The organism is Pseudomonas sp. 34 E 7, from assembly GCF_900005715.1.
Lineage (GTDB): Bacteria > Pseudomonadota > Gammaproteobacteria > Pseudomonadales > Pseudomonadaceae > Aquipseudomonas > Aquipseudomonas orientalis_A.
In genome coordinates this window covers 1-57,671 of the sequence record NZ_CVTX01000146.1, presented here as the reverse complement: position 1 = coordinate 57,671, position 57,671 = coordinate 1, and the positions used below count along the sequence as shown (strand labels likewise).

Below are 57,671 nucleotides of genomic sequence, written 5' to 3'. Positions count from 1 at the left end.
GGCCAGTGTTCTGAGCTGACCGGAACCGGCCTGGTTCTCCTCCGACAACCACGCCTCAAACCCCGCGCCAATCTTCGGCCATTCCGAGTCGAGCATCGAATACCACGCCGTATTCCGGTTCTGCCCCTTGACCACCATATGCTGGCGGAACACGCCTTCAAAACTGAACCCCAGGCGCTCGGCTGCATACCTGGAGCGCGCATTGCCGTTGTTGCACTTCCATTCCAGGCGGCGGTAGCCCTGCTCGAACGCGTACTTGGCCAGCAGGTACACCGCTTCGGTACTTTTTGGCGAACGCTGCATCGGTGCGCCAAAGGTGACGTGGCCGATTTCAATACGCCCGTGAGCGGGGACGATGGACATCAGGCTGAGGATGCCCTGGACCTGGCCGCTTGCGCGGTCGACCACGCTGAAGAAATACGGGTCGCTGCTGGCGGCATGGTTGTTCAGCCAGGCATCGAAGGCGCTGCGCTCGGGAAAAGGGCCGTAGGGCAAAAAGTCCCACAACGTCGGGTCGGCACCGGGGCCCTCGAGGGCTTGCCACAGTTGTTCGGCGTGACGCGCCGGGTCGAGCTTTTCCAGGCGAATGAAGCGCCCTTCAAGCAGTTGCGCGGCAGGCGCGGGGGCGCCTTTCCAGTCGGCGGGGGAAGTGACCATGCTGCGCTCCTTAAAGACCTTTGCGAAATTGGATGAAACCTGGGCGTTCAGCGATGCGTTCGTACAGTTGAATCGCGGTGGCGTTGGTCTCGTGGGTCAACCAGTGCACCTTGCAGCAGCCATCGGCCTTGGCGGTGGCGTAGACGAATTCGATCAGCTTGCGGCCCACGCCAGTGCCACGTTGGGCTGGGTCCACCAGCAAGTCCTGCAGGTAGCAGGAGTTCTCGATGCTCCAGTTGGAACGATGGTAGATGAAGTTGACCATGCCCACTGCCTTGCCGTCCTGCCAGGCGAGTGCCGAATGAGTCGGCTCGCGGGCGTCGATCAGGCGTTGCCAGGTGCTTTGGCTGACGGCGTCCGGCAGTTCGGTGTTGTAGAACTTCAAATACGCCTGCCACAACGGGAGCCAGGCGGTGTGGTCGGCGGCGGTGACTTGGCGAATGTCGATCTGGCTCATTGTGCAACTCCTTGGGGAATAAAGCGGGCGAGGGCCTGGTCACGCACATCGGTACTGGCGGCCAGGCCTTCGCGCACGCCGGCCACGTCGGCCGCGCTGCGGTTCTGGCTGAGCTTGCGCTTGCCGATCACGCGTTCGATGGGCAGGGCGAAGCCGACGATGGCCTTGAGCATGCCGTCAATGTAGTCCGCCGGTGCGTCACTGACCGCCCAGGGTTGGGCGCGGCCACTTTCATGGCGCTCGGTGAGGGCGCTGACCACCTTGAGCAATCGCTCGGCGTCGTTGAACACCTGCGCCTTGCCATAGGCGTGCACGGCCATGTAGTTCCAGGTCGGCACCACTTTGCCGTGTTCGGCTTTGGCCGGGTAAAACGCCGGACTGACATAGGCGTCGGCCCCCGCGAAGATCACCAGCGCCTCATGGCCATTTTGCAGCTCGCGCCATTGCGGGTTGGCCTTGGCCAAGTGCCCGTAAAGCGTGCCGTTGGGACCTTCATCGGGGTTGAGCAGCAGTGGCAGGTGGCTGGCTTGCAGGCCGTTTTCTCCCACGGTCACCAACTGCGCCAGACGGGTGTGCTGGATCAGTTGCTGGAGTTGGGGCAAATCATCGATGGCAAAGGCGCGGGGGGTGTACATGGGAAATTTTCCTTGGCGAATGCCTGCATCCTAGGCAGGCTATTGGTTCGTTGTAAGAGCCATCTAGCGCTATTTTCATAGGTCCAATATGCCGTCCATCGCGCCGCCTTTATCCTTCAACCCTGCCGGTATTGAACTGGACCGCCGCCAGGGCCTGACGCGCCAACTCTATGAGGCCCTGCGCCAGCGCGTGCTGGATGGACGGTTGGTCAGTGGTACACGGTTACCCGCTACCCGTGATCTGGCGGCGGCACTGTCGATCTCTCGCAACAGCGTCGTGCGCGCCTACGATCAGCTGTACGCGGAAGGGTTTATCGAAAGTCGGGTGGGAGATGGCACCTATGTCGCCCAATTGCCGATGCCGAAAAAACTATCCACACAAGTATCCACAGGGTTTTCAACAGGCTTATCCCCAGGGTTATCCACAAAATGGGCGGATTTACCGGAACATCTTGACGATGAAGTTATCCACAGCACGGGCTTGGCGCGGGTAAAAAATCATCACCTGCCTCAACCGCCTTCAGGTCCACCTCGTGCTTTTCGCGTGGGCGTGCCGGCCTTCGACCTGTTCCCGTTTGAAGTGTGGGCCAAGCTCAACGGGGCGTTCTGGCGCAAACCCGACCTGGAACAGCTGTGTTATGGCGACCCGGCAGGTGACAGCCGCCTGCGTGGCTTGATTGCCGCGTACCTGCGCAGCTCACGGGGTATGCAGTGCACGGCTGAACAAATTGTGATCACCAGTGGTGCACAGCAGGCAATCAGCCTTTGTGCACAGCTGCTGGTTGAGCCGGGTGATGGGGTGGCGGTGGAAAATCCGGGTTACCGTGCGGCCGGCCATGCATTCGCCCTGGCCGGTGGGCGATTGCAGGGTGTGCCGGTAGACAGCGAGGGCCTGGATTGCCAGGTGCTCAACGCTCTGCATGACTGCCGCGTGGCCTATGTCACACCTTCCCATCAATATCCGTTGGGGGTGGTGATGAGCCTGGCCCGGCGTCTGGAGTTGCTGGCCTGGGCCGAGCGTACGGGTGGCTGGATCGTCGAGGATGACTACGACGGAGAGTACCGCTACAGCGGTGCGCCGCTGTCGCCCCTGGCGGCGCTGGATCGCAGTGGCCGCGTGTTATACGTCGGCACGTTCGGCAAAGTGGCGTTCCCCGCGTTGCGCCTGGGCTATCTGGTGTTGCCTGCGGCCCTTGTGCAAGCGTTTACCCGGCGGCGCGCCGTGGACATGCGCCATTCCGAAGTCAGCACCCAGGCGGTGATGGCAGAGTTCATGGCGGCGGGGCACTTCCAACGCCACATTCGCCGAATGCGTCGCGCTGCATTGAACCGACGCAACGCCTTGCTGGCCGGTTGGCCCGATGGGTTGCCCGGCGTCGGCGCCTTGCCCAGCGTTGCGGCCGGGCTGCACTTGACCGTGCGAGTGGACAGCCTGGCCCGCGAGCAGGCGTTGCTCGCGCAGGCTCGTGCGGTAGAGGTTGAGATCACCGGTTTAAGTAGCTATTGGCTGGCTGGCACAAGCCCACCAGCGGACCAGCACGCAGGCCTGTTGATGGGGTTTGCCGCCGTGCCCGAGGCGGCCATCGCGCAGGCGCTGGCACGTTTGCGCGAGGTTTGGCAGGCATAAAAGGCGATCAGCTGTCGAAGAACAGCGACTTGGCCAGTTGATCACCGATGCTGCTGCGGTGGATTTCTATCATTTCCCAGTCACTGGGGCCGGTGCGTTGACGAGCGCCACCGAGCCGCTGTTGTTCGCGCGTCTTGAGGTGGGCCTTGTCGAATCTCTCAAGGGCGGCGCCTTTCGTTGCGTAGTGAAAGTGCGCGTACCACAGCACGGCGTTGGTCTCTTTATCGCGTACTTCGTACTCGTCCAGATAGCCCTTTGGGGGCCCTTTGACGGCGCGACGGCTGAAGGTTCTGGTGATCCTGATCAGCCCTTGGTTTTGCAGCCATTCCACCCGCGCCGCAGTGGGCGGCTGGTGTTTGATCATCTCGATGTAGGTTTTTCTACCCAGGTGATAAAGCCGCTGTGCTGCGTCGTTGAGGTTGCGTTTGGTCGAAGCGGCGGAAGTATGGTCGCTTTCGGTGAGATTGCGCCGGGTCAGCGCTTGCTCGATGTCGTTTGACGCACCCTCCAGTTGTTTGGCGTAGGCCTCGTACATATCCTGGATATCCTGCGGCGCGTGCCAGGGTTTACGCGAGAAGCCCTGGTATTTGCGGGTTTCAGCCTGCTCGGCATTCAACAGCGTTTGTCCGGTGTTGATGCTGGTATCCAGGTCCAGCGTGGCAGGCACTGGCGATGCGGAGGTAACCTTTTGCCGCTTGACCCAGACGCCTGGGGTTTTTTCATGAAACGTAGCGAGCACCTTGCCTGTCACGGACGTCCTCACATCGACCAGGGTACTGTCGGACTCACGGGGTTGAGCTATTAACACGCCGTCGTAGCGTGTCTTGATTATTTTGCGTCGTGGCGTGTGCGAGGCCTTTGAGCTGCCGGGCTTGGGTTCAAGGGCTTTTTTCTCGCGCAGCAGTTGCGCCAGGTCGTGAATGGCGCGCTGGCTGAATCCGCCGATCTGCTGGCGAAAACCCTGCAGGCGGGTTTTCAGCAGATACTGCGGATGGTCGGCGTGTAGCTCCAGCAGACGTTGATCTGCACTGGAAAATTGCTCAACCAGGCTGTTGAGCACATCAATGCGCTCATCCAGCGACGTGTCGCTGCCCCGTCTCACAACTTCAGTGAAACTCTCAACGTTAAGTTCGGCTGTGTCGACGCACTGGTTCATCTGCTCTCGCAGCGTGGCGGGGATCTGGCTTTGCTCTTCATCGATACACAGGTAGCGACCCAAGCCGATCTCCTGGGATTTGAGCTCGGCGAGGGTGAGCGGTGGCAATTCGCTCAGGGCTTTTTGAATGACCGCTGCGCCTTCATCTCCCAGCACTTTGAGATCGCTGAAACGGTCGTTGATGAACTCCAGGCGCTTGATGATTGCCAGGTTCAAGGTGGACAGGTTTTGCGCGCTTTGCGCCTGGTTTTTATAGTCAATGTCCACCTCGGCATCGAGGATTGGGAACGACGATTCCAGGGCCTCCTTATAGCTCACCAGTTGTTGTTCCATGACTACCTGAGTCAGTTGTATTTGCTGCTTCAGGTATTCACTCATGTTGCCCTGATAGGCGGGCACGGCATCGATGATGCTCAAGGATTTCAGCTGACTGATCGCCTCATCGTACGCCGTCAGCCGGTTGTCGACTTTACCTATGAACGCTGTACGCAGCAGGTCCGTGGAAGGGCCAGGGGCGGCGTCCAGTTCGGGCTTTGACTCAAGCACGTCCAGCTGTTGCCTGGCGGCGACCGCATCAAAGGCGTTGAGCTGGGCCATGAGTGCGGTAATGCGCTCAGGCTGATTGACCTTGACCGCACGCTGACGGTTGCGAAGGCCGCCGCCGCGCAGTCGCAAGCGGATGTCGACAAACCACTGGCCCGCCAGATTGCCAATCAGCGGCGGGCCCGTGCGCAACGGTGCCTGCGGGTCAATGATGATGACACTGTCGTTGTCATCCACCCTGACTTCGAACCAGCGCGCACCAACCGGTGCATACCATTTGTCGGCAAGTGGATACAGATTCAAGTGGCGCCCGCGCGTTTTGTTTTGCGCGCCAAGCTTGTCGGGTTTGGCAACGTTGAAACTGTCGAGTGTCCTGGCCAGGCCCAAGCGGCTATGACCCAGGGCCCCCAGGATGTGTACGGCGCCCTGATGCTTGGCGGGCAGTTGGTTGTCGGGAATATCTGCTTGTTGCACGGCGGTGTATGTTTTTTCGGCAACAGGTGGTTTACCGGCGGTGTCGATCATTGTCGACTCGGATTCAGTTTCGATCTTCGGCGCACCGAACTGTCCCGGCGGGCGGGGATGGCGTAGGGCGATGTGCAGGGTCAGAGCCATGCCCAGGTTGAGGAATACATCCACTAATGCGGTCCACGAGGCGTGTTGATCCCCCTTGTTTACCGCTTCCTCGGTGGCTTGCAGGTCGTCCATGATTTGCCAGATCCAGGCGGCAATTCCGACGGTGCGGCCCATGAATGGCAGGGCCGCGTTGAATATTTGCCAGCCGGTATGGCGAAACGTCGCCCAGCGTTTCTGTACATTGGACACCGACTGACGGGCCGCCAGTTCGATCATGGCGGTGGCATTGGCCTTGAACAGCGTTGCCAGGGCGTCATTGCCCACTTCTTCATCGGCCATGGTCACGGGGCCGCTCATGTAGAGCAGGGTGAGGGGCTCGACGAGGGCGCGCACCACCGTCCAGGGCGAGGGCAACGTGTCGGGAAACACGTATTGGGCGTAGTTGAAGCTCTGCGCCTGCGGCAGCCAGGCCAGCACCGATTCGCGCAAGGGGCGCTCATGTTTGATCGCGTACAACAGGTTTTGCCGTGCCGGGTATTGCATCAGCACCGGTTCCAGCAACGGGCGATAAAGCAGGCACGGGCCGGCGCTGGCGTCCCTTGGACCGATCACGAACATATTGGCGACCACGTCGCGCTCATGGCCGGGGCGCAAGGTGGGCACGAAGGCCAGGGCGCGGATAACAATGGGCTGCCCGTCTACGTGGCGATCGTGTTCATCGGTGTGCATCACGGCGGCAACGTAGCGGTAGCCGAGCTCATCAATTGCGCCCTGCCTGCGGATTTTCATTTGCAGGGCCAGCAGCGGCAGTTGCAGGCGTAGATGGCTGGTATAGAGCTGTTGGCGGTGATTGGATTGCACCGGTTCATCGAGCAGTCTCTGTTTGATCAGCGCGGGGTAGTGTTCGCCGATATCAATGTCTTCGATCAGGTCTTTCACATAGCTGAAGGTCAGCCAGTTGGGGACACCATCGTCATTGTCGCCGTAGCGCACCGTGATATTGCCGGTGGGCAGGCCGGTGAGGTTGTCCAGCGCCAGATCGATCAGGCCGCGACGGGTGATGTCCACGCTGCCCGGCACGATGAACGTGCCCCATATCACCGGGCTTTCGATCACCACCTCGATTTTGTCCAGGTTCAGGCGCGCACCGTCCTTATGCGACTGGATGCGGCTTTGCAGCTGTGTGCGGGCATAGTCCCGAATGGGCGCAATGCCGTCCTGGAATGTTTCGCCCTGGTAGTGGGCGTGCAGTTGGGCCAGGTCGATCATATAGCGGCTGTAGGCGGCGGTGTCCGAGTCCGACGCCGAAGCCAGCCAGTCGGGCAGTTGTTGATGAATCTCTCGGATACTCGAGAGTTGGTGATCGCTCATCTCTTCGATGCTGGGCACAATGCGGGCGACGGTGACAGGGCTTGGCTGCTCCTGTGCCGGCTCATCGACAGCGGCTTGGCTGTAACTGCCGATGGTGCGGATTTGCAGGTCAATCAGGGTGCAGGCCAGCGCGTCGAAAAAATTGCCATCGGGCTCATAGAGACGCCACTGCAACGTGGTATCGCGCTCCGGCGCACTCAACCGGGCCGGCAGTGAGGCGCCGAATGCTTCGACTGACGCGAAGCTTTCGTACCCGCTTACCAGCGAGTGCGTCAGGACCATTTGGCGCTTGTCGTGCTCGCCAACCAGTACGGCGATGTCCGTAAAACTGATGTGGGTGGACTCGCCGTCCCGAAGCAGGTCGATATCGACCAGGTAGGCACGACTCTGGTAGCGATCATTCAACGAGCGCCTCGCCCGGTCGGGCTCTTGGAAAAATCCACGGGCCATGGCCGCTTCGTGCTCTGCCAAGCCCTGCTCTTCGTTGACGTTCCACACTTTTCTCAGTGAGTTGGAAAATGTCCGCCAGCGTGGCCCGGTGCTGCCGTTGGAGGCGTTCCAGAAATTAAGCTGCTGTTCCTGAAAAGCGGTGAACAGCAAGGCGGACAACTCGTTGATCAGGCGTGCGATGGCATCGATCTTCACCTCAAGGTGTACAGGCGCCGCCGCGTTCGGCTGCAGCGTGAGGAAGTGCTCGCCATCGATGTAAGTCACTCGTTCGCCGGACAGCGCCTGGTTGGCCAGTACCGAGGTCAGGGACTGGATAACGGCTGGCGCCGGTTCGACAGCACTGCCCACGATGTGCCAGCGAGGGCTGACCACCATTGCCAGGTCAGGGTCGATATTGAGCGCGGGGTAGAGGTCTCGGAGTGCCGAGCGCAACGTGATGGCGGCGACCTCGTGGGTGGTGGGCCCGTTGGTTAACTGGGTGAGCAGTTCATAGGTGCTGGGGGGGCGGTGATTAGTGTTATGTAGGTCGTTGGGCATGTGTTGCTCCTCTGCAATCGCTGGCCTGGACGGGCGTCGAGGAGGTGCAAGGTAGCGATGGCCATAGCCGGGAGGACGGTAGATAAATCGCGGCGCCCGCGAAGGCGCCCGTCAAAGCAAGGTGTTTCAGGTGCCGGATTTGATCTTGGTCCAGGCCCTGGTCCTGGCGCGTTCGGCTTTGCTGTCCAGGGGCTTGAGGGTGTAGAGCGTCGTCATGGCCGCGTCGGTCGGGTACAGGTTGGGGTTGTTGCGTATCGCCGGGTCGACCCACTCGGTGGCGTCCTTGTTCGGGTTGGGATAACCGACGAAGTCGCTGACCGGTGCGATGACGTTGGGTTGCAACAAATAGTTGATGAAGGTGTAGGCGTCGCCCGGATTTTTAGCACCCTTGGGGATGGCGAGCATGTCGAACCAGATCGGCGCGCCTTCCTTGGGCAGGCGCATATCCACGGTCACGCCATTCTTGGCTTCCTTGGCGCGGTTGGCGGCCTGGGAAAAACTGCCGGAATAGCCCACGGCCACGCAGATGTCGCCGTTGGCGATATCGGCCATGTATTTGGAGGAGTGAAAGTAGGTGATGTACGGGCGGATTTTCATCAGCAGCGCTTCGGCCTTGATGTAGTCCTTGGGGTTGCCGCTGTTGGGGTCCAGGCCCAGATGCTGCAGGGCCAGCGGCAGGATCTCCGAGGGCGAATCCAGCAGCGCGACCCCGCACTGCTTGAGCTTGCTGATGTTTTCTTCCTTGAAGATCAGGTCCCAGCTGTCCACTGGCGCGTCGTCGCCCAGGGCCGCCTTGACCTTGGCCGGGTTGAAGCCGATCAGGATGGTGCCGTACATGTAGGGCACGGCGTACTGATTGCCGGGGTCGTTGGCTTCGATCAGCTTCATCAGCTTGGGATCCAGGTGCTTCCAGTTGGGCAACTGGCTACGGTCCAGGGGCTGGAACACCCCGGCTTCGATCTGCTTGGCCAGGAACACGTTGGAGGGCACCACCACGTCATAGCCGGAATTGCCGGTGAGCAGCTTGGCTTCCAGCGCCTCGTTTGTGTCGAAGATGTCGTACACCAGTTTGATCGACGGGTTCTGCGCCTTGAAGTCCTCAAGGGCCTTGGGGGTGATGTAGTCGAACCAGTTGTAGACCTTCAGGGTTTTCTCTTCGGCCTGTGCCGCGCCGCTGGCCACCGCGACGCACAGGACGAGCGATTTGAGTATGTTCATTGGGCTGCTTCCTCGAAACCTTCAAGCACGTTGCCGGCGTTGATACCGATTTCTTCCACGGCGTAGCCGCCTTCCATCACAAACAGCGTTGGCGTGCCGAGCTGCGCGATGCGTCGACCCATGGCCAGGTAGTCCGGGCTGTCGAGCTTGAATTGCGAAATGGGGTCGTCCTTGAAGGTGTCCACGCCCAGGGAGACAACGATGACATCGGCACCGTAGCGCGTGATCTCGGCACAGGCTTGTTCAAGCGCGGCGCTCCAGGTTTCCCAGGTGGCGCCGGCCGGTAACGGATAGTTGAAGTTGAACCCTTCTCCCGAACCCTCTCCCAGCTCATCGGCATACCCGAGAAAGAATGGGAACTCCGCCTCCGGATGGCCGTGGATCGAGGTGAAGAGCACATCGCTGCGCGAGTAGAAAATCGATTGCGTGCCGTTGCCGTGGTGGTAGTCCACATCGAGGATGGCGACCTTTTTGCAGCCCTGGTCGAGAAACGCCTGGGCGGCGATGGCCGCGTTATTGAGGTAGCAATAACCGCCCATCAGGTCGCTGGCGGCGTGATGCCCGGGCGGGCGGCACAGCGCAAAGGCACTGTGGGCGCCTTGCGTGATGGCGGCCTGGGCGGTGAGGGCGACTTGCGCCGCGCTGTAGGCCGCTTGCCAGGTGCCGGCGGTGATCGGCGCGCCTCCATCGAAACTGTAATAGCCCAGCTGGCCGTGCAGGCTGGCGGGCATCACGCGGCGCAACGTGCGCGCGGGCCAGGTGTAGGGCAACAGGTCGCCATCCTGGCCGTACTCGGTCCAGCGTTGCCAGGCGCCCTTGAAGAAGTCGAGATAGTCGCGGCTGTGAATACGTTGCAGCGGCGCCAGACCGAAGTCCTGCGGCGCCTGCACCGGGCCCAGGTCACGGTCTTTGACGCGTTGCAGCACGTGGTCGGCGCGCGAGGGCATTTCAAAGCAGGGCATCAGTTGCCCGTCCATCAATTCACAGCGGCCGTGGTGCAGGTGGTGATCGTCCGAGTAGATCGTCAGCATGTGTTGTTCTCCGCAGGCTCTGTCGGTGCATGCAGTCTTGCGGCGGGTGCGATTTATGAGAACGGCAGGAGCGGCCAAAAGGGGATAAATATGGCCAGCCTGTGTGTCCGCAATGGGCCCCTGAACGGGGCGTCATGCGCGAAATTGGCTCGGCGCGACGCCGCTCCAGCGTACGAAGGCATGCCTGAAGCTGGCCGTTTCGCTGAACCCCAGCGTTTCGGCTATCCGGTGGATCGGCCACAGATCGTCAGCCAATAACTGTTTGGCGCGTTCAAAGCGCAACTCATCGAGCAGTTCCTGATAGCTGCAGCCCAGGTGGTGCAAGTGTCGACGCAGGGTGCGTGCGGAACAGTTCATTTGCCGGGCCAGGCCCTCCAGCCCGGGTGCGGCGTGCAGTTGCGCGGCCAGCAACTGACGGATTCGCCCCAGCCATGCCTCGCGTCCGGTGAATTCGGTGTTCTGTTTCCGGCAGCGCTCGACCATGGCCTGTTGGGTCACGGCGTCAGCCAGCGGAAGGGGTTGGGCAAGCCAGCGTTTATCGAAGGCGAATGCATTGGCCGTGGCCTGGAACTGCAGCGGGCAATCGAAGCTCTCGACGTAACGCGCTTGATAATCCGGCGCGTCGTGCTCGAAACGAGCGCCCAACAGGGGCAGTGGATGGCCGAGCAGGTCGTCGCAGATAACTTTCAACGACCCCAGGCACAACTCGACATTGAAGGCCGTCAGTGCGGGGCTCTCGCGGTAATCGCCGGCGGTGAACCAGATACGTTCGTCGTCTTCCTCCAGGCTCAGTTCGAAGAGTGTTCCCAACAGCGCCGGATAACGCAGGGCCAGGCGCAAAGCGTCACCGAAAGTGGCACTGGTGAGCAGGGCATAGCCGAGCATGCCGTAGGAGGAAACATGCATGCGCCGCCCCACGATCAAGCCGATATCGCGCTGCAGGGCCACGGCGTTGGCGCACACCTGCATCTCCTGATGCGTGGCGATACGCGTGTCGGCGCGGCGCAAGTCCGCTGCGCAGATGCCGCTGCCGGCCAATAACGCGGCATGGGGCAAGCCTTCGGCCTCGAAGGTACTGAGCACCAGAGACACGGCATTGAGGGTGGTGAGATGGGAGTGCAGCATGGGGACTTCCAGCCATGGATAGGCTGGAAGTGGAGCAAGTTACATGCCGCTCAGTTCAGTTCGCCGCACAGGTCCAGTTCCACCAGGCGACGGATTTCGCGGGTCGGCAACCCGGCCCCGAGCAGGGCGTTGAGCTTGCCGAAGGCCGCCTCGCGGGTCATGCCGCCACCGGACAGCACGCCCACACCGCGCAGGCGGCTGCCGGCTTCGTAGACGTCCAGCTCCACGCCGCCTTCATGGCATTGGGTGGTCGCAACCACTACTACATCCTGATCCTGCGCACGTTGCAGGCTGGCCAGGAAGGCCGGGTTGTCACTTGGGCCGGTGCCGCTGCCGAAGCATTCGAGCACCAGCGCCTGGAGGCCGCTGTCGACCAGCGCATCCAACAGGTCGGCGGCGATGCCCGGCACCAACGGCAGGACGCCGACCCTGGCTTCAGACTTGGGCTGGCGGTAATGCAGGGCCGCGGGGATCATGTCGGCTTGGGAGACGCCGCCGTTACGTTGCAAGGCGGCAAACGGATGGCGACCAAAGCTGCGGATCTTCGCGCACCGGGTGGGCGCCATGAGCGCGCCGTGGAAATACAATTGCACGCCGGGTGCCAGGCCTTCCCCGAGTGCCGTCAGCGCACCGCTGACGTTTTCCCAGGCATCACTGTCGGGCACGCCTGCCGGCAACATCGAGCCGGTGAACAGTACGGGTGCCGGCAGACCGAGGAGTTGAAAACTCATGGCCGCCGCGCTGTACGCCAGGGTGTCGGTGCCGTGCAGGATCAGCACGGCGTCGCAGCCGTCGTCCACGGCCTCGACAACGGCGCTGCGCAGGCGCTGCCAGTAGGCAGGGGTCATATTGGCGCTGTCGATCAGCGGCGACATCTCCCGAAAGCGCCACGTGGGCACGGGTGCGTCGGCCAGTTGCTCGCGCATACGCGCCTCAAAACCGGAAGCGGGTGCCAGGCCGTTGGCACTGGCCTGCATGCCGATGGTGCCGCCGGTGTAGAGCACCATGACGTTGTTGGCTGCTTGCATGAACAATCTCCTGAACGAAAAACGCCGCCGGGCCCAGAGCATGCCCAAGGCCGGGCGGCGTGTCATCTGGCGGTGATTAACGTTGCGCCTGGGCGCTCAGTTCAGCCGACGCTGCTGCTTCGGATTTTACCGGGTTGGCCGGCCAGGCCTTGCGGTCCAGGTCCAGGTCGGGGAACTGGCTGGAATCGAATACCGGGGTCTTGATGCCTGCTGCGCGCTGGCTGTCGTAGTCGTTGAGGATGCGCATGGCGATCTTGAACAGGAACGCCAGGGCGAACAGGTTGACGAACGCGAGCATGGTCATGGTGATGTCGGCGAAGGCGAACACGGTGCTCAGGTTCTCGATCGAACCCCAGAAAATCAGCACCAGCACCAAGGCGCGATAGCCCATCAGTACCTTGCGGTTGTTGCCGACCAGAAAGCGCAGGTTGCTCTCGCCCAGGTAGTAGTTGTACATGATCGAGGTGAACACGAACAACGCCAGGGCGACCGAGATGAACATGCGGCCCCAGTCACCGACCACGGCGGCCAGGGAGTTCTGGGTCAGGGCAATGCCGTCGCCTTCAAAACCCGGGGTGTAGAAGCCGGAGAGCAGGATCAGCAACGCGGTGCAGGTGCAGATCACGAAGGTGTCGAGGAACACGCTGAACGCTTGCACCACACCTTGGGCAATCGGGTGTTCCACGGAGGCCACTGCCGCCACGTTGGGCGCACTGCCTAAACCGGCTTCGTTGGCGAACACGCCGCGTTTGACGCCCATGATGATCGCGCTGCCCACCAGGCCACCGAAGGCCTGGTCTAGACCGAAGGCGCTCTTGACGATGGTCGCAAGCATGGCCGGCACGTGGTCGAACTGCAGCACGATCACGTACAGGGTCACGGCGATGTAGACCAGCGTCTTGACCGGTACCAGCAGGTCGGCGATCGAGGCAATACGCTTGATCCCGCCAATGAACACCAGGCCCAGCAACACCGCCAGCGCGAGGCCGGTGTAAGTGGTGTCGAGACCGAAGGCATTATTCAGCGAGTGGGTAACCGCGTGGGCTTGTAGGCCGTTGAAGGCAAAGCCGAAGGTCACCAGCAGCAGGAACGCCATGACCATCCCCAGCCAGCGTTTGTGCAGGCCGTGCTGGATGTAATAGGCCGGGCCGCCACGGTAGGCACCTTCTGCATCGGTGCGCTTGTACAACTGACCCAGGGAGCACTCGATAAAACTCGAGGACATGCCCACCAACGCGGTGACCCACATCCAGAACACGGCGCCCGGGCCACCTAGGGTCACGGCAATGCCGACGCCTGCGATGTTACCGGCGCCCACACGGCCGGCCAGGCTGAGCATCAGCGCCTGGAACGAGCTGAGTTGGCCGGAGCTGCTTTTCAGGCTGTCTTTAAACACCGAGAACATGTGGAAAAAGTGACGCAATTGAACGAAACGCGAGCGGATCGTGAAATAACCGCCGAGCCCGACAATGAGCACGATCAGTACTTTCCCTGAGAGGAAGTCGTTGATGACTTCGAGCATGGAGTGTTCCTCGCTGATTTTTCTAATGGCAAACGCAGGACGGTGCGACGCATCGCTCGGCACCAGGCAGTGCGCGACGTTCGACCCCAATCCTTTTGCGGGTGTTGTTATTCATGCGGTTTCGCGCTGTACAGGACCTCGTTACCGACGATCTCTGACACGAAGAGGGGCGGCACTATACCTAGGCGAACGTGATCCGTCTGCTCGGCCTGATTAAAGGTTTCAGCGAAGCGGTGAGAGGGGAGGTGGGTAAGCGGTGCGATATTGGATTTTTTATAGGCGTCATAAGCAACCTCAAGGCAAAAAAAAGGGCCTGAAGAACGAGCCTTCAGGCCCTCAAAAGGTGAGAGGTGTCTAGTCTCTCAGCCTGGTGAGCGGTGCAACAAACACTTAGGCCTTCAGCGGGACCAAGCGTGGAGCGATCATGTTTTCGGGGCGCAGGATGTCGTCGAGCATGGCGTCGTCGAGCAAGCCTTCTTCACGCACCAGTTCCAGCACACCGCGACCGCTTTCAAGGGCGATTCGCGCAATGCGGGTGGCGTTTTCATAGCCGATGTAGGGGTTCAGCGCGGTGACCAGGCCGATGGAGTGCTCCACCAGTTCGCGGCAGCGCGCTTCGTTGGCGGTGATGCCGACGATGCAGTGCTCGCGCAGCATGTCCATGGCGCGTTGCAGCAGGCGGATCGAGTCGAAGATCTTGTAGGCGATCAGCGGCTCCATCACGTTCAGTTGCAGCTGGCCGCCTTCGGCCGCGATGGTCAGGGCCAAATCGTTACCGATGATTTGGAACGCCACCTGGTTCACGGCTTCCGGGATCACCGGGTTGACCTTGCCGGGCATGATCGAGCTGCCTGGCTGGCGCGCCGGCAGGTTGATTTCGTTGATGCCGGTGCGTGGGCCGCTGGACAGCAGGCGCAGGTCGTTGCAGATCTTCGACAGCTTCACCGCGGTACGCTTGAGCATGCCGGAGAACAGCACGAAGGCGCCCATGTCGGAGGTGGCTTCGATCAGGTCGGCCGCCGGTACCAGCGGCTGGCCGCTGATGGTGGCCAGGCGTTGTACGGCCAGGGCCTGGTAGCGTGGGTCGGCGTTGATGCCGGTGCCGATGGCGGTGCCGCCCAGGTTCACTTCGGTGAGCAGCTCCGGCGCCAGGGTTTTCAGGCGGGCCAGGTCTTCGCTCAGGGTGGTGGCGAAGGCGCGGAATTCCTGGCCGAGGGTCATCGGCACGGCGTCTTGCAGTTGGGTGCGGCCCATTTTCAATACATGCCCGAACTCGACACCTTTGGCGGCGAAGGCCTGGATCAGGCTGTCGAGGCTGGCCAGCAGCGCGTCATGGCCCAGCAGCAGACCCAGACGGATCGCGGTCGGGTAGGCGTCGTTGGTCGACTGCGCCATGTTCACATCGTTGTTGGGGTGCAGGTACTGGTACTCACCCTTCTGATGGCCCATGGCCTCCAGCGCGATGTTGGCGATCACTTCGTTGGCATTCATGTTGGTGGAAGTGCCGGCGCCGCCTTGAATCATGTCCACCACGAACTCTTCGTGGAAATCGCCGCGAATCAGGCGGGCGCACGCTTCGCTGATGGCCGCGTGCTTGGCTTCGCTGAGCTGGCCCAGTTCGCGGTTGGCGTCCGCTGCTGCTTGCTTGACCATTGCCAGACCGACCACCAATTTCGGGTAATGCGAAATCGGAACGCCCGAGAGGCGGAAGTTGTTCACCGCTCGCAGGGTCTGGATGCCGTAATACGCTTGGGCAGGTACTTCGAGTACGCCAAGCAGGTCTTTTTCGGTACGGAAAGATGCAGCAGAGGACATGACGGAAATCATCTCGATAGGGACCCGGAACTGGCCGGAACGCTGTGAATGCTAGGCTTTTGAGAGTTTTTGGGCCAATGCTGTTAAGCACTGGCCTATGCACAAACGGCATAATGTCGATGTGACCCGGTTACCATGCCGGGCGTGTGTGCCAAAATGGTGCATTCCCCGTGGGAGGCAGTGATGAACCTTGAGAGCAAATGGCTGGAAGACTTCAGCGCCCTGGCGGCGACGCGCAGCTTTTCCCAGGCGGCGGAGCGGCGCTTTGTCACCCAGCCGGCGTTCAGTCGACGTATTCGCAGCCTGGAAGCGGCGCTGGGGCTGACCCTGGTCAATCGCTCACGCACGCCGGTGGAGCTGACGGCGGCGGGGCAATTGTTCCTGGTCACCGCGCGCACGGTGGTCGAGCAACTCGGTGAAGTGCTGCGCCATTTGCATCATCTGGAAGGCGGGCAGGGGGAGGTCATGCAGGTGGCGGCGGCTCACTCCCTGGCATTGGGTTTTTTCCCGCGCTGGATCGCCCAACTGCGCAACGAAGGTTTGAACATCGCCACGCGGCTGGTCGCCACCAACGTCGGCGATGCCGTGCACGCCCTGCGCGAAGGCGGCTGCGACCTGATGCTGGCGTTTTACGACCCGGATGCCGCGATGCAGATGGACGCCGAGATCTTTCCCTCGCTGCACCTGGGCAACACCGAAATGCTCCCGGTGTGCGCCGCCGATGCCGATGGCAAGCCGCTGTTCGATCTGGAAGGCGAGGGCAGCGTGCCGTTGCTGGCCTACAGTGCCGGCGCCTTTCTCGGACGCTCGGTGAACCTGCTGCTGCGCCAGCGTGCGCTGCGTTTTACCACCATTTATGAAACCGCCATGGCCGACAGCCTCAAGAGCATGGCGCTGGAAGGTCTGGGTATCGCCTGGGTACCGCAGTTGAGCGTGCGGGCGGAACTGGCCCGTGGCGAGTTGGTGGTGTGTGGCGGGGCGCAATGGCATGTGCCGCTGGAGATTCGGCTGTATCGCTGCGCGCTGGTGCGCAAGGCGAATGTGCGGTTGTTGTGGCGCAAGCTGGAAGGTGGCGCGGCGCAAAATACCTGAGCCCAGTCTCGGGCCCAGTATCAGGCCCAATGCAGGGCAAATGTGGGAGGGGGCTTGCCCCCGATTGCGGTGTGTCAGGCACTGAATATGTCACCGACAGACCGCTATCGGGAGCAAGCCCCCTCCCACAGGGTTTTGCGGTGTATTGGACTGACTCTTGAGTCAATAAAACCGCCGGTTTGGGCGGCAAGACAGATGGTCATCCCAGGGGCTGTTTATCTGAATTATTACGGTATACTGCGCGGCCTTCGGCCGGTCCAACCGGCCTTAATTCGTACACCAAGCCACGCCGGATTTCCCGCGTGGCTTGTTGTTTTTTGACGCGCCTGCGGGCGCCCAGAGAGAAGAGGCACGACGATGAGTGCATTGGTTGGCGTGATCATGGGCTCCAAGTCCGATTGGTCCACCCTTAGCCACACCGCCGATATGCTGGAAAAACTCGGCATTCCGTACGAAGTGAAGGTGGTCTCCGCCCACCGCACCCCGGACTTGCTGTTCCAGTATGCCGATGAAGCAGAATCCCGTGGCATCGAGGTGATTATTGCCGGTGCCGGCGGTGCGGCGCATTTGCCGGGCATGTGTGCAGCCAAGACTCACCTGCCCGTGCTCGGTGTACCGGTGCAGTCGTCAATGCTCTCGGGCGTGGATTCGCTGTTGTCCATCGTGCAGATGCCGGCCGGCATTCCGGTGGCAACCCTGGCGATCGGCAAGGCCGGCGCGATCAACGCCGCGTTGCTGTCCGCCAGTATCCTGGGCGCCAAGCACCCGCAGTTCCATGCGGTGCTGAAAAAATTCCGTGCTGAGCAGACAGACAGCGTGCTGGACAATCCAGACCCACGCATCGCCTGAGGGTGTTGATTGATGAAAATCGGTGTAATCGGTGGCGGCCAACTGGGTCGCATGCTGGCTCTGGCGGGAACCCCGCTGGGGATGAACTTCGCTTTCCTGGACCCGGCGCCGGACGCTTGCGCGGCAGCCCTGGGTGAACACCTGCGCGCGGACTACAGCGACCCGGATCACCTGCGTCAACTGGCCGACGAAGTTGACCTGGTGACCTTCGAGTTCGAAAGCGTCCCGGCCGAAACCGTGGCGTTCCTGTCGCAGTTCGTCCCGGTGTACCCGAGCGCCGAAGCCCTGCGCATCGCGCGCGACCGCTGGTTCGAGAAGAGCATGTTCAAGGACCTGGGCATCCCGACCCCGGCCTTCGCCGACATCCAGTCCCAGGCGGACCTGGACGCCGCCGTCGCCAGCATCGGCCTGCCGGCCGTGTTGAAAACCCGCACCCTGGGGTATGACGGCAAGGGCCAGAAAGTCCTGCGCACGGCGGCCGATGTGGTCGGCACCTTTGCCGAACTGGGCGGCGTCGCCTGCCTGCTGGAAGGCTTCGTGCCGTTCACCGGTGAAGTCTCGCTGATCGCCGTGCGTGCCCGTGACGGCGAAACCCGCTTCTATCCGTTGGTGCACAACACCCACGACAGCGGCATTCTCAAGCTGTCCGTCGCCAGCACCGACCACCCGCTGCAGGCCCTGGCCGAGGATTATTCCAGCCGCGTGCTCAAGCAGCTGGATTACGTTGGCGTGATGGCGTTCGAGTTCTTCGAAGTCGATGGCGGTCTCAAGGCCAACGAAATCGCCCCACGCGTGCACAACTCCGGGCACTGGACCACCGAAGGCGCCGAGTGCAGCCAGTTCGAGAACCACCTGCGCGCGGTGGCGGGCATGCCCTTGGGCTCCACGGCCAAGGTTGGCGAGAGCGCCATGCTCAACTTCATCGGCGTGGTGCCGCCGGTTGAGCGAGTCATGGCGATCGACGATTGCCATGTGCATCACTACGGCAAGGCCTTCAAGGCAGGGCGCAAGGTGGGTCACGCCAACCTGCGCTGCAAGGACCGCGCGACCCTGCAGGCGCAGATCCTCAAGGTCGAAGCGCTGATCGCCGAACAATAAGCTGCATCGTCGCGGGAACCATTAAGGCTCGGCGTCCCTCTGATTGCAGGATGCCAAAGTCTGACTAGGCTTTGGCATGACTCACACCAATCAGAGGGAAATGCCATGGGTATCATTGGAACCATCTTTATCGGCTTGATCGTCGGCCTGCTGGCGCGTTTCCTCAAGCCTGGCGACGACAGCATGGGCTGGATCATGACCATTCTGCTGGGTATCGCCGGCTCCCTGGCTGCAACCTACGGTGGCCAGGCGCTGGGGATCTACCAGGCCGGTCAAGGCGCAGGCTTTATCGGTGCGCTGATCGGTGCGATCGTGCTGCTGGTCATCTACGGCCTGATCAAAAGAAAGTAATCAGCCGACAAAGTCCTCTGCGCTGCGCAGGCGCAGAGGGCTAGAATGCTCGGCACTTGTACTTGCCGAGCCTCTCCATGCGCCGTTTCCTGTTGACTCTCCTCTTGCTGGGCTCAGGCCTGGCCCACGCCGGCGAACTGCCGGAAACCGACTGGCTCGAGCTGATGCCGCTGTCGGATCAGAAAGCCCTCGAAGCCATGCCCGAGATCGATCACAACTCGCCCGAAGCCCAAGGCACCTTTACCGACAAGGGTGGCCTGAAGCAGAGCAAAGGCTTGCCGGCGGTGATGTATTCCACCAAGACCGTGGCGGCCATGAACGGCAAGCACATCCGTATCGGCGGCTACCCGGTGCCGTTGGAAACCGATGCCAAGGGCCGCAGCACCCTGTTCTTTCTCGTGCCGTACCCCGGCGCGTGTATCCATGTGCCGCCACCGCCGCCCAACCAACTGGTGCTGGTGCGCTATCCCAAGGGGCTGAAGCTGGATGATATCTACACGCCGCTGTGGGTGACCGGAACCTTGAAGGTGGAGAAGGTGAATAACGACCTGGCGGACGCGGCGTATGCGCTGGATGCAGGGAAGGTGCGGGTGGTGAAGGAGTCCGATCTCTAACAGCCAACACATAACAATGTGGGAGGGGGCTTGCCCCCTCCCACATTTTTGATTGGGTTTACAAAGGAATGCTGGCGATGCTCACGCCCAGGGTGTGGCTTTCGCCGGGTGCCAACGCCACCACATCGTCCAGCACATTCGCCGTCTCGATGCACAACATCCCCTGCCAGCCATCGTCGGCCATGTCATCGAAGGCCTTGGCGCGTTCGGTCCATGGGTTCCAGATCACGGTCGATTTCGACCCTTCGCTGGTGAGCTGGATGCGACGCTGCCAGTCCTTGTCGAGGATGCTCAGGCGGGCCGGTGTATCGAGGTAGATACGGTCAGTCTCGGCACTGAAGTGCAGCAGGCCGGACTGGGTTTTCTCGGTCCAGCCATCGGCGGTATCGATATAGGTCGCCCCCTCCACGCCTTCGACCTGCACGTTGCGCACATCGCTGACGGCGAAGTAGGTGTGCAATGCCTGGCTGAAGGTCACGGTGTCAGTGCCACGGTTATGGCTGGTGAGGTGGATATGCAACTGGTCGTCCAGCACCAGGCTCAACGTCAGGTCGACCTGATGAGGCCAGCCAGGAAAGCCGCCTGCCGGTACGGGCAGCGCAAGGTCCACCCGCAACGCCTGGCCTTCAAGCCTGGTTGCGGCTAATTCCCACAACGCCGTCCGCACAAAACCGTGGGCGCCGGCCGGCTGATCGCTTTGACGCATCGCCTTGACGCTCTGCGGGTTGCGCTCGAATACACCAAACCACGGCCAGCACACCGGGACGCCGGTACGAATGCCTTTGCCCTGCTTGAACACCGCCTCGGGGTTCGGCCAGATCAGCGGCTGCTCGCCATCGCGCTGATAACTGAAGAGATGCGCTCCCTGTTGGGCCACCATCAATTCGGCGCCGTTGTGGCGGATGCGCCAGCAGTCCAGCTCGTCGATTTTCACGGTTTCAACGTGGGGCGTCGGCATAACAAAGCTCTCTCAATGGCAGGCAATGGGCAATGGGGCAATTGACCGTGAAACCCCGATGAGGTTTAACGCGCGCGCGACGGAACCGAGCGCGTGCGGCCGCTGCCGTCGATGGCGACGAACACGAACACCGCCTCTGTCACCTTGCGCCATTCGCTGGACAGCGGGTCGTCGCTCCACACTTCGACCATCATCTGGATCGAGCTGCGGCCGATTTCCAGGGCCTGGGTATAGAAGGACAACTGCGCGCCCACCGCGACCGGGACCAGGAATGCCATGCGATCAATGGCCACGGTGGCTACACGTCCGCCGGCCACCTTGCTGGCCATTGCCGTGCCGGCCAGGTCCATCTGCGCGACCAGCCAGCCACCGAAGATATCGCCAAAACCGTTGGTTTCACGTGGAAGTGCAGTGATTTGCAGGGCGAGATCGCCTTGCGGGATAGGATCTTCTTGTTCGAGTTCGATCATGCCGAGGGCCTCTGACCCGTGACGCTTCATGGGTATTTCAAGTGGATAGCCGTCTTCTGGAAAAACGTTTCAGCACCAACATACACCGCTCGATGCGTTTCTCGTAAGGCGAACTAAAGGGAAACTCTGCCAAATCGGCTGGATGGCGCCCAACAACGTTTTGGCACAGCAGCCCGTCAAGACTGGGGTTCCTGCGCTTGCACGGGCGAGTATATCGGGACGCTGGCGCGACGACGACCACCTGAGGCTCATTTGGTCGGTAAATAGACGCTGTATCGGGGCTTTTGCGCGCAACTGTTTTCATAGCGCTGTGCTTTTTCAGGCGATTTGCTATCTTGCCAGACCCGCCGCAAGTCACGGGCGTGCAGTCCTTTACGCTGATTACTATAAGAGAAGCCTTGCCATGTCCTCCGTGCCCGCAAGCAGTGCGCAACCGTCGCGCCCGCTGACCCGCAACGACTACAAAACCCTGTCGCTGTCTGCCTTGGGCGGGGCGCTGGAATTCTACGACTTCATCATTTTCGTATTTTTCGCCACCGTGGTCGGGAAACTGTTCTTCCCCGTCGACATGCCCGAATGGCTGCGCATGATGCAGACCTTCGGCATCTTCGCCGCCGGCTACCTGGCTCGCCCGCTGGGCGGCATCATCATGGCGCACTTCGGCGACCTGCTGGGCCGCAAGAAAATGTTCACCCTGAGCATCTTCATGATGGCCGTGCCGACCTTGATCATGGGGCTGCTGCCGACCTACGCGCAGATCGGCCTGTGGGCACCGCTCCTGCTGCTGTTGATGCGCGTGATCCAGGGCGCGGCGATTGGCGGCGAGGTACCGGGCGCATGGGTATTCGTCTCCGAACACGTCCCGCCACGTCACATCGGCTACGCCTGCGGCACACTCACCAGCGGCCTCACCGCCGGTATTTTGCTGGGCTCGCTGGTAGCCACCGCGATTAATACGGCCTATACCCCGGAGCAGGTCTCCGATTACGCCTGGCGGATCCCCTTCCTGCTCGGCGGTGTCTTCGGCCTGCTGTCGGTGTACCTGCGCCGCTGGCTGCATGAAACGCCGATCTTCGCCGAGATGCAGCAACGCAAGACCCTGGCCGCCGAACTGCCGTTGCGCGCGGTACTGCGTGACCACCGTGGCGCCATCGTGCTGTCGATGCTGCTGACCTGGCTGCTGTCGGCCGGCGTCGTGGTGGTCATCCTGATGACCCCGACCGTGCTGCAGACCGTCTACCACTTCAGCCCCACGGTTGCGTTGCAGGCCAACAGCCTGGCCATCGTGACCCTGAGCCTGGGTTGCATTGCCTCGGGTGCCCTGGCCGACCGCTTTGGTGCCGGGCGTGTGCTGGTCACCGGTTGCGCGTTGTTGCTGGCCACTTCCTGGACGCTGTACCACAGCCTCATGGCCCACCCGGACTGGCTTTTCCCGCTGTACGCCTTGACCGGCCTGTTTGTCGGCACCATCGGTGTGGTGCCCTACGTGATGGTCAAAGCCTTCCCACCGGTGGTGCGTTTCAGCGGCCTGTCGTTCTCCTACAACGTGGCCTACGCCGTGTTTGGCGGGCTGACGCCATTGGCGGTGTCACTGCTGATGAAGGAAAGCCCGATGGGCCCGTCCTACTATGTCGCCGCCCTGTGTGTGATGGGGATGGTGGTGGGCGGGTATCTGTGGAAGCGTTCCCGCTGAGCTTGATCGTTCCCACGCTCCCGCGTGGGAATGCCGCCTGGGACGCTCTGCGTCCCCCCGCTGCCGCAATACGCGAGCGTCGTGCAAATCCTCCCCCCAATAGTGGCCTTTCATCTAACTGTCACATTGCAGACATAGAGTGTTCACACGGCCTCTCGATACTTGGCCCCGATCCAACTATCCCTATCTGCTAGGAGCAAGGCATGAAACTGAAACGTTTGATGGCGGCAATGACATTTGTCGCTGCTGGCGTCGCGACCGCCAACGCGGTGGCTGCTGGCGTTGACCCGGCGATCCCGGCTTACGTCAAGACCACTGGTGTGTCGGGCAACCTGTCCAGCGTCGGTTCCGATACCCTGGCAAACCTGATGACCCTGTGGGCCGAGGGTTATAAAAAGGAATACCCGAACGTCAACATCCAGATTCAAGCGGCCGGCTCTGCCACCGCGCCACCTGCGCTGACTGAAGGCACCTCCAACCTGGGCCCGATGAGCCGCAAGATGAAGGACACCGAACTGGCGGCCTTCGAGCAGAAGTACGGCTACAAGCCAACCGCTATCCCGGTAGCCGTGGATGCCCTGGCGGTATTCGTGCACAAGGACAACCCGATCCAGCACCTGACCATGGAACAGGTCGACGCGATCTTCTCCTCGACGCGCTTGTGCGGCGCTAAAGCCGACGTGAAAACCTGGGGCGACCTGGGCGTGACTGGCGACCTGGCCAACAAGCCGGTTCAACTGTTCGGCCGTAACTCGGTATCCGGCACCTACGGCTACTTCAAGGAAGAAGCCCTGTGCAAAGGCGACTACAAGCCTAACGTGAACGAACAGCCTGGCTCGGCCTCGGTCGTGCAGTCGATCAGCTCCTCGCTGAACGGCATCGGTTACTCGGGCATCGGCTACAAGACCGCCAGCGTGAAGACCGTGGCCCTGGCCAAGAAAGGCAGCACTGAGTTCATCGAGGACAGCGAAGAAAACGCCCTGAACGGCAAATACCCGCTGTCGCGTTTCCTCTACGTTTACGTCAACAAAGCCCCGAACAAGCCTCTGGCACCGCTGGAAGCCGAGTTCGTGAAACTGGTGCTGTCCAAACAGGGCCAGGAAGTTGTCGTGAAAGACGGTTACATCCCGCTGCCAGCCAAAGTTGCCGCCAAGGCCCTGGCTGACCTGGGTCTGAAAGAAGGCAACTAAGTAGCTGGGCTGGGTAAAACCAGCCTTTCTGTAGGAGCGAGCTTGCTCGCGAAGATCGTCAACGATAACGCGCCGTTTCTGAATCAACGCGGCGCCCTGTCGCCTTTCGCGAGCAAGCTCGCTCCTACAGAAACTCCTAATTTCAAGTCCGCTGCCAGCTATGCTTCGCGGCGGATTTCCTGCGTCACTGCATTGTCATCTTTCTGTCATACAGGATCGCTAGGGTGTGCGCATGAATGATCTGGCCAATTCCACCATGACGACAACTTCTCCCCCCAAGCGCATTGATTTCAATACGCCTGAGCTGCAACGCAAGCGCCGCATTCGCGCGCTCAAAGACCGTTTGACTCGTTGGTATGTGCTGGTCGGCGGCCTCGCCGTTCTCGGCGCAATCACCCTGATTTTCTTCTTCCTCGCCTACGTGGTCGCGCCCTTGTTCCAGGGGGCTTCGCTGACCAAGGAAGAAGCGCTCACACCGGCCTGGATCCAGGACGCCGGCAAGCCGCTGATGATTTCTCTGGAAGAACAGAACCAGGTCGCCATGCGGGTTTCCGACAAGGGCCAGGCGCTGTTCTTCGATGTCACTACCGGTGCCGAACTCAAGCGTGTCGACCTGGCGCTGCCGGCAGGCGCGAGCGTAGCGTCTATTGGTGAAGACCAGCCGGGCAGCCCGCTGGTGATCCTCGGTTTGTCCAATGGCCAGTCCCTGGTGTTCCGTCACACCTATAAGGTGTCATACCCGGACGGCAAGAAAACCATCACGCCTGCGATTGAGTACCCCTACGGTGAAACGCCTATCGTGCTCGACGATACCGGCCGCCCGTTGGAGCACGTCGCCCTCAATGCCACGGACTCGTCGCTGGTGGTTGCAGGCTCGGCCGGTTCGCACTTGAACGTGCTGACCCTGAGTCGCGAAGAAAACATGATGACCGGCGAAGTCACCAGCGAGCAGAAACGTGTCGAACTGCCGCAAATGACCGAGCCGGTGAAGGCGATCTTCATCGACCCGCGCCAGCAATGGTTGTATGTGATCAACGGTCGCGCCCTGGCCGATGTGTTCAGCCTGCGCGACAAGAGTCTCAACGGTCGCTACAAGCTGCTGGAAGACGGCACTGCCGAAGTCACCGCCAGCACCCAACTGGTGGGCGGCATCTCGCTGATCATCGGTAACTCCAAGGGCGGCCTGGCCCAGTGGTTCATGGCCCGCGATCCGGATGGCGAGCAACGCCTCAAGCAGATCCGTACCTTCCAGATGGGCACTGCGCCCATCGTGGAAATCACCGCCGAAGAGCGTCGCAAAGGCTTCACCGCCCTCGACGCTTCCGGCCAGTTCGGCGTGTTCCATAGCACCGCGCACCGTACCTTGCTGGTCGATCCAGTGGTCGACGGCCAAGGCGTGTTCGGCCTGTCGCCACGGGCCAACCGCGTCATCGTCGAAGCCGGTGGCAAGCTGCAACCGTTGCTGCTCGACAACCCGCACCCGGAAGTGTCGTGGAGCGCGCTGTGGAGCAAGGTCTGGTACGAGAACTACGACGAGCCCAAGTACGTCTGGCAATCGACTGCCGCCAACACCGACTTCGAACCCAAGATGAGCCTGGCGCCGCTGACTTTCGGTACGCTGAAAGCCGCGTTCTACGCGATGCTGCTCGCCGCACCGCTGGCTGTAGCCGCCGCGATCTACACCGCTTACTTCATGGCCCCGAGCCTGCGCCGCAAGGTCAAGCCGGTGATCGAATTGATGGAAGCGATGCCCACGGTGATCCTCGGTTTCTTCGCCGGCCTGTTCCTGGCGCCTTATGTGGAAGGGCATCTGCCGGGGATTTTCAGCCTGCTGATGCTGTTGCCGATTGGCATCCTGGTGGCCGGCTTTGTGTTCAGCCGTTTGCCTGAGTCGATCCGCCTGCGGGTGCCGGATGGCTGGGAAAGCGCGATCCTGATCCCGGTGATCCTGTTCGTGGGCTGGCTGTCGCTGTACATGAGCCCGTACCTGGAGACCTGGTTCTTCGGCGGCGACATGCGCATGTGGATTTCCCATGACCTGGGCATCACCTACGACCAGCGCAACGCCCTGGTGGTCGGCCTGGCCATGGGTTTTGCGGTCATCCCGAACATCTACTCCATCGCCGAAGACGCCGTGTTCAGTGTGCCGCGCGGCCTGACCCTGGGCTCCCTGGCCCTCGGTGCCACGCCCTGGCAGACCATGACCCGCGTAGTGATCCTGACTGCCAGCCCGGGCATCTTCTCCGCGCTGATGATCGGCATGGGCCGCGCCGTGGGCGAGACCATGATCGTGCTGATGGCCACCGGTAACACGCCGGTGATGGAGATGAACCTGTTCGAAGGCCTGCGCACCCTGGCGGCCAACGTCGCGGTGGAAATGCCCGAGTCGGAAGTGGGCGGCAGTCACTACCGCGTGCTGTTCCTCTCGGCGCTGGTGCTGCTGCTGTTCACGTTCATCATGAATACCCTCGCCGAGCTGATCCGTCAGCGTCTGCGCAAGAAATACTCGTCGCTTTAAGAAAGGTAGAAGTCTGTGAAACAGAACTCCCTGAATGGATGGTTCAAGAGCGGCGCCCCCGGCGTCTGGATCAGCGGTGGCGCAGTGTCCATCGCGGTCATCATGACCATTGGTTTGCTGGCGGTGATTGCAGTGCGCGGTCTGGGCCATTTCTGGCCGGCCGACCTGATCCAGGCCAACTACAGCGTACCGGGCCAGGCCAACCATATCGTCATCGGCGAAGTGGTGCAGAAGGAAGAAGTGCCGCGCGAGCGCCTGAAAAGCGCCGGCCTGCCGGTGCCCGACGAGGGCCCGGAGTTCATGACCCGCGAGCTGATCAAGGTCGGCAACCGCGACTTGAACGGCAATGACTTCACCTGGATCGTCGGCGAATGGTTGAAGGACCAGACCAGGCCGGTGCAGTTGATGACCATCGAGCGGCGTGAATGGGGCAACTTCTACGGCACCCTGGTCAACGTCAAGCAGGATGGCAAGATCATCGCCGAAGGCGAGGCCGCGTGGCCGGAGTTGCAAGCCCGTGTGGAGCGCGTCAACAAGCTCGCCGCCCAGCTCAAGAGCCTGGAAAAAACCGATATCGGCGCGATCAACGCCGGGCTGGAGCGCGTTCGCCTGCACGGTCGCAAGCTGGAGCTGGAAGGCAAGCTTGACGCCGCCGCCCAGGCCGATATGGACGCCGACCGCGCCGAGCTGAATGCCCGCTACCAGGACATCGAAGCGCGCCTGGCCGACCTGCACGCCCAGTTCAACCGCGACGCGCTGACGGCCCGGGACGGCAACGGCAAGGAAATCGAAATCGGTATCGGCAAGGTGGTGCACGCCTACCAGCCGAACGCCATGGGCACCCTGACCAAGATCGGCTTCTACTTCAGCAAGGTCTGGGAGTTCTTGAGCGACGACCCACGGGAAGCCAACACCGAAGGCGGGATCTTCCCGGCGATCTTCGGCACCGTGATGATGACCCTGATCATGGCGATGATCGTCACGCCGTTCGGCGTGCTGGCGGCGGTTTACTTGCGTGAGTACGCCAAGCAGAACACCCTGACGCGGATCATCCGCATCGCGGTCAACAACCTGGCGGGCGTGCCGGCCATCGTCTACGGCGTGTTTGGCCTGGGCTTTTTCGTGTACGTACTGGGGGGCTCGGTGGACCGGCTGTTCTTCGCCGAAGCCCTGCCGGCGCCGACCTTCGGCACGCCGGGCCTGCTCTGGGCCTCGCTGACCCTGGCATTGCTGGCGGTGCCGGTGGTGATCGTGGCCACCGAAGAAGGCCTGGCGCGGATTCCTCGTACCGTGCGGGAAGGGTCCCTGGCGCTCGGCGCGACCAAGGCGGAAACGCTGTGGAAGATCGTGCTGCCGATGGCCAGCCCGGCGATGATGACCGGCATGATCCTCGCCGTGGCCCGTGCCGCCGGTGAAGTGGCGCCGTTGATGCTGGTCGGCGTGGTGAAGCTGGCCCCGTCGCTGCCGCTGGACGGCAACTACCCGTACCTTCACCTAGACCAGAAGATCATGCACCTGGGCTTCCATATCTATGACGTCGGCTTCCAGAGCCCCAACGTCGAAGCGGCGCGACCGCTGGTCTACGCCACCGCCCTGCTGCTGGTGATGGTAATCGCCACGCTCAACCTGTCGGCGGTGTGGATTCGTAACCACCTGCGCGAGAAATACAAAGCGCTGGACAGCTGATAACCCAGTAGGAGCGAGCTTGCTCGCGAGAAACGCAAGGGCACCGCGTTCATTCAGGCGCCCCGCGTTATCGTTAACGAGCTTCGCGAGCAAGCTCGCTCCTACAGAAGAATGATGTAACCGCAGGCCTTTCGCCGCGGCTCACTGAAATGAATTGGTAGCACAGGGAGCATCCCATGCAACACGAAACCCATTCCCACGGCATCAACATGTCGGCCCTGGGACGCGACAAGCAAAGCCTGAGCCTGGCCCAGGAAACCGTGGCCATCGAAGTGCCGGGCCTGAGTCTCTACTACGGCGACAAGCAGGCGCTGTTCGACGTCAGCATGAACATCCCCAAGCAGCGCGTGACCGCCTTCATCGGCCCGTCCGGCTGCGGCAAGTCCACGTTGCTGCGCACGTTCAACCGCATGAACGACCTGGTGGACGGTTGCCGCGTGGAAGGTGCCATCAACCTCTACGGCACCAACATCTATCGCAAGGGCGAAGACGTGGCCGAGTTGCGTCGCCGCGTGGGCATGGTGTTCCAGAAGCCCAACCCGTTCCCCAAGACCATCTATGAAAACGTGGTCTATGGCCTGCGCATCCAGGGCATCAACAAAAAACGCATCCTCGACGAAGCGGTCGAGTGGGCGCTCAAGGGCGCAGCGCTGTGGGACGAGGTCAAGGATCGCCTGCACGAGTCGGCCCTTGGTTTGTCCGGTGGTCAGCAACAGCGTCTGGTCATCGCCCGTACCATCGCCGTGGAACCTGAAGTGCTGCTGCTCGACGAACCGTGCTCGGCCCTCGACCCGATCTCCACGCTCAAGGTCGAAGAGCTGATCTACGAACTCAAGTCCAAGTTCACCATCGTCATCGTGACCCACAACATGCAGCAGGCCGCGCGGGTGTCCGATTACACCGCGTTCATGTACATGGGCAAGCTGGTGGAGTTCGGCGATACCGATACCCTGTTCACCAATCCGGCGAAAAAGCAGACCGAAGACTACATCACCGGTCGCTACGGCTAGGAAGCCGTGGTTCTGATTGCACTGACGCTGCGGTTCTCCGCACCTTACCGGACGCTCCAAGGACGCCAACATGATTAGCAAAGAAGGCCTTACCCACCACATCTCCGCGCAGTTCAACGCCGAGCTCGAGGAAGTGCGCAGCCACCTCCTGGCGATGGGCGGCCTGGTGGAGAAGCAAGTCAACGATGCGGTCACCGCGCTGATCGAGGCCGATTCGGGCCTGGCCCAGCAGGTGCGTGAGATCGATGACCAGATCAATCAGATGGAACGCAACATCGATGAGGAATGCCTGCGCATCCTGGCCCGCCGCCAGCCCGCGGCTTCCGACCTGCGTTTGATCATCAGCATCTCCAAGTCGGTGATCGACCTCGAGCGTATCGGCGACGAAGCCACCAAAATCGCCCGCCGCGCCATCCAGCTGTGCGAAGAAGGCGAAGCGCCGCGTGGGTACGTGGAAGTGCGCCACATCGGCGACCAGGTGCGCAACATGGTGCGCGATGCCCTCGACGCGTTTGCGCGGTTCGATGCGGACCTGGCGCTGTCGGTGGCCCAGTACGACAAAGTCATCGATCGCGAATACAAGACCGCCTTGCGTGAGCTGGCCACCTACATGATGGAAGACCCGCGCTCTATCTCGCGCGTCTTGAGCATCATCTGGGTGCTGCGCTCGCTGGAGCGCATCGGCGACCACGCGCGCAATATCTCGGAATTGGTGATTTACCTGGTACGCGGCACCGACGTTCGGCACATGGGCCTCAAGCGCATGAAAGCCGAAGTTGAAGGCAGCGCTGATCTTATCCCTAATGTTCCGGGCGAATCTGACGATAAGTAAGGTTGCCCGAGAAATTAACGCCCGGCCATTGGTCGGGCGTTTTCGTTTGTGGCGAGCGGAATTGATTGCGGACGGGGCGTAATAAGTCCTAACGTGACTGCAGAGTTTTGGCAAAATGCCATCATGGGCGTGCTGCCAGCCAAGGTTTTATAGGATGAAGGGTCGATGAGTAAAGTCAGTGTGTTGGTGGTGGATGACGCCTCGTTTATTCGCGACCTGGTGAAGAAGTGCCTGCGCAACTACTTCCCGGGGATCAAGATCGAAGATGCGGTGAACGGCAAGAAGGCGCAATCCATTCTGATGCGCGAGACCTTCGACCTGGTGCTGTGCGACTGGGAAATGCCGGAGATGTCCGGGCTTGAGCTGTTGACCTGGTGCCGCGAGCAAGCCCACCTGAAGGCCATGCCGTTCGTGATGGTGACCAGCCGGGGTGACAAGGAAAACGTGGTGCAGGCCATCCAGGCCGGCGTGTCCGGTTACGTCAGCAAGCCATTCACCAACGAACAGTTGCTGAACAAGGTCAAGCAGGCCCTGCACAAGATCGGCCGCCTCGACGCGTTGATCGCCAGCGCGCCGACCAAGATGAGCTCGGCGTTCGGCAACGACTCCCTGAGCGCACTGACCGGTGGCAAGCCCGAAGCGGTCAAGTCGGCGCCGGTGGCGGCTGCCCCGAATAAAGGCCTGCTCAACAGCGCGCCTGTTGCCGCTGTCCCGGCCGCATCGCCCGCCAGCGGCCGTGGCCAGGGCCAGTTGCGCCTGTCCAGCGGCACCCAGCAATGCGTGATCAAGGCGCTGAGCATCAAGGAGGCGTTGTTGGTGGTGCGTCGCGGTGAGGTCCTGCCCCAGGTACTGGAAAGCGCCGTACTCGACCTCGAACAGGGCGAGAACGCTGAAGTGGCACGCCTCAATGGCTACCTGCACGCCATCGTTGCCTACGAGCCCAGGCCCGACAGCGACTGGCTGCAACTGACCTTCCGGTTTATCGACCAGGATGCGCAGAAGCTGGACTACATCTCCCGCCTGATCGCCCGTGGCACCGCGCAGAAGCACTTCGTGCCGGGTGCGTGATCTACAGAGCACCGCCTGACCAATGTGGGAGGGGGCTTGCCCCCTCCCACAATGGTAGTCAATCCAGCATCAGCACCTTGGCCAGCACGATCTTCGGCCCTTTCATCTTCTTGATGATGATCCGCAAGCCTTCAACCTCCAGCACTTCTTCCTCTTCCGGCACCCGTTTCAAGGTGTCGTAGATCAGGCCGGCCAGGGTTTCGGCCTCGATGTGGTCCAGGTCGATGCCGAGCAGGCGTTCGACCTTGAACAGCGGCGTGTCGCCACGCACCAGCAGCTTGCCCGGCTGGTAGGCGAGGATGCCGCGTTCAGCCTTGCGGTGTTCATCCTGGATATCGCCGACCAGCACTTCCAGCACGTCTTCCATGGTCAGGTAGCCAATGATCTTGCCATCGGCTTCTTCCACCAGGGCGAAGTGCGCGCCGCCTTTGCGGAACTGCTCCAGCAACTGCGACAACGGCATGTGCCGCGACACGCGCTCCAGCGGGCGGGTCAGTTCGGCCAGGTTGAACGACTCGGGGATATGGTCCAGGGCCGCCAGTTCCAGCAGCAGGTCCTTGATATGCAACAGGCCCACGAACTCGTTGCGCACGGCGTCATACACCGGGTAACGGCTGAATTTGTGGCGACGGAACAGCGCCAGGATTTCCTTGAGTGGGGCGTTGAAATCCAGGGTGACCAGGTCTTCCCGGGAGTTGGCCCAGTCCACCACTTCCAGTTCGCCCATTTCCACGGCGGAGGCGAGTACGCGCATGCCTTGGTCGCTCGGGTCCTGGCCACGGCTGGAGTGCAGGATCAGCTTGAGCTCTTCGCGGCTGTAATGGTGTTCGTGATGCGGGCCGGGCTCGCCCTGGCCGGCGATGCGCAGGATCGCGTTGGCGCTGGCGTTGAGCAGGTAGATCGCCGGGTACATCGCCCAGTAGAACAGGTACAGCGGCACGGCGGTCCACAGCGACAGCAATTCGGGTTTGCGGATGGCCCAGGATTTGGGGGCCAGCTCGCCGACCACAATGTGCAGGTAGGAAATCACGAAGAAGGCGGCAAAGAACGACACGCCCTTGATCACCTCCGGCGACTCGACGCCTACCGCGCCCAGCAACGGCTCGAGGATGTGCGCAAACGCCGGCTCACCGACCCAGCCCAGGCCCAGGGAGGCGAGGGTGATACCCAGCTGGCAGGCCGACAGATAGGCGTCGAGCTGGCTGTGCACGGTGCGCAGGATCTGCCCGCGCCAGCCGTTGGTGTGAGCGATGGCCTCGACCCGGGTCGAGCGCAGTTTGACCATGGCAAATTCCGCCGCAACGAAGAAGCCGTTGAGCAGTACCAGGACCAGTGCAAAAAGAATCATGCCGAAATCGGCGAAAAGTGTCGCGAGGGTAATACCAGGGGAAGGGTCCATGATGGGGTTTTGCAGGTTCCGTATGTTCAATAGGGGGAAAGCAGGCCTGAAAGGCAGGCGCAAGTCGGCCAATGTAGCGGCTGACGGGGCGCTTGCCTAGTGGCTGCTGCCGGGCGGGGCCTGGAATACGCCCTCCAAGACACTGCAGGTCCAAATGTGGGAGGGGGCTTGCCCCCGATAGCCGGGTGTCAGTCAACACATCTGCTACTGATACACCGCTATCGGGAGCGAGCCCCCTCCCACATTCAAATTAGTGCCATGGCTGAGTTATTCGTCATTCCCGACGAGCTGCGAGCGCGTCACCTGCGCCGGCGGAAAGTGGCAGGTAAAGGTACTGCCATGCCCCAGCACGCTGCTGATCTCCAGGCGTGCCCGATGGCGCAGCAGCACATGCTTGACGATCGCCAGGCCCAGCCCGGTGCCGCCGGTATTGGAGTTGCGGCTGGAATCGACGCGGTAGAAGCGTTCGGTCAGGCGTGGCAGATGCTTGGCGTCGATACCGATGCCGGAGTCCTGCACGCTCAGGTGTGCCCCCTGTTCGTCGGCCCACCAGCGGATGCGGATGTTGCCCTTGTCCTGGGTGTACTTCACCGCGTTGAACACCAAATTGGAAAACGCACTGCGCAACTCGCCCTCGCTGCCCTTGAGCAGCACCGTCGGGTCGGCGTCCAGCGTGATCTGCTGGCCGCGCTCGCCGGAGAGCGCCTGGGCGTCGTTCTTGATGGTTTTCAACAGGCTTTGCACCGCCACAGGGTGGTTATCGGAGGGGTAATCGGTGGCCTCAAGCTTGGCCAGCAGCAGCAAGTCATTGAGCAGGGTTTGCATGCGCGAGCCTTGTTGCTGCATCTGCTGCAGGGCGCGGCTCCAACGCGGGTTGATCTCGTCGACATTGTCCAGCAGCGTCTCCAGGTAGCCGCAGATCACCGTCAACGGCGTGCGCAGCTCGTGGGAGACGTTGGCGACGAAGTCCTTGCGCATCTGTTCCAGCTGATGGATGCGGGTCACGTCGCGCACCAGCATCAAGTGCTCATTGTTGCCGTAGCGCGTCAGGTACAGCTGGATGCGCACGCGATCGTTGGTGGGCGAGGGGATTTCCAGGGCCTCTTCGTAGTTGTCCTGCTCGAAGTATTCCTTGAAGCGCGGGTGGCGCACCAGGTTAGTCACCGGCTGGCCGCTGTCCTGGGGCGTCTTGAGGCCCAGCAGGGTCTCGGCGGCGCGGTTCCACCATTCCAGGTTGCCGTCGCTGTCGAGCATGATCACCGCGTCCTTGAGCGCGGCGGTGGACTCCTGTACCCGGTCGATCACCGCCTGCAGGCGCCCGCGCACCCGTTGGTCGCGGCGCTGCAAGTGGTAAATGCTGTCGAACACTTCGCCCCACAGGCCGTAGCCGTCGGGCGGTGCTTCGTCGGGTTTGTGCTGGCGCAGCCATTCATGCAGGCGCAGCAGTTGCTTGAGGGTCCAGCCCAGGTACAGCGCGATGCCGATGGCCAGGCTCCAGCCGTAATAACCACTGATCAACCCGACCAGCAGGCAACCGGTGACGAGCAGGAGCATGTGGCGAATCAGGGTGCCATGCCAGTTTTGGTTCACTTGAACATGCGTCCTTGTCAGCTGTTAAGTCAGGCTCTTGAGTCTACAACCAGCTGGCTCAGCCCTTGGTAGAAAACCGGTAGCCCGTGCCGCGCACGGTTTGTACCAGATTCTCATAGGCATCGCCCAAGGCTTTGCGCAGACGGCGGATATGCACGTCCACGGTGCGCTCCTCCACATACACATTGCCGCCCCACACCTGGTCCAGCAGTTGGCCGCGGGTGTAGGCGCGTTCCTGGTGGGTCATGAAAAACTGCAACAGACGGTATTCGGTCGGGCCCATCTCAGCCGGCTTGCCGTCGATGGTCACGCGGTGGCTGATCGGGTCCAGGATCAGGCCGTCGACTTCGATAGGGGCTTCGCCGTCGGTCGGGCCGGCTCGGCGCAGCACGGCCTTGAGGCGCGCTACCAGCTCTCGCGGGGAGAAAGGCTTGGTGATGTAGTCATCGGCGCCGACTTCCAGGCCCTGGATCTTGTTGTCCTCTTCGCCCTTGGCGGTGAGCATGATGATCGGGATATCCCCGGTCAGCTCGTCACGCTTGAGGCGCCGGGCCAGCTCGATACCGGAAGTGCCGGGCAGCATCCAGTCGAGCAGGATCAGATCCGGCTTGCGGTCGACGATAATGGCATGGGCCTGCTGGGAGTTCTCCGCCTCCAGGCAGTCGTAGCCGGCCATTTCCAACGCAACGGCGATCATCTCGCGAATGGGCGCTTCGTCGTCAACAATCAGAATGCTCCTGCCAACCATGCTCAAAAATCCTCTTTGTCATTTAACTGTCTTGCGCCGCATTAGATAACGGAATTATTGCAGTCGTGTGACAGTAATTTAGTCCCTTGGGCAATTCACGGCACTCTGGACTACCCTTTGGGTCCGAATCCTGACAACCACAAAAGGAAGGTTCCGATGACTTACAGCACGATTTCCTGGAAAGCCCTGCTGGTAACGGCCGCGTTGACGCTGCCGGGCCTGGCGTTTGCCGCAGAACCTGCGATGACGAAAGACGGGATGCTGGTGGATCACAAAGGCCTGACGCTCTACACCTTCGACAAGGACGCCGACGGCAAGTCCGCGTGCAAGGACCAGTGCGCGACCAACTGGCCGCCGCTGAAGGCGGAGTCTACGGATACCAAGGCTGGCGACTGGACAGTGATTACTCGCGACGATCAGACCAGTCAATGGGCCTACAAAGGCAAGCCGGTCTACACCTACAAGGATGACAAGAAAGCCGGTGACAAGACCGGGGATGGCAAGGGTGGGGCTTGGCATATCATCAAGCCTTGACTGCGCGGCGCTGCTGAAATCATCGGGGGCAAGCCCCCTCCCACAGTTGATGGGTGAACACCTTAAAATGTGGGAGGGGGCTTGCCCCCGATGGCGTCGCTACAGCCACCGCAACCCTCTCAGCGAACCGCGTAATCCACCACAATCCCCACAAAAATCGCCAACCCGGCCCAGTGGTTGTGCAAAAACGCCTTGAAGCACTTCATGCGGTCCCGGTCCCGGGTGTACCAGAACTCCCAGGCAAAACAGCCTGCCGCCGCCAGCAGCCCCAAGTGAAACCAGCCGCCCAGCTCGAACCGAGCCCCGGCGAGCAACAGGCACACCAGCGCCAGGCCCTGCAGGGTGAGAATGATCACACGGTCAGCATCACCGAACAGGATCGCGGTGGATTTCACGCCGATCCTCAAGTCGTCGTCGCGGTCGGTCATCGCGTAATAGGTGTCGTAACCCACTGTCCACAACAGGTTGGCGATGTACAGCAGCCACGCCTCGGCCGGCAGATGCCCGGTTTCGGCCGTGAACGCCATCGGCATGCCCCAGGAGAACGCCGCGCCCAGCACCACCTGCGGGTAATAGGTGTAACGCTTCATGAACGGATAGCTTGCCGCCAGCGCCAGCCCGCCAAGGGACAGCAGGATAGTGCTGGCGTTGGTCAGCAGCACCAGCAGGAAACTGATACCCATCAGCAGCGCAAAAAACACCAGCGCCTCTTTCGAACTGATCTTGCCGCTGACCAGCGGACGTTGCTCGGTGCGCTTCACATGCCCGTCGACCTTGCGGTCGGCCCAGTCGTTGATCACGCAGCCACCGGCACGGGTCAGTACCACTCCCAGCACGAAAATCACGATATTGAGCAGCGACGGCGAGCCCTTGCCGGCGATCCACAGCGCCCATAGCGTCGGCCACAGCAGCAGGTAGATACCGATGGGCTTGTCCATGCGCGTCAGTTGAATGAAATCCCAGGCCCTGGGGTTCAGGCGATTCAAGGATTTGAGCACACGTTGGTACATCAGCGGTTCTCCGGATGGTCATGCAGCACCTGCCACACACTCGGCAGGAAGACTTCCGCCACCAGCACGCTCAGCGCCCCGCGATCGAAGCGCGAGCGGCGCGCCCACAGCCCGTCGGCCTGATCCGCAGCGGGTAGCCAATGTGCCGGGTAATGGCACACCTCGATCGGCTGACGGGTAAAGGCGCGGTCGCAGAACAACAACTCGCCCAGCGACCGACTGCCCAGCTCATCCATATGCAAGCCGTCGCCCTGCAAGGCGCCGCGTGACGCGACACTGCGGGCAAACACCCAGGGTTGGCCATGCCCGCGCAAATACACCTCGCGTACCCAGCCGACAGTGGCAGGCGGCAGGGCCAGCGCCGCGCATTCATCGTCGCGCAACGGTTGCCAGCCCTCGAGCAGCGGCGTCACGCTGAAATTGCCGGCGGACAGCCCAGTCAGCCGCCGCGTCAGCGAGCCTTCATCGAACAGCCAATCGAGGGTCAAGGGCGCAGGCATCGGGCTCAGAAGGCTCTGGGGCAGCCATCGGCAAGCATCGGAAGGGGCGATTGAGTGCGGCACGGCAAGTCAATATTGGCAGCAAAAGAGGCGGCGAGCTTACCATGGCGTCCTGAACTTTTGCCGGGCTGAACCCGCCGTTTAAGCCAATCCTACTTGCATCTGCCGGCTGCGATCAGTACAAACGCCCTGAGCCGAGCGGCAGCGCTGGTCTATCGACCGTCGGCCAAGATGCCTGGACCCTGAGGAAGTACGTAATGAAAAAGTGGCAATGTATCGTCTGTGGCCTGATCTATGACGAAAAAGATGGCTGGCCGGATGACGGAATCGCTCCGGGCACCCTGTGGCAGGACGTCCCGGAAGACTGGCTGTGCCCGGACTGCGGCGTAGGCAAAATGGATTTCGAAATGATCGAAATCGGCTAATTTGAAGTTTACGAAACTTACTACAAGGAGAAAGGAATGAACTCACCTGTCGTGATCATCGGCACAGGATTGGCCGGTTACAACGTGGCCCGGGAGTTTCGCAAGCTCGACAGCGACACCCCATTGCTGCTGATCACCGCGGATGACGGGCGCTCCTACTCCAAGCCCATGCTCTCCACCGGTTTTGGCAAGAACAAGGAAGCCGATGGCCTGAGCATGGCCGAACCTGGCGCCATGGCCGAGCAACTCAAGGCCCAGGTACGCACCCACACCCGTATCAGCGGCATTGACCCGGGCCACAAGCGCTTGTGGATCGGCGAGGAGTCGGTGACCTACCGCGACCTGATCCTCGCCTGGGGCGCCGAGACCGTGCGTGTTCCGGTCGAGGGTGACGCTGCCGAGCTGATTTTCCCGATCAACGATCTTGAAGACTATGCGCGCTTTCGCGCCGCCGCTGCCGGCAAACGCCGCGTGCTGTTGCTCGGCGCCGGCCTGATCGGCTGCGAATTTGCCAACGACCTGATCCTTGGCGGCTATGAAGTCGACCTGGTCGCGCCGTGCGAGCAAGTCATGCCGACCCTGCTGCATCCGGCGGCTGCGGCTGCGGTGCAGGCCCGGCTGGAAGGCATTGGCGCGCGCTTCCACCTGGGGCCGGTACTCAATCGTCTGCAACGCAACGCCGATGGACTCGAAGCCCATCTGTCGGACGGCGAAGTGATCCAGTGCGACCTGGTGGTCTCCGCCATCGGCCTGCGCCCGCGCACAGACCTGGCGGCGGCGGCCGGCCTGCAGATCAACCGTGGCATCTTGGTGGACCGCCACCTCAAAACCTCCCACGCCAATATCTACGCCCTGGGCGACTGTGCCGAGGTCGATGGCTTGAACCTACTGTACGTCATGCCCCTGATGACCTGCGCCCGCGCCCTGGCCCAGACCCTGGCCGGCAACGCGACCGCCGTGAGCTACGGGCCGATGCCGATCACCGTGAAGACCCCGGTCTGCCCGCTGGTGGTTTCACCGCCTCCACGTGGTAGCGAAGGCGTATGGAGCGTCGAAGGCGAGGGCGCCGACATCAAGGCCCTGTGCCGCGACGCCAGCGGTCGCCTGCTGGGCTACGCGCTGACCGGCACCGCCGTCATGGAAAAACTGGCATTGAATAAGGAACTTCCGCCGCTGCTGGCGTAAATGTCGGTCGTTCTGTCGGAATCAGCCTCTTCTTACCCATAGAAAGGTCGCGGCGAGGCTGGCGGAGCGTGCGAGGGCATGCCATCCTCACTCCCGTCTGCCGCAGAGTAGAGCCTGCGGCGCCTTGGCGCTGCTCCACCAGAGAGCAGCACGGACATAACAACAAAAAACCGTCAAAGAGGCTTCACATATGCGTAAACCAGAACTCGCCGCCGCCATCGCTGAAAAGGCCGATCTCACCAAGGAACAGGCCAACCGCGTCCTCAACGCCGTTCTCGAAGAAATCACCGGCGCCCTGCACCGCAAGGACAGCGTCACCCTGGTCGGCTTCGGCACTTTCCTGCAACGCCACCGCGGCGCCCGCACCGGCAAGAACCCGCAGACCGGTGAGCCGGTGAAGATCAAGGCCAGTAATACTGTTGCGTTCAAGCCGGGTAAATCGCTTAAAGACAGCGTCAATCCGTGATGGCGGTACCGTCTCGAAAGGAGGCGGGGCGGTAAGAGGAATGGGCACGCCAACTGGATTGGGTGCCCATTTTTTGTGGGGGCTCGCTGATTAATCACACACAAGCGAGTGATCCGGGAAATGACTCAGTTTGAACTTCTTTAATTCTTGTGCAACGGAGTTTTCAAGATTTTCCGGGGCCATCAGCGTTTTGACTTCACGCTCCCATCCTGCTGCTCCGCCTACGCGTTGAGTCACACCTTCCGGCCATCCTTGAAGGATTGACTTGTAATGCTCGATGCGTTCGTGGGCCATTGCACTCTTCTCGCACCAAGCCAATAACAATATGTTGTCGGTCATGGCCTGTACTGGAAAATTATCTCTACCGGCTACAGTAGTTTGATAAATAGAGTCCAGCGTAGTGCATGCAATTGTATCGAGGAACGCAGTAGGACATTGCGATCGAAAACACTCAACAAGTGCTTCGAACTTATTTGAGTGGCGCAAAGGACTTATCGATTCCTCAACACCCTTACTGTTTAATAGTGATGTTGGCGCGACCAGCGAGACCACTGGGAACGACGTCATCAATGAGTGCGTGTGGAATACCGGGACATAGTGTTCCTCACCATAAACGGGCTTGAGGTAAATGCCGGTCAACAGAGGACCGTTACGCTTTAGTAAGTGAAGGGGTTTATATATTTCATAAGTCCCCATCACTTCTTTCCAGTCTTGGGTGATTGCCTTTTTTTCAGCGGTCGTCATTTTTTTCATAAGGTGTCTCAGGGGTGTATCGCTGTCTGTGAAGGTGGTTTTATCGGGAGGTTATTATTATTGTTGGTTTGTTGTCGACTGCTAATCGGCCCGTTCGGGTTTTTCGTGAACTTGTAATCCAGTACTTCCCCGGTATTTTTGTTGTAGACATCTGGCCGCGCGCTGCCGGCGGTTCCTTTCGGGACCTCGACGCCTTTCAAGTAGGATTTCTCCACCGCCAAGTGAGTCTTTTGACCGGTCATACGCTGATAGCGGTTTAGCAATTTGTCGGCGTAGGTGTGCTTTTTACTGCCTTGGACCGGACCAGTACCTGCAGCACCATGTTTGTTTTTAACGCCCCATTTTTCCGCCTTGCTGGCAATTTTTTTGACGAAATCCTTATCCGACAGACTGGCTGCTGTAGGTTTTTTGCTTGTGCAGGACAATCCTAGTGGATCTATCCAGTTGATCGGGTTGGGACCGTAGGCGTACAAATTGAGCCCACCCAGTAGCCCGATAGGATCCGGTGTCGTGAAGCGGCCGATATCCGGGTCATAAAACCGGAAGGTATTGAAATGAAGCCCGGTTTCTCTATCCAGGTACTGGCCTTGGAATCTAAGGTTTTGCTCCTCAATGTAAGACGGTTCACGGGTTTCCCGTATGGTGTTTCCCCATACTCGATAGGAAGCCTGCCACAGTGTTTGGCCGTCGGCTTCAGTGAGCTCAAGAGGGAGGCCATTGAAATCGTTATGGTAGTACCGGATTTTTTGCTGAGCGCCTATGCCGTCTACCTTGGCTAATGGCTCATAACCGTCCTCTTCATACAGATAGAGGCTGGTCTGGTTGTTTCGGTGTTCTTGCAGGAGCCGTAAGCCATCCCAACTGAAGTGTGTTGACCCGAGTAAGTAACCGCCGCTGCTCGTCTCGTTTTTCTCAATGCGTCGACCCAGTGGGTCGTAGGTCATGCGGACCACATTGCCGTTCTGGTTCCGTACTTCGATCAGACGATGCTCAGCGTCATAACGCATGTGCTGTACACCACGATGACCGCTTCGCTTTTCGACCATTCGGCCAAAGCCGTCATAGCGATAACGTTTGTCTTGGTAAGTCAGCAGACGGTTATGCACAATCCGTCCGCTACCGGCTGGAGGCCCATCCAATAAATTGGCGGCGGCGTCATAGGAAAAGGTTTCGTTCTGCCCCATTCCGCTGTCTTGGCTGGCAATAATCCGGGCGGTGGCATCGTAGTGCAGCAACTGGCGAGCTTGGTTCGAAGGGTGCCGGTCTAACTTAGTGATCAGATTATCTGCCGCGTCGTATTCGAACTGCTTTTGTAACGATGTCGCTCCCATCGCACCCGGGCTGGACTTTCGGCGTTGCCGTGCACGCAGGCGTCCTGAGCGATCGTAGTTGCTCTGGGTACTGATCTGACCCTGTGTGCGCAGTACTTCGCGGTGCAGCCGGTCGCGCTCGAAATCGCAGATGACCTGGCCATTGAGGTTAATTTGATGCAGATGGCCGCTGCCATAATAAAGACGATTGATCCAGCGCCCGTCGGGCAGTTTGCTTTGGATCAGGTTCCCCAATTCATCGTAGTGATGTTGCAACAAACCCGCTTGGTTCTGTTCTTCCAGCATCTGCCCGAGAGCGTCGTACGAGAATGCTAGTGTCTGTGACTGGCCGCTCGTGTCCATAAAGTGGACGCCAGTCAGTTGGTCCAACATGTCGTACGTGTATTGGGTGTGGCCATCATCGGTTGTCTTGGCGCTCAACCGCCCCATTGCATCGCGTTTGAGGCGATGAACAATGGGTTTGGCAGCTATTTCCGGTACTAGCCCGATCCCGCTGCCGTAAGGTGAAGGAACGCTTTCAAACTGGATGACATTATCCAGGCAATCGTGTTCATAGCGTTTGGCACTGCCATCCAGATCCTGTTGCTCGGTCAGGCGATCGCCTGCATCCCATGAAAATCGATAGCTTTCGCCATTCTCGTTGGTCAGAGACAGAAGACGGCCATAAGCGTCGTATCCAAACTGCACGTTACGACCGTGGGCATCAGTGCGTTGCCGTACCTGACCGCGTCGTGTGTATTGGTAAAAGGTGCTGTGGCCGGCGGGATCCGTGTATCCGACCAGTTGTCCGCTGGCATCGCGCTGATAGTGTTCTTCGCGACCGTCAGGCAGTTGGACCCCAATCAGTCTGCCCTGTGTGTCGTGCTTGAATTCAGTTCGCTCTCCCAGTGCGTCAGACATAGCCTGCAAATGTCCGCGTGCATCATAAATGAACCGTGTGGGCGAGCCTGAGCAATCGACGTGCTCAATCAGTTGCCCTGCCTGGTTCCAGCGGAGTTTTTTACGTTTGCCGGTGGCATCGATGATTTCAATAGGCTGACCGTGAGTGTCGTACTGATAGCGTGTGATGTTGCCGAGAGGGTCGGTCTCACGGATACAGTTGCCTCGCGGGTCATACAGGAATTTCCAGCTGTTGCCGGCGGCGTCGGTCTCGACTAACGGCAATGCCCAATGATCAAGCCAAAGGGTTGTGTCGCGCCGACCCAGAGGGTCCATTTCGCTGATTAAATTGCCAGATTCGTCATAGCAGTATTCATAGCGTCCGCCTTGCGGGTCTGTTGCGCTGAGCAGTTGGCGTTCGTCGTTCCATTCAAAGAGCCAGGCTTGCCCCAGATTATCGGTGTACTGGGTAACCTGATACTGGGTATTCCAAACGCGTGTGCTTACCCGCTGTAAGCCGTCGGTGATACGTGTCGTTCCTACGTTCAGGTCATAGTCGAAATGATAGCGATCGCCTTCATTGGTCCAGTGACCTGTCACACGCCACTCGACGCCTTCAATCAAGCCCCATTCATAGAAGCAGCGCAGCCCGGTAGGCAGTTGATGCTCCACCATGCGACGTCCGGCGTCGTATGCGAAGCGCCGTTGGACCTGATCCGTAGCGTCACGTACTTCTGCCAGGTCGCCGGCTTCGTCGTAGCCATAGCTGACCAAGACTTCCCGACGATGATCGGGATACAGCCGCTCAATCCGATCCACACGGCCTTGCTCGCGAATCAACTCGACTCGGACCAGATCAAATGTGTCGCGCAGCGCCATCAGTTGACCCGCTGCGTCATAGTCCAGATAGATTCGATTGTCGTTGCGGTCACCCAATTGGCTCAGGCGCAGCGACGAAGCGTCGCCGGGGGATATGTCAAATAGCCGATACAGGCCGTTGTCGCTTTCAATCAATAGCTGCCCGTTACGGTGACGCCGAATGCTCAAACCTTCGCCCGGGCTGAACATCGCACTACCCAGCGCCACTGAGCCCAGGTTGATACGACGGCCCTGCTCATCGGTATAGATCAGCTCTTCCCCGCCATCCGGGTGAGACAGTATCTGCACGGCGACTTCATAAGGCACGCTCCAGCCTGCACCGAACAGCCCATCGCGGCGAACGTCGCGGCTGTTGTAGAAGCGCTGCCAGTCAATCGGTAACAATCCAGGCAAGGAAAAGTCCAAGTCGAAATCGCTGCCCAGAACTTTAGCGCCTGTTGCCGCATGCACGGGGTTGGGCGACCCCATCGCAGCGTTTGCCATCGCGCCCATGGCTTGGCTCACCGCGTAAGACCCCACGCCACTGAGCAACATGCACGGCAAATTACTCAGCGTTTTCCCCTTCGCGCCCTTGAGCATCATTAGAGCTTCAATCGCCAGTCCCACACCGGGCGTCTTCCCGCTGCGAATCTCCTGCACCACTACCGTACCGCCACCAATTGTGACGTTTGATGAAATCAGGCCTGAAGAAACCACCGTCGCATCGCACATGCTGCGGTCGCCGCTGCGTACGGCGGGTTGGCCGTTGATGGTGACTTTATCGGAGCCCTCGGCAAGGAGCTGCGGGGGCATTGGCGGGTGGCGGGCGCATAGGACCAGGTCGGTGGGCAGCGGCACGACACCGGGTGCTGGCGACGCAACGGTAGGGCGCCACAGTTGAGAGAAAAATCCCTCGGCCATGTCGAGGAAGCCAGGCTCTGGCGCAGTTTCGACATCAGGTTCGGGTTCGTCGGGTTCCAGCTCGGTCCCGGCGGGCGCGACATGGGAGGGAATTGCACCCGCGGCCCGCGCAGCCGGAATGCTGTTGACGAAGGTGTCGGTCGAACCGACTGCAATGGTGGCTTCCACTACTGGCGGAAACAGCGCATTGGCGAAACTCTCGCACATCTTACTGAGGCCCTTGTCGGCCCCCGTCTTGCTCATGGCCATGCCGACGACGATGCCCACCACAGCGCCGAGGATGCAGCCGCCGATACCGGCAGTAGCAATCGTCACCCCCACAGCCGCTGCGACAGCGGCGGTCGCCAGCGCAGTAATCGCCACGTTGGCCGCCACCTCCAGCACACCGCCGAGGATATCGGCCATCATGGAGGTGTGGGTCAGCGCATCGCCCATCCGGGCTGCCCATAACGCGTCAGACATACAGGCCGCTCATCAAGAAATAGCGTCGAACGACAGTGAGTTTTTGATCAATGCCCAGTGCGCGGCCTCGGCCTCCCCAAGCTTGTCCGCCTTCACGTAACTCAAGGCGAGCATCTTGCGCGTTCCCGGCAGCACCAGCGCCAACTGGTACTGGAACACCTTGTCGTTGCCCTTGTTGAACTGGCTGCGCAGCTCAATGCCTTCCACCTCTTGGGAGGTGCCCAAACGCACGTCCACACCGGGTTGATAGCGCAAATCCTGCACCTGTTTTTCCAGGCGCCGGAGTTGGTCATTGAAGTTGCTGTGCAGGGTTTCGCCTTCGGCCAGCAGGCTGCGGCTGACGATCAATGAAGTCCCCAATTCAGGAAACTTGAGGATATTGATCGTCGCGTCCTGCAGCTCGCCCGCCGGCAATTGAAACTGAAATTCGTTGATCCGGTACGTCATGGCAAACAGGTCTCGTCAGGAGCTTTTAGGCGCGGGGAACGCGGCTTTAATGTTGGCGTCGATAGCGCTTTTCTGGCCCTGGCCATCGGGCGTGGCACCGGGGCCGCCGCCGTTGTTCAGGTGCAGCACGCCGCCGGTGTTGAACTCGGCGTCGCCGCTGGCATAGAAGCTGATTTGCACGCCGGTGAGGTTGATTTGCCCGCTCGCATTCAACTCCAGGATGCTTTCACCGCAGACCAGGCGCAGGTTCTCGCCCACTTCGATGACGTAGCTCTGGCTGACGCTGTCGGTCTTCCTCTGGCCCACCGAGAGGATGTCTTCCTGCTTGACGACGCGCAGGCGGTTATTGCCGACGGTTACCGTCTCGTTGTGGCCGATACTCTTATTCCGGTCATGCCCCACGGAATGGCTCTCGTCGACTTCGACGACAATGTCCTGATTCCGCTCAGCATGGATATACAACTGCTCCAACCCTTTCTTGTCCTCCATGCGGATTTCATTGAAGTTGGCCGGCGTGCCGCCTTTGCTGGATCGACTTTTCATGCCGCTCTGGGTGGCGTTTTCCGGCAGGTCGTAAGGCACGGTCTGCTCGGCGTTGTACACCCGCCCTGTGATGATCGGTCGGTCGGGGTCGCCTTCGAGGAAGCTGACGATCACTTCCTGGCCGATCCTTGGAATTTGCATCGAGCCCCAGTTCTTGCCGGCCCAGGACTGCGACACGCGAATCCAGCATGAGCTGTTTTCGTTGGATTGATCGTGACGGTCCCAGTAGAAGTGCACCTTCACGCGGCCGTATTGGTCGGTCCAGATCTCCTCGCCTTTGGGGCCGACCACCAGCGCCGTTTGCGGGCCTTTGACCACGGGCCGATGGGTGGCGGGCAGGGTGCGGTAGCTCTGTTGCGCGGGGATGCAGGTCAGGCTGCTTTCGAACTGCGCCGAGCCCGAACCGCTGCCAGTTTCCAGGCTTTCCTGCACGATGTCGTAGCGACAGCCGACGATCAGGTATTCGCGGTTCTGGTCCTGGCGGCTGAAGCCGGTGAGGCTGAACAAGTGGCCCGAACCCAGGCCACGGGCATTGCCGGCGAACTCGATCTGTTCATGCAGGGTTTGCAGGGCTTCGATGCGGGTGCGCGCGTAGTGTTCGCCGTCGGCGCTCTGCACGTAGGTGCCGGGATAGTCGTACAGCGGGTAGTCGCCGGCGGTGTGCGGGCGCGGCATGGCCGAGCGCACGTCGATGCTCGCGCTGGGGCGCTGGAAGTCATAGTCGTTGAGCTCCAGCGAGCCGGGCTGCACCTCCTGCGCCAGGTGCCAGTTATGCATATGGTCGCGTTCGCGCTGCTGCTCGTCCCTGGGGTAATACGGAATCGAGGCGTAGCCCGGCACCGTGGTGTGGGCGCCATAGGCGTCGGCCAGCACCAGGACATGGCGGTCCTGCTCGTGACGGAAGAAGTAGTAGATGCCTTCCTGTTCCATCAAGCGGCTGACGAAATCCAGGCTGGTCTCGCGGTACTGCACGCAGTATTCCCACTCGCGGTACGGCCGGCTCAGGGCGTCTTCGAAGTCAGAAAAGCCCAGGTCGCGGAACACCTGCTTGATGATCTGCGGGATGCTCAGGTTCTGGAAAATCCGGCAATCGGAGGTGCGGCTGAGCAGCCACAGCCATGGGCGCAGCGTCACCTGGTAGCTGGCGAACTGGCCTTTGTCGATGTTCTGGCTGCAGCGCGCGACGATGCCGTGGAAGTGCCGTTCGCCACCGTCGGCCAATTGCAGGCCCACACTCATCGGCTTGCCCAGCAACTGGTTGAGGTCGATGTTGGCGTCCAGGGACGTCAGTTGCAGCTCGTAGTTGAACAGCCGTCCCAACTCTTCGCCGCCGCCCATTTCATTGAGCAACAGCACATCCGGCCCGAGGGGGCTGGTGATCTGGGCCAGGCGTGAGGCTTGGTTGAATAGCATCGGGCGTCTCTTAATGACTAAATAACTGAAGAAACCGGATTCAAATGTGGGAGGGGGCTTGCCCCCGATAGCGGTGTGTCAGTTGATGCATCAGGTGACTGATTCACCGCCATCGGGGGCAAGCCCCCTCCCACAGTTTTAACCGCATTCCGTCAGCCAAACTGGTAGTGCAATTCATTATCCCGACTGCTGATCCGCACCCCCGCCAGCGCCTTGCCTTCGAGCATGCGCGTGAGGAATTCACGGCTCATGTCCGGCAGCAGGCTGTTGGTGAGGAGGGTGTCGATCATGCGTCCGCCACTTTCGGTTTCGGTGCAGCGCGAGACGATCAGGTCGACCACCGCGTCGTCGTAGTCGAAGGTGACCTTGTGGGTGTTTTCCACGCGCTTTTTGATGCGGTTCAGTTGCAGGCGAGTGATGGCCTTGAGCATCTCGTCGCTCAGCGGGTAATACGGAATCGTCACCAGGCGACCGAGCAATGCCGGCGGGAAAATCTCCAGCAGCGGCTGGCGCAGGGCCTTGGCGATTTCCTCGGGCTCGGGGATGTTTGCCGGGTCCTTGCAGACACGGGAAATCAGCTCGGTACCGGCGTTGGTGGTCAGCAGGATCAACGTGTTCTTGAAGTCGATCACGCGGCCTTCGCCGTCTTCCATCACGCCCTTGTCGAACACCTGGAAGAAGATCTCATGCACGTCCGGGTGGGCTTTTTCCACCTCGTCCAGCAGCACCACGCTGTACGGTTTGCGCCGCACCGCTTCGGTCAGCACACCGCCTTCGCCGTAGCCGATATAACCCGGCGGCGCGCCCTTGAGGGTCGACACCGTGTGAGCTTCCTGGAACTCGCTCATGTTGATGGTAATCACGTTCTGCTCGCCGCCGTACATCGCTTCGGCCAGGGCCAGGGCGGTTTCGGTCTTGCCCACGCCCGAAGTACCGGCGAGCATGAACACACCAATCGGCTTGCTCGGGTTATCGAGGCCGGCGCGGGAGGTCTGGATGCGCTTGGCGATCATCTGCAGGGCGTGGTCCTGGCCGATGATGCGTTTCTTCAGGTGCTGGTCGAGGTTGAGCACCGTCTCCAGTTCATTGCGTGCCATGCGGCCCACCGGGATGCCGGTCCAGTCGGCGACCACCGAGGCCACGGCCTGGTAATCCACGGTCGGCAGGATCAGCGGGGTTTCGCCTTGCAGTGCGCTGAGGCGCTGCTGCAGGTCGACCAGTTGCTCGCGCAAGGCGTCGTCGCCACTGTCTACGGCGCCGGCTTTCTCGCGCAACGTCGCGCGGGTAGCGAGCAGTTCGTCCACCAGGGTTTTCTCTTCCGCCCAGCGGCTTTCCAGCGTGGCGAGGCGCTCACGTTCAGCGCTCAGCAGCGCTTCGCTGTTGGTCTGGCGCGCACCAATCGCAATACCGATGGCATGCTCGCGGGCGATGATTTGCAGCTCGGTTTCCAGCGCTTCGATACGGCGGCGGCTGTCGTCCACTTCAGCCGGCACGGCATGCAGGCTGATGGCGACGCGGGCGCAGGCGGTGTCCAGCAGGCTCACGGATTTGTCCGGTAGCTGGCGTGCCGGAATATAGCGGTGGGACAGCTTGACCGAGGCTTCCAGGGCTTCATCGAGGATCTGCACCTGGTGGTGTTTCTCCATGGTCGAGGCCACGCCGCGCATCATCAGCAGTGCCTTGTCTTCCGAGGGCTCGGCAACCTGCACCACCTGGAAGCGGCGGGTCAGGGCGGGGTCTTTTTCGATGTGCTTCTTGTACTCGGCCCAGGTCGTGGCGGCCACGGTACGCAAGGTGCCACGGGCCAGCGCAGGCTTGAGCAGGTTGGCCGCGTCGCCCGTCCCGGCGGCGCCACCGGCACCGACCAGGGTGTGGGCTTCGTCGATAAACAGGATGATTGGCTTGGGCGAGGCCTGCACATCTTCGATGACCTGGCGCAGACGCTGTTCGAACTCGCCTTTCATGCTGGCGCCGGCTTGCAGCAGGCCTACGTCGAGGCTGCGCAGTTCCACGTCCTTGAGCGCAGGCGGTACGTCGCCGGCGACGATGCGCAGGGCGAAACCTTCGACCACGGCGGTCTTGCCCACCCCGGCTTCACCGGTGAGGATCGGGTTGTTCTGGCGGCGCCGCATGAGGATATCCACCAGTTGGCGAATCTCTTCATCACGGCCCACGATGGGGTCGAGCTTGCCGCTGCGGGCCTGTTCGGTCAGGTCGACGGTAAAGCGCTTGAGCGCCTCCTGCTTGCCCATCGCGCTGGGGGCCATGGCGCCGCTGGCTTCGCCGGGCACACCGGCATTGAAACCGTCGCTGGCACTCAGGGCATTTTCCGGCGAGTCGCCGACGTACTCGTCAAAGCGCTCGCTCAAGGCTTCGGGCTTGATCTTGTCGAACTCGGCAGACAAGCCCAGCAGCGCATGGCGCAGGCTCGGCGTTTTCAGAATGCCCAGCACCAGGTAACCGGTGCGCACCTGGCTTTCGCCAAACATCAGGCTGCCATACACCCAGCCGCGTTCCACCGCTTCCTCCACATGGGACGACAGGTCGGTGATCGAGGTCGAGCCGCGCGGCAGGCGATCCAGGGCCTCGGTGAGGTCACGGGCCACGCGTGCCGGTTCCAGGTTGAACTGGCGGATGATGCGGTGCAGGTCCGAGTCCTGCAGTTGCAGCAACTGATGAAACCAGTGGGCCAGTTCCACATACGGGTTGCCCCGCAGTTTGCAGAACACGGTGGCGGCTTCGATGGCCTTGTAGGCCACGCTGTTGAGTTTGCCGAACAGTGCGGCGCGACTGATTTCACCCATGCTCTGGATTCCTTGAGGTGGTGGCGTGGTCGGCGTAATGCCGGGCCAGGATTAGGTCGTTGGCGTCATGCGCAGGTTGGCCGAGCCAGGTATTGAAACCCAGGCGAAACTGGCCGTTGAGCTGCAGCGCCGGGACTTCAGGTTGTTGCAAAACCAGGTTCAAGTCCCAGTCCAGTTCATGGCCCAGGTACTCGGCCACCCAGGCCACCAGTTCGTTGAACGGCGGATGACCGGGCAGCATGCCCATGTAGTCGTCGAGCTTGAGCGGGCCGAGGCGAATACGGAATTTGTGCTGGCGGTCCCACACGTGGCTGCCGAGGCAAAAATCCACGCCCAGCCGGTTGGCGCTCACGCCGACGCGGCTGCGTTCGGGCAGTTCCAGCCATTGGCCGACGTATTCTTCGATCGCGACCGGCAAGCCGAAGTACTCGCTGAGGATGGCCTTCAAGCCATCCGGGTAGCGGGTTTGCGCCGACAAGTGGCCGCTGTAATGCAGCTTGGCCGTATCGGGGATCAAGCCCTGGTTGAGCAAGCTGGGCATGCCGCGGCCACTCAACGCAGCGAGGCGTGCGGACCAGTAGTCGTCGTCCGGCCGGTCGTGGCTGACTGTCGGCCGCGCCTCGGCCCAGGCGCGGTAGAACAACGTCAGCAAGCGATGGTGGAACACATCCAGAAATTGCTTGCTGGTGCTGTCGGCGTTGTTGCGCTGCCGCTCGCGCACGTACTCGGTGATATGCAGCGGCAGCGGGCCGTTGGGGCCGCCAAGGCCGAAAAAGAATTGCTCCAGCCGCGCCGGTTTGCCGTCGCCGCCGGGGTCGACCGACGCCAGGGTGGCCGGGGCGAAGGTGCAATCGGCCTGTTGCCCCAGGCGCAGCGGGTCATCGGCCAGGCGCAGGGAATGGCCCAGGCGCGGCAACTCTGGCGATTCGCACTCGATACGCCGCAGCGCCTGGAAGAAGTCATATTCCCAGGGCTCCTGGTGCATCGCGTCCAGGGTACTCACAGGGTCGGACGCCGTCCGGGCTTGGCTTTCCATCGCATGATCTCGCCGCGTTCGGTGGTACGGATCACCGTCTCGGTAAAACTGTTGATCGACACGTAGCGTGCCAGGAAGCGTTCCAGCACCGCACCGAGCAGAAATACCCCGGTGCCGCGAAACGCGTTTTCATCGAATTCCAGGGTGATTTCCAGGCCACGGCCAAACACGATCGGGCCGGGCATCGGCAGGCGTCGGGTCACGGCTTTGCTGCTGACTTCACGCAAGCCTTCAATCTGCAATTGCAGCGCGGCGTCGTTGCTGTCGCCATACAGGCGCAGCAGTTCGCGCAAGGCGCCGGCACCCTGGCCCTGTTCGCTCAAGGAGAGGTAATTGAGCGATAGCTGGCTGATCAGGCGCCACGCCTTGGCATCGTGGGCATGGCTGGCGCGTGGGCGGCTGGGGCCTGCGACGCAGCGCACAGAGAGCACCGGCGCGCTGTCGGCCAGGGTGAAATCGGTCTTGCCGTTGCCCACGCTCATGAACAACGGCAAGTCCCGGTTGGTGCACAGCGCCGTCACGCCGAGCTGGCGCAGGTCATGCCCATACGGCGCCTGGCGGCTGTCCACCAGGCTGACGAAGGTTTCGCTGCCCACATAGGTGGAACGCGGGCCGTTGCGCCGCTGGTCGCTGGACAGCACGCGCGGTTCGCGGCGTACCGTGTAATAGGCCTGGTCGCGCCCATAGCGGGAGGGATCGCGCACGGCGTAAAACGGCAAGAACGGCTGCTCCGGTCCGGTGCCGTGACCGGTGATGCCGCTCAGGGAGTGAATCTCGAAATCCATCGGCCGTGTACGGTCGGCGATCACATGGTGTTCGTTGACCCGATCCGACAAGTGAATCCGGTCCACGCGCTTGGGGAACAGGTTGATCGCCGGCGTGCAGAACGGCAGGAACTGCGCCGCGCCGACGCTGCCTTCCAGACTGGGTTCGTGACGGTCGAACAGCACGATCAGTTCCAGCTCCTGGCCGTCGCAACGCTTGACCGCACGGCTCAGTTCGGCGAATTCGACGAACAGGAATCGATGGGGCAGGGCGAAGTATTCCTGCAATAACCGATAGCCCTGGAACGCCCGCGCCACCACCGGCATGGCCGCGTCGGCATCGTCGAAACCGCGTGAACGCAAGGCATCCTGAGGCAGGCGCTCAACCCAATCGCCACCGGGCTTGCGCGCGAACACCGCGCAGGCGTTGCCCAGCAGTTGTTCGTAGAGGCGAAACGGCTGCTCATCGGCGCCGCTGAGGTACAGCGGCAGGTTATCCAGATCGAGGCTGTTGAACGGCAATTCGGCGCCGGTGCGCAGGGTCAGGCGCAGGCCGGCCTTGGCTTTCGGTTCGCTGGCGGCCAGGCGGCCGAGCACCGCGGACGGGTTGCCGAAGTACTCGGCATTGCTGACCTGCAGCGGCCACAGCGTCACCGGGTGCGCGGTGCGGTACTCGCAGCAGGTCTGGGTTTCGCGGCCCAGGGCGGCGCGCAGTACGGTGTCGCGGGGCAGCGGGAAGCCGCCGGCGAGGGAGCCTTCGTCGGGGTCGGTCTGCAATTGCACCACGGTCATCGACGGCGTCGGTGCCAGGTAGTGCGGGTAGGCGATTTCCAGCAGGTTGTGGGTGAAGGTCGGGTACTCGGCGTCGAGCTTGAGTTGCACGCGGGCCGTGAGGTAGGCAAAGCCTTCGAGCAAGCGTTCGACGTACGGGTCGGCGCAGTCCATGCCGGACAGGGTCAGCCGACTGGCGATCTTCGGGTATTCCTTGGCGAACTCGGCGGCGCTTTCGCGCACGTGGTGCAGTTCCTGGTTATACAGCTCCAGCAGGCGCGGGTTCATGGGCGTCTCCGCTGGTCGGCATTGACCACGCGCACATGCCCGGATTCCAGGTCCAGGTCGGTTTGCAGCAACAGGCGCAACGGCACCGGCTGGGCCCACAGGTCGCCTTCGATTTCGAAACTCAGGGCGTTGTGGTTCATTTCGCCCTGGCCGACACGGGCTTTGACTCGCAGCGTGTGGCGCAGGATGCGCGGCTCGAAGGTCGCAATAGCCTGGTAGATCAGGGCTTCCAGGGCCTTGATATCGACGCTGGAAACGCTGTTGCCCGCCAGTGCCGGCAGGCCGTAATTGACCACCGAGGTACCGGCCGGGGTGTGCAGCGTGGCATCGGCATCGAGCAACGACGTGGTGTTGAGCAACCACGCCAGGTCGCGTAGTACCGAGGCTTTCAATTGGGTCAGGGACAGCACGCGTTTGTCGGCGCTTTCCTTGGGATTGGTTGGGTCGTCGTCGGTCAGCCGGTCCAGCAGGGACGGTTGCAGACGGTCGCGGGAAGCGATTTCAGTTACCACCAAAGCAGCTCCACGGACGGGTTGCGGGAGGGACAAAATGTCTGCAGCCGTGGCGCAAAGCCACGGCTGCAGGGGCTATCAGCGCTTGGTGTTGGAACGGATGTTCCAGCCGAACTTGATCGCGCCGCCATCTTTGGTGCCGTCGGCTTTCTGCGGCTGGTAGTCGACCATCACCTGGGCGAAGTTCAGGGTGACGTTTTCGGTCAGGCGGTCATCGGAGCCCGAACCGCCGGTGCTCAGCGAGGTGACCAGCACTTCTTCCAGGTTGATCACCATGTACTCGACCTGGCTTTCGCCACCGGCCTTGCGCACGGTCAGCTTGACCTTGTCGATGTGCTTGCCGCTGGCGCAGTGCATCATCAGGTTCGGCGACGCCTTGTCGACGTATTTGGTCAGCGACAGGTCCTGGATATTCACCTTGCCCGCGCCACCGCCACCGCCCACATGCATGTTGCCGGACTGGGCCATGCCCCAGCTCCAGTTCAGCACGTCGATTTCGTCCTTGTGGGCCTTGTCCATGGACTCGCCCTTGATGTCGCCGATCTTGATGAAAATATCAACAGCCATGTTTTCTCCTTGTGTGGTCTCAGCCACTGTATTTGGTGATCGTTCCCACGCTCTGCGTGGTAACGCATCCTGTGACACTCTGCGTCACTGGGACGCGGAGCGTCCCGGGCGGCATTCCCACGCGGAGCGTGGGAACGAGCGAGCCAGTCCCGATTTTTTAGGCGCTCTTGGCCGAAGGCAGCTTCGATACCAAACGCAACGACACCGTCAGCCCTTCAAGCTGGTAGTGCGGGCGCAGGTAGAACTTGGAGTTGTAATACCCCGGGTTGCCTTCGACTTCTTCCACGATCACTTCGGCAGCCGCCAACGGGTGCTGGGCCTTGGTGGTCTCGGTGGAGTGCGCAGGATCGCCATCGACGTAGTTGAGGATCCAGTCCTGCAACCAGCGCTGCATCTCGTCCTTCTCTTTGAAGGAGCCCACCTTGTCGCGCACGATGCACTTGAGGTAGTGGGCGAAACGGCAGGTGGCGAACAGGTACGGCAGGCGCGCGGCCAGGTTGGCGTTGGCGGTGGCGTCCGGGTCATCGTATTCGGCCGGTTTCTGCAGCGACTGGGCGCCGATGAACGCGGCGAAGTCGGTGTTTTTCTTGTGCAGCAGCGGCATGAAACCGTTCTTCGCCAGCTCCGCTTCACGGCGGTCGCTGATGGCGATTTCGGTCGGGCACTTCATGTCCACGCCACCGTCATCGGTCGGGAACGTGTGGGCCGGCAGGTTTTCCACTTCGCCGCCGGACTCGATGCCACGGATGCGCGAGCACCAGCCGTAGTGCTTGAACGAACGGTTGATGTTCACCGCCATCGCGTACGCGGCGTTGGCCCAGGTGTACTTGGAGCTGTCGGCGCCGTCGGTGTTTTCTTCGAAGGCGAAGGCTTCCACCGGGTCGGTCTTGGCGCCATACGGCAGGCGCGCGAGGAAGCGCGGCATGGTCAGGCCGATGTAGCGGGAGTCTTCCGATTCACGCAGCGAACGCCAGCCGGCGTATTCCGGGGTGGTGAAGATTTTGGTCAGGTCGCGCGGGTTCGACAGTTCCTGCCACGAGCCCATGCCCATCACGGTTGGCGACGCGGCAGCGATGAACGGGGAGTGCATGGCGGCGCAGACTTTCGACAGCTCGCCCAGCAATTCCACATCGGGCGGCGACTGGTCGAAGTAATAGTCACCCACCAGGCAGCCGTAAGGTTCACCGCCGAACTGACCGTATTCTTCTTCGTACATTTTCTTGAAGATCGGGCTCTGGTCCCACGCGGTACCCTTGAATTTCTTCAGGGTCTTGTGCAGTTCGGGCTTGGAGATGTTGAGCACACGGATCTTGAGTTGCTCATCGCTCTCGGTGTTGTTGACCAGGTAGTGCAGGCCACGCCAGGCGCTTTCCAGCTGCTGGAAATCCTGATGGTGGATGATCTGGTTGACCTGGGCGGTGAGCTTGGCGTCGATGGCGGCGATGATCGATTCGATCGATTTGATCGCGTCATTGGACACCAGGTCGGTTTGTGCCAGGGCCTGTTCGGCCAGGGTGCGCACGGCGGTCTCCACGGCTTCGCGGGCGCGCTCGGTCTTGGGCTTGAATTCCTGCATCAACAGCGAGGCGAACTCGCTGGTTTCTTCGGTGGCGCCCAGGTTGGACGCGCCTTCGCGAACGGTATTGTCAGTCATGCTTACTGCTCCCCTGCAGGCTTGGGCGCACTGGCAAGAGCCTGGAGCAGTGCCGGGTCCTTGATCGCCTTCATGATGATTTCTTCAGCGCCGGTCTTGCCGTCCATGTAGGTCAGCAGGTTGGCCAGCTGGGTGCGGGCTTCGAGCAGCTGGTTCAACGAGTCGACCTTGCGCGCCACGGCGGCCGGGCTGAAGTCGTCCATGCTTTCGAAGGTGATGTCCAGGCTCAGGTTGCCTTCGCCGGTCAACTCATTGGGCACGTGGAACGCCACGCGTGGCTGCATGGCCTTGAGGCGCGAGTCGAAGTTGTCGACGTCCACTTCAAGGAACTTGCGGTCGGCCACGGGTGCCAGCGGCTCGGCTGGTTTGCCGGCGAGGTCGGCCATCACGCCCATGACGAAGGGCAGCTGGACCTTTTTCTCGGCGCCGTAAAGCTCGACGTCGTACTCGATCTGCACTCGAGGCGCACGGTTGCGCGCGATGAATTTCTGAGAACTTTGCTTCGCCACGTTGCTGCTCCTGGTCGCTTGAGCGACGGTGTTGTTACTGCACGGTCCGGCGGCCTACTCGCTGTCAGGGCCGCGCAGGTTTTCAAATTGGGACATGCCATCGGGAATCAGATTGCGCACGATCGCCGCGAAATCGGCATGCACCAGATTCTTCGCTCGGTTCAACAGCACCGGCAGCGGGCTTGAAGGCTCGTGCCGGGTGTAATACGCAAGGATTTTGTCGAGGCTGCGCAGCACATCGTCGCGGCTGGCGATGTCGCCGACCGGACGCGGGGCTGCGGGGGCAGCGGCGTAGTCCACCGAGGGGGCGTTGTCTTCACTGACGGCCTCGGGTTCGCTGCTGCTGTCGGCGCCGGGCACCGCTTGATTGAGCAATTGCAGGGCCTGCTTGAGCGGTTGCTTCAAGGCGCTGAGGTCCACGCCTTGGGCGGAACCGACCTGCTCGTTGACCTGTTGTTCGATGGCTTCGCAGGCTGCGCGCGCGGCAATCAGCGCATCGCGGGTGGCCTGCAGTTGCTCCGGGTCGCTGTCGAGGAACGCGGCGTTGAGTTGCTGGGCGCCGAGTTGTTCATCGGCGAAGCTCAACAGGCCGCTGGCGTTGAGCGCCGCGCGCAGCGTCACGGGGCCGAAGGTGCGTGAGCGTGTGAGGATGCTTTCGCGCAGCAGGCGAATATTGGTGTCGCAGGTCAGGCCGGTGAGGGCGTTGATGCGCACGGTAGGATCGTTATCGTCGTCGGCATCCAGGCGTGGGTGCAGGTCGGCCCAGTAATCGCGCAGCAACGCATCGATCAGCGTCAGTGCTTCGGCCAGGCCGGCCACGCCCTGGAGGGCGAGGGTGCTTTGCAGCAGAAAGTGGGTGATGCGCAGGTCTTTGCTGCGCTGCAACAGGTCGAGGCTCTGTTGCTGGATGCTGCGCCACTCCGGCGGCTCGGCGGGCAGGATGGATTCGCCCATGCTGCGCTCGGGCTGGCCCTTGGCATCACGTTCCAATTGCAGAAATTGCGCGTCATATTCCATGTCTTCGCCACACGGCGAAGTCGCGGAAACGGCGGTGAGCAGCAACGGCACATCCACTGAATTCGATCTCCCTATCAGCCCGTTAGATGCCGGGCAACGCATGCATTAGTTACGCAGTGAACTTTGCATGTTTTCTTGATCATAGTCTCAGAGTGCCACTATCGTGCCATCACTGATGTTCAAGAAGTTGTGCATTTTTGGTGTAGTACTTATGCGTTGTCAAGGTAAGCTATTCGCCCTCTGTGACAGATGTGCGGTGTTTAACACCCTGCGCGACTGGCGGGTCGAACGGTGCGCCCGTAGAGGATTTTTGTCATGCAAGCCGGATAAGATCAGCGATCATGCTGGCAAATGCGGATTTGGACGCTGGGTCCGACGACCTGGCGGCGATATTCAGGCAAGCGTAGCCTGATCTCGACCGCGCGCGATGTATCAGCAAGGAGGCAAGATGTCGCTGTGTTTGACTATCACTAGTTATCACAAGATTACCCCAGGGCAGTGCGCCGAAAAGTCCATGAACCAGGGCTCGATGGCGATCGGCCGCAGTTCGGAAAATGACTGGGTATTGCCCGATCCCGAACGACTTGTCTCCTCGCAACATTGCGTTATTCAGTACAAAGACGGTCGTTACTATTTAACCGACAACAGTACCAACGGTGTGGAGCTGGTCAACGCCGGCATCCGGATGCGCCGTGGTAACAGCGAGCCGCTGCAGGATGGCGAGTTGATTCGCATCGGCGATTACGAAATCCAGGCGCGCATCGACTTCAATGTGCAGGCCGTCGACAGCCAGCCGTTCGCCGGTGATTCGCCGAACAGCTTTGAGGCGTTGATGGGCGCGGTGGCGAGCCCGCCCGCGCCGACTCCGATGATCGCACCGCAGTTTCATGGCGCTTCGTCGATGGAGACCTTGCCGGACCTGTTCGATTTCCTCAGTCCCACTGCCGTGCCACCGCCCACCGTGGCAGACCACGTGCCCTCCGAGCAACATGACTTCCGTCCGCCGGCGCCGGTTGCCGTGCCGGTGGCCGAATCGCCGGCGGTGCCCGGTGCGGTCATTCCCGAAGACTGGGACCTGCTTGGCGACGCACCCGCGCCGCTCGCCTCT

At 61.3% G+C, this 57,671-nt stretch carries 47 protein-coding genes (1 of these 47 running past the window's edge); 18 read left to right on the top strand and 29 right to left on the bottom strand.

Features of this window, described 5'->3' with window-relative positions; translation table 11 throughout:
* The 3 genes in view from BFP96_RS15755 to BFP96_RS15745 are tightly spaced (at most 10 nt apart) and all read right to left on the bottom strand, a layout consistent with a single transcriptional unit that may run on beyond the window.
* Positions 1-657: the 5' portion of a GNAT family N-acetyltransferase gene (locus BFP96_RS15755; RefSeq protein ID WP_065936555.1), read on the bottom strand. Its footprint begins 15 nt before the window's first position; 657 of the gene's 672 nt are visible here — the first part of the coding sequence; its start codon is at positions 655-657; its stop codon lies off the left edge, out of view.
* A gap of 10 nt (positions 658-667) precedes the next feature.
* Positions 668-1,114 carry a GNAT family N-acetyltransferase gene (locus tag BFP96_RS15750; RefSeq protein ID WP_065883826.1) on the bottom strand — a complete coding sequence of 149 codons (447 nt, stop codon included), beginning with the start codon at positions 1,112-1,114 and terminating at the stop codon, positions 668-670.
* Positions 1,111-1,749 carry an FMN-binding negative transcriptional regulator gene (locus BFP96_RS15745; protein WP_065897695.1) on the bottom strand — a complete coding sequence of 213 codons (639 nt, stop codon included), beginning with the start codon at positions 1,747-1,749 and terminating at the stop codon, positions 1,111-1,113. Before BFP96_RS15745 ends, BFP96_RS15750 begins: the two co-directional genes overlap by 4 nt.
* An 88-nt stretch (positions 1,750-1,837) precedes the next feature.
* On the opposite strand from BFP96_RS15745, the gene BFP96_RS15740 reads away from it, so the two are divergent.
* Positions 1,838-3,376 (top strand): MocR-like pyridoxine biosynthesis transcription factor PdxR, encoded by a 1,539-nt coding sequence (locus BFP96_RS15740; RefSeq protein WP_065936554.1) that lies wholly within the window; start codon positions 1,838-1,840, stop codon positions 3,374-3,376.
* Positions 3,377-3,383: 7 nt separating this feature from the next.
* Here the strand turns inward: BFP96_RS15740 and BFP96_RS15735 are convergent, their stop codons facing one another.
* From BFP96_RS15735 to aspA, 7 genes are all read right to left on the bottom strand, one after another.
* Entirely contained in the window at positions 3,384-8,009 is a 4,626-nt protein-coding gene (locus tag BFP96_RS15735; RefSeq protein WP_065936553.1) for a dermonecrotic toxin domain-containing protein, read from the bottom strand.
* A 126-nt stretch (positions 8,010-8,135) separates the two neighbouring features.
* On the bottom strand, positions 8,136-9,227 hold the full coding sequence (locus BFP96_RS15730; RefSeq protein ID WP_065936552.1) for a polyamine ABC transporter substrate-binding protein: 1,092 nt from the start codon (positions 9,225-9,227) through the stop codon (positions 8,136-8,138).
* A complete protein-coding gene (locus tag BFP96_RS15725; RefSeq protein WP_065936551.1) occupies positions 9,224-10,258 on the bottom strand; it encodes a histone deacetylase family protein in 1,035 nt (344 codons plus the stop codon). The genes BFP96_RS15730 and BFP96_RS15725 overlap by 4 nt, the downstream gene beginning before the upstream one ends.
* A 132-nt stretch (positions 10,259-10,390) precedes the next feature.
* Entirely contained in the window at positions 10,391-11,383 is a 993-nt protein-coding gene (locus BFP96_RS15720; protein WP_065936550.1) for an AraC family transcriptional regulator, read from the bottom strand.
* 50 nt (positions 11,384-11,433) lie between these two features.
* Positions 11,434-12,411, bottom strand: coding sequence for an asparaginase (locus tag BFP96_RS15715; RefSeq protein ID WP_065936549.1), 978 nt, complete (start codon positions 12,409-12,411; stop codon positions 11,434-11,436).
* A 76-nt stretch (positions 12,412-12,487) separates the two neighbouring features.
* Positions 12,488-13,933 carry an alanine/glycine:cation symporter family protein gene (locus BFP96_RS15710; RefSeq protein ID WP_065936548.1) on the bottom strand — a complete coding sequence of 482 codons (1,446 nt, stop codon included), beginning with the start codon at positions 13,931-13,933 and terminating at the stop codon, positions 12,488-12,490.
* A 390-nt stretch (positions 13,934-14,323) separates the two neighbouring features.
* A complete protein-coding gene (aspA, locus tag BFP96_RS15705; protein WP_065883807.1) occupies positions 14,324-15,748 on the bottom strand; it encodes an aspartate ammonia-lyase in 1,425 nt (474 codons plus the stop codon).
* Positions 15,749-15,931: 183 nt separating this feature from the next.
* On the opposite strand from aspA, the gene BFP96_RS15700 reads away from it, so the two are divergent.
* From BFP96_RS15700 to BFP96_RS15680, 5 genes are all read left to right on the top strand, one after another.
* Entirely contained in the window at positions 15,932-16,840 is a 909-nt protein-coding gene (locus BFP96_RS15700; protein WP_065883805.1) for a LysR substrate-binding domain-containing protein, read from the top strand.
* A 357-nt stretch (positions 16,841-17,197) separates the two neighbouring features.
* Positions 17,198-17,689 carry a 5-(carboxyamino)imidazole ribonucleotide mutase gene (purE, locus tag BFP96_RS15695; RefSeq protein WP_003195648.1) on the top strand — a complete coding sequence of 164 codons (492 nt, stop codon included), beginning with the start codon at positions 17,198-17,200 and terminating at the stop codon, positions 17,687-17,689.
* A gap of 12 nt (positions 17,690-17,701) precedes the next feature.
* Positions 17,702-18,787 (top strand): 5-(carboxyamino)imidazole ribonucleotide synthase, encoded by a 1,086-nt coding sequence (locus BFP96_RS15690; RefSeq protein WP_065936547.1) that lies wholly within the window; start codon positions 17,702-17,704, stop codon positions 18,785-18,787.
* A gap of 105 nt (positions 18,788-18,892) precedes the next feature.
* A complete protein-coding gene (locus tag BFP96_RS15685; protein WP_065883801.1) occupies positions 18,893-19,138 on the top strand; it encodes a GlsB/YeaQ/YmgE family stress response membrane protein in 246 nt (81 codons plus the stop codon).
* 77 nt (positions 19,139-19,215) lie between these two features.
* Positions 19,216-19,752, top strand: a complete 537-nt coding sequence (locus BFP96_RS15680; RefSeq protein WP_065893023.1) for a DUF3299 domain-containing protein — start codon at positions 19,216-19,218, stop codon at positions 19,750-19,752.
* Positions 19,753-19,810: 58 nt separating this feature from the next.
* Here the strand turns inward: BFP96_RS15680 and BFP96_RS15675 are convergent, their stop codons facing one another.
* Positions 19,811-20,710 carry a D-hexose-6-phosphate mutarotase gene (locus BFP96_RS15675; RefSeq protein ID WP_065893024.1) on the bottom strand — a complete coding sequence of 300 codons (900 nt, stop codon included), beginning with the start codon at positions 20,708-20,710 and terminating at the stop codon, positions 19,811-19,813.
* Positions 20,711-20,775: 65 nt separating this feature from the next.
* Positions 20,776-21,180, bottom strand: a complete 405-nt coding sequence (locus BFP96_RS15670; RefSeq protein ID WP_003176975.1) for an acyl-CoA thioesterase — start codon at positions 21,178-21,180, stop codon at positions 20,776-20,778.
* 403 nt (positions 21,181-21,583) lie between these two features.
* Here BFP96_RS15670 and BFP96_RS15665 point away from each other — a divergent pair, with 403 nt between their 5' ends.
* The 7 genes from BFP96_RS15665 to BFP96_RS15635 all read left to right on the top strand — a co-directional run bounded on the left by BFP96_RS15665 (position 21,584) and on the right by BFP96_RS15635 (position 31,177).
* Positions 21,584-22,873 (top strand): MFS transporter, encoded by a 1,290-nt coding sequence (locus BFP96_RS15665; protein ID WP_065893025.1) that lies wholly within the window; start codon positions 21,584-21,586, stop codon positions 22,871-22,873.
* A 203-nt stretch (positions 22,874-23,076) separates the two neighbouring features.
* Positions 23,077-24,063 carry a phosphate ABC transporter substrate-binding protein PstS gene (locus BFP96_RS15660; RefSeq protein WP_065883793.1) on the top strand — a complete coding sequence of 329 codons (987 nt, stop codon included), beginning with the start codon at positions 23,077-23,079 and terminating at the stop codon, positions 24,061-24,063.
* Between the two features lie 484 nt (positions 24,064-24,547).
* Positions 24,548-26,581: an ABC transporter permease subunit gene (locus BFP96_RS15655; RefSeq protein WP_170876014.1), complete on the top strand. Its 2,034-nt coding sequence runs from the start codon at positions 24,548-24,550 to the stop codon at positions 26,579-26,581.
* A 15-nt stretch (positions 26,582-26,596) separates the two neighbouring features.
* Positions 26,597-28,267 (top strand): phosphate ABC transporter permease PstA, encoded by a 1,671-nt coding sequence (gene pstA, locus BFP96_RS15650; RefSeq protein WP_065893027.1) that lies wholly within the window; start codon positions 26,597-26,599, stop codon positions 28,265-28,267.
* A gap of 176 nt (positions 28,268-28,443) precedes the next feature.
* The gene (gene pstB / locus BFP96_RS15645; protein WP_065883786.1) at positions 28,444-29,277 is read left to right on the top strand and encodes a phosphate ABC transporter ATP-binding protein PstB; all 834 of its coding nucleotides are present in this window, start codon (positions 28,444-28,446) and stop codon (positions 29,275-29,277) included.
* Positions 29,278-29,347: 70 nt separating this feature from the next.
* Positions 29,348-30,109 carry a phosphate signaling complex protein PhoU gene (gene phoU, locus BFP96_RS15640; RefSeq protein ID WP_057726096.1) on the top strand — a complete coding sequence of 254 codons (762 nt, stop codon included), beginning with the start codon at positions 29,348-29,350 and terminating at the stop codon, positions 30,107-30,109.
* A gap of 165 nt (positions 30,110-30,274) precedes the next feature.
* Positions 30,275-31,177: a response regulator gene (locus BFP96_RS15635; protein ID WP_065893028.1), complete on the top strand. Its 903-nt coding sequence runs from the start codon at positions 30,275-30,277 to the stop codon at positions 31,175-31,177.
* Between the two features lie 58 nt (positions 31,178-31,235).
* Here the strand turns inward: BFP96_RS15635 and BFP96_RS15630 are convergent, their stop codons facing one another.
* The 3 genes from BFP96_RS15630 to phoB all read right to left on the bottom strand — a co-directional run bounded on the left by BFP96_RS15630 (position 31,236) and on the right by phoB (position 34,914).
* A complete protein-coding gene (locus tag BFP96_RS15630; protein WP_065893029.1) occupies positions 31,236-32,576 on the bottom strand; it encodes a hemolysin family protein in 1,341 nt (446 codons plus the stop codon).
* Between the two features lie 267 nt (positions 32,577-32,843).
* A complete protein-coding gene (gene phoR / locus BFP96_RS15625; protein ID WP_237140443.1) occupies positions 32,844-34,130 on the bottom strand; it encodes a phosphate regulon sensor histidine kinase PhoR in 1,287 nt (428 codons plus the stop codon).
* 94 nt (positions 34,131-34,224) lie between these two features.
* Positions 34,225-34,914 carry a phosphate regulon transcriptional regulator PhoB gene (phoB, locus tag BFP96_RS15620; RefSeq protein WP_003195617.1) on the bottom strand — a complete coding sequence of 230 codons (690 nt, stop codon included), beginning with the start codon at positions 34,912-34,914 and terminating at the stop codon, positions 34,225-34,227.
* A gap of 156 nt (positions 34,915-35,070) precedes the next feature.
* Here phoB and BFP96_RS15615 point away from each other — a divergent pair, with 156 nt between their 5' ends.
* A complete protein-coding gene (locus BFP96_RS15615) occupies positions 35,071-35,448 on the top strand; it encodes a COG4315 family predicted lipoprotein (protein WP_065883778.1) in 378 nt (125 codons plus the stop codon).
* A 119-nt stretch (positions 35,449-35,567) separates the two neighbouring features.
* Here BFP96_RS15615 and ubiA read toward each other — a convergent pair whose 3' ends face one another.
* Together ubiA and BFP96_RS15605 are read right to left on the bottom strand one after the other, a co-directional pair.
* Positions 35,568-36,458, bottom strand: a complete 891-nt coding sequence (ubiA, locus tag BFP96_RS15610) for a 4-hydroxybenzoate octaprenyltransferase (protein ID WP_065883776.1) — start codon at positions 36,456-36,458, stop codon at positions 35,568-35,570.
* The gene (locus BFP96_RS15605) at positions 36,458-37,021 is read right to left on the bottom strand and encodes a chorismate--pyruvate lyase family protein (RefSeq protein ID WP_065892302.1); all 564 of its coding nucleotides are present in this window, start codon (positions 37,019-37,021) and stop codon (positions 36,458-36,460) included. The genes ubiA and BFP96_RS15605 overlap by 1 nt, the downstream gene beginning before the upstream one ends.
* Positions 37,022-37,215: 194 nt before the next feature.
* Between BFP96_RS15605 and BFP96_RS15600 the strand changes: the two genes are divergently transcribed.
* The 3 genes from BFP96_RS15600 to BFP96_RS15590 all read left to right on the top strand — a co-directional run bounded on the left by BFP96_RS15600 (position 37,216) and on the right by BFP96_RS15590 (position 39,034).
* Positions 37,216-37,383 carry a rubredoxin gene (locus BFP96_RS15600; RefSeq protein WP_017476746.1) on the top strand — a complete coding sequence of 56 codons (168 nt, stop codon included), beginning with the start codon at positions 37,216-37,218 and terminating at the stop codon, positions 37,381-37,383.
* Positions 37,384-37,419: 36 nt separating this feature from the next.
* The gene (locus BFP96_RS15595; RefSeq protein ID WP_065892303.1) at positions 37,420-38,568 is read left to right on the top strand and encodes an NAD(P)/FAD-dependent oxidoreductase; all 1,149 of its coding nucleotides are present in this window, start codon (positions 37,420-37,422) and stop codon (positions 38,566-38,568) included.
* 190 nt (positions 38,569-38,758) lie between these two features.
* Positions 38,759-39,034 carry an HU family DNA-binding protein gene (locus tag BFP96_RS15590; protein ID WP_003213368.1) on the top strand — a complete coding sequence of 92 codons (276 nt, stop codon included), beginning with the start codon at positions 38,759-38,761 and terminating at the stop codon, positions 39,032-39,034.
* A 90-nt stretch (positions 39,035-39,124) separates the two neighbouring features.
* On the opposite strand, the gene BFP96_RS15585 is transcribed toward BFP96_RS15590, so the two are convergent.
* From BFP96_RS15585 to tssA, 12 genes are all read right to left on the bottom strand, one after another.
* Positions 39,125-39,787, bottom strand: a complete 663-nt coding sequence (locus tag BFP96_RS15585) for a hypothetical protein (RefSeq protein ID WP_065897684.1) — start codon at positions 39,785-39,787, stop codon at positions 39,125-39,127.
* An 8-nt stretch (positions 39,788-39,795) separates the two neighbouring features.
* Positions 39,796-44,238: an RHS repeat-associated core domain-containing protein gene (locus BFP96_RS15580; RefSeq protein ID WP_083205609.1), complete on the bottom strand. Its 4,443-nt coding sequence runs from the start codon at positions 44,236-44,238 to the stop codon at positions 39,796-39,798.
* Between the two features lie 12 nt (positions 44,239-44,250).
* The gene (locus BFP96_RS15575; RefSeq protein ID WP_065892305.1) at positions 44,251-44,685 is read right to left on the bottom strand and encodes a DcrB-related protein; all 435 of its coding nucleotides are present in this window, start codon (positions 44,683-44,685) and stop codon (positions 44,251-44,253) included.
* 15 nt (positions 44,686-44,700) lie between these two features.
* A complete protein-coding gene (locus BFP96_RS15570; protein WP_065892306.1) occupies positions 44,701-46,641 on the bottom strand; it encodes a type VI secretion system Vgr family protein in 1,941 nt (646 codons plus the stop codon).
* A gap of 152 nt (positions 46,642-46,793) precedes the next feature.
* Complete coding sequence (tssH, locus tag BFP96_RS15565) at positions 46,794-49,445, bottom strand: type VI secretion system ATPase TssH (RefSeq protein WP_065936545.1); 2,652 nt, start codon at positions 49,443-49,445, stop codon at positions 46,794-46,796.
* Positions 49,438-50,481, bottom strand: coding sequence for a type VI secretion system baseplate subunit TssG (gene tssG, locus BFP96_RS15560; protein WP_065892308.1), 1,044 nt, complete (start codon positions 50,479-50,481; stop codon positions 49,438-49,440). Before tssG ends, tssH begins: the two co-directional genes overlap by 8 nt.
* Positions 50,445-52,304 (bottom strand): type VI secretion system baseplate subunit TssF, encoded by a 1,860-nt coding sequence (gene tssF, locus BFP96_RS15555; protein WP_065897682.1) that lies wholly within the window; start codon positions 52,302-52,304, stop codon positions 50,445-50,447. The genes tssG and tssF overlap by 37 nt, the downstream gene beginning before the upstream one ends.
* Complete coding sequence (tssE, locus tag BFP96_RS15550) at positions 52,301-52,816, bottom strand: type VI secretion system baseplate subunit TssE (RefSeq protein ID WP_042945974.1); 516 nt, start codon at positions 52,814-52,816, stop codon at positions 52,301-52,303. The genes tssF and tssE overlap by 4 nt, the downstream gene beginning before the upstream one ends.
* Positions 52,817-52,894: 78 nt before the next feature.
* Complete coding sequence (locus tag BFP96_RS15545) at positions 52,895-53,383, bottom strand: Hcp family type VI secretion system effector (protein ID WP_017735732.1); 489 nt, start codon at positions 53,381-53,383, stop codon at positions 52,895-52,897.
* 157 nt (positions 53,384-53,540) lie between these two features.
* Complete coding sequence (gene tssC, locus BFP96_RS15540; RefSeq protein ID WP_065883759.1) at positions 53,541-55,037, bottom strand: type VI secretion system contractile sheath large subunit; 1,497 nt, start codon at positions 55,035-55,037, stop codon at positions 53,541-53,543.
* A 2-nt stretch (positions 55,038-55,039) separates the two neighbouring features.
* Positions 55,040-55,546: a type VI secretion system contractile sheath small subunit gene (gene tssB, locus BFP96_RS15535; protein ID WP_003195557.1), complete on the bottom strand. Its 507-nt coding sequence runs from the start codon at positions 55,544-55,546 to the stop codon at positions 55,040-55,042.
* A gap of 54 nt (positions 55,547-55,600) precedes the next feature.
* Positions 55,601-56,620, bottom strand: coding sequence for a type VI secretion system protein TssA (gene tssA / locus BFP96_RS15530; protein WP_065936544.1), 1,020 nt, complete (start codon positions 56,618-56,620; stop codon positions 55,601-55,603).
* A gap of 391 nt (positions 56,621-57,011) precedes the next feature.
* Here tssA and tagH point away from each other — a divergent pair.
* Positions 57,012-57,671: type VI secretion system-associated FHA domain protein TagH (tagH, locus tag BFP96_RS15525; RefSeq protein ID WP_139113408.1), on the top strand; the 660-nt coding region annotated here is incomplete at its 3' end.

Coding starts and splice junctions, on each gene's coding strand:
- BFP96_RS15745 (WP_065897695.1), bottom strand. CDS start 1,749: ATGTACACCCCCCGCGCCTTTGCCATCGATGATTTGCCCCAACTCCAG.
- BFP96_RS15615 (WP_065883778.1), top strand. CDS start 35,071: ATGACTTACAGCACGATTTCCTGGAAAGCCCTGCTGGTAACGGCCGCG.
- BFP96_RS15595 (WP_065892303.1), top strand. CDS start 37,420: ATGAACTCACCTGTCGTGATCATCGGCACAGGATTGGCCGGTTACAAC.
- BFP96_RS15700 (WP_065883805.1), top strand. CDS start 15,932: ATGAACCTTGAGAGCAAATGGCTGGAAGACTTCAGCGCCCTGGCGGCG.
- tssC (WP_065883759.1), bottom strand. CDS start 55,037: ATGACTGACAATACCGTTCGCGAAGGCGCGTCCAACCTGGGCGCCACC.
- BFP96_RS15750 (WP_065883826.1), bottom strand. CDS start 1,114: ATGAGCCAGATCGACATTCGCCAAGTCACCGCCGCCGACCACACCGCC.
- aspA (WP_065883807.1), bottom strand. CDS start 15,748: ATGTCCTCTGCTGCATCTTTCCGTACCGAAAAAGACCTGCTTGGCGTA.
- phoB (WP_003195617.1), bottom strand. CDS start 34,914: ATGGTTGGCAGGAGCATTCTGATTGTTGACGACGAAGCGCCCATTCGC.
- BFP96_RS15665 (WP_065893025.1), top strand. CDS start 21,584: ATGTCCTCCGTGCCCGCAAGCAGTGCGCAACCGTCGCGCCCGCTGACC.
- BFP96_RS15735 (WP_065936553.1), bottom strand. CDS start 8,009: ATGCCCAACGACCTACATAACACTAATCACCGCCCCCCCAGCACCTAT.
- BFP96_RS15730 (WP_065936552.1), bottom strand. CDS start 9,227: ATGAACATACTCAAATCGCTCGTCCTGTGCGTCGCGGTGGCCAGCGGC.
- BFP96_RS15690 (WP_065936547.1), top strand. CDS start 17,702: ATGAAAATCGGTGTAATCGGTGGCGGCCAACTGGGTCGCATGCTGGCT.
- BFP96_RS15635 (WP_065893028.1), top strand. CDS start 30,275: ATGAGTAAAGTCAGTGTGTTGGTGGTGGATGACGCCTCGTTTATTCGC.
- tssG (WP_065892308.1), bottom strand. CDS start 50,481: ATGGAAAGCCAAGCCCGGACGGCGTCCGACCCTGTGAGTACCCTGGAC.
- BFP96_RS15680 (WP_065893023.1), top strand. CDS start 19,216: ATGCGCCGTTTCCTGTTGACTCTCCTCTTGCTGGGCTCAGGCCTGGCC.
- BFP96_RS15580 (WP_083205609.1), bottom strand. CDS start 44,238: ATGTCTGACGCGTTATGGGCAGCCCGGATGGGCGATGCGCTGACCCAC.
- BFP96_RS15545 (WP_017735732.1), bottom strand. CDS start 53,383: ATGGCTGTTGATATTTTCATCAAGATCGGCGACATCAAGGGCGAGTCC.
- BFP96_RS15685 (WP_065883801.1), top strand. CDS start 18,893: ATGGGTATCATTGGAACCATCTTTATCGGCTTGATCGTCGGCCTGCTG.
- BFP96_RS15725 (WP_065936551.1), bottom strand. CDS start 10,258: ATGCTGACGATCTACTCGGACGATCACCACCTGCACCACGGCCGCTGT.
- BFP96_RS15675 (WP_065893024.1), bottom strand. CDS start 20,710: ATGCCGACGCCCCACGTTGAAACCGTGAAAATCGACGAGCTGGACTGC.
- BFP96_RS15585 (WP_065897684.1), bottom strand. CDS start 39,787: ATGAAAAAAATGACGACCGCTGAAAAAAAGGCAATCACCCAAGACTGG.
- BFP96_RS15740 (WP_065936554.1), top strand. CDS start 1,838: ATGCCGTCCATCGCGCCGCCTTTATCCTTCAACCCTGCCGGTATTGAA.
- BFP96_RS15720 (WP_065936550.1), bottom strand. CDS start 11,383: ATGCTGCACTCCCATCTCACCACCCTCAATGCCGTGTCTCTGGTGCTC.
- BFP96_RS15670 (WP_003176975.1), bottom strand. CDS start 21,180: ATGATCGAACTCGAACAAGAAGATCCTATCCCGCAAGGCGATCTCGCC.
- BFP96_RS15710 (WP_065936548.1), bottom strand. CDS start 13,933: ATGCTCGAAGTCATCAACGACTTCCTCTCAGGGAAAGTACTGATCGTG.
- BFP96_RS15575 (WP_065892305.1), bottom strand. CDS start 44,685: ATGACGTACCGGATCAACGAATTTCAGTTTCAATTGCCGGCGGGCGAG.
- ubiA (WP_065883776.1), bottom strand. CDS start 36,458: ATGTACCAACGTGTGCTCAAATCCTTGAATCGCCTGAACCCCAGGGCC.
- BFP96_RS15660 (WP_065883793.1), top strand. CDS start 23,077: ATGAAACTGAAACGTTTGATGGCGGCAATGACATTTGTCGCTGCTGGC.
- BFP96_RS15590 (WP_003213368.1), top strand. CDS start 38,759: ATGCGTAAACCAGAACTCGCCGCCGCCATCGCTGAAAAGGCCGATCTC.
- BFP96_RS15570 (WP_065892306.1), bottom strand. CDS start 46,641: ATGCTATTCAACCAAGCCTCACGCCTGGCCCAGATCACCAGCCCCCTC.
- phoR (WP_237140443.1), bottom strand. CDS start 34,130: ATGCTCCTGCTCGTCACCGGTTGCCTGCTGGTCGGGTTGATCAGTGGT.
- tssH (WP_065936545.1), bottom strand. CDS start 49,445: ATGGGTGAAATCAGTCGCGCCGCACTGTTCGGCAAACTCAACAGCGTG.
- phoU (WP_057726096.1), top strand. CDS start 29,348: ATGATTAGCAAAGAAGGCCTTACCCACCACATCTCCGCGCAGTTCAAC.
- purE (WP_003195648.1), top strand. CDS start 17,198: ATGAGTGCATTGGTTGGCGTGATCATGGGCTCCAAGTCCGATTGGTCC.
- BFP96_RS15630 (WP_065893029.1), bottom strand. CDS start 32,576: ATGGACCCTTCCCCTGGTATTACCCTCGCGACACTTTTCGCCGATTTC.
- BFP96_RS15600 (WP_017476746.1), top strand. CDS start 37,216: ATGAAAAAGTGGCAATGTATCGTCTGTGGCCTGATCTATGACGAAAAA.
- pstB (WP_065883786.1), top strand. CDS start 28,444: ATGCAACACGAAACCCATTCCCACGGCATCAACATGTCGGCCCTGGGA.
- BFP96_RS15715 (WP_065936549.1), bottom strand. CDS start 12,411: ATGCAAGCAGCCAACAACGTCATGGTGCTCTACACCGGCGGCACCATC.
- tssF (WP_065897682.1), bottom strand. CDS start 52,304: ATGAACCCGCGCCTGCTGGAGCTGTATAACCAGGAACTGCACCACGTG.